General features: G+C 29.6%; 50 protein-coding genes and 2 riboswitches (2 of these 52 running past the window's edge). Of the genes, 35 read left to right on the top strand and 15 right to left on the bottom strand.

The features are described 5' to 3' along the window. On the bottom strand, nt 1-1067 hold the 5' portion of the coding sequence (locus tag CUEA01_RS19380) for an IS1182 family transposase (RefSeq protein ID WP_234122100.1). The gene continues 391 nt to the left of window position 1, outside the view; 1067 of the gene's 1458 nt are visible here — the first part of the coding sequence; its start codon is at nt 1065-1067; the stop codon falls past the left edge of the window. 360 nt (nt 1068-1427) lie between these two features. Continuing rightward, on the bottom strand, nt 1428-1559 hold the full coding sequence (locus CUEA01_RS25000) for a hypothetical protein (protein ID WP_268906366.1): 132 nt from the start codon (nt 1557-1559) through the stop codon (nt 1428-1430). Between the two features lie 549 nt (nt 1560-2108). On the opposite strand from CUEA01_RS25000, the gene CUEA01_RS19375 reads away from it, so the two are divergent. From CUEA01_RS19375 to CUEA01_RS19285, 19 genes are all read left to right on the top strand, one after another. After that, the gene (locus tag CUEA01_RS19375) at nt 2109-2948 is read left to right on the top strand and encodes a C45 family peptidase (protein ID WP_234123573.1); all 840 of its coding nucleotides are present in this window, start codon (nt 2109-2111) and stop codon (nt 2946-2948) included. A gap of 112 nt (nt 2949-3060) precedes the next feature. Then, nucleotides 3061-5094: a thioredoxin domain-containing protein gene (locus CUEA01_RS19370; RefSeq protein ID WP_234123572.1), complete on the top strand. Its 2034-nt coding sequence runs from the start codon at nt 3061-3063 to the stop codon at nt 5092-5094. A gap of 353 nt (nt 5095-5447) precedes the next feature. Further along, a complete protein-coding gene (locus CUEA01_RS19365) occupies nt 5448-5645 on the top strand; it encodes a cold-shock protein (protein ID WP_234123571.1) in 198 nt (65 codons plus the stop codon). 483 nt (nt 5646-6128) lie between these two features. Next, a complete protein-coding gene (locus CUEA01_RS19360; RefSeq protein ID WP_234123570.1) occupies nt 6129-7283 on the top strand; it encodes a methyl-accepting chemotaxis protein in 1155 nt (384 codons plus the stop codon). Nucleotides 7284-7416: 133 nt separating this feature from the next. Continuing rightward, the gene (locus CUEA01_RS19355; protein WP_234123569.1) at nt 7417-8379 is read left to right on the top strand and encodes a methyl-accepting chemotaxis protein; all 963 of its coding nucleotides are present in this window, start codon (nt 7417-7419) and stop codon (nt 8377-8379) included. Continuing rightward, on the top strand, nt 8372-8557 hold the full coding sequence (locus CUEA01_RS19350) for a hypothetical protein (RefSeq protein ID WP_234123568.1): 186 nt from the start codon (nt 8372-8374) through the stop codon (nt 8555-8557). Before CUEA01_RS19355 ends, CUEA01_RS19350 begins: the two co-directional genes overlap by 8 nt. Before the next feature lie 23 nt (nt 8558-8580). Continuing rightward, a complete protein-coding gene (locus CUEA01_RS19345; protein ID WP_234123567.1) occupies nt 8581-9771 on the top strand; it encodes a sensor histidine kinase in 1191 nt (396 codons plus the stop codon). Between the two features lie 117 nt (nt 9772-9888). Next, nucleotides 9889-10545, top strand: a complete 657-nt coding sequence (locus CUEA01_RS19340) for a response regulator transcription factor (RefSeq protein ID WP_234123566.1) — start codon at nt 9889-9891, stop codon at nt 10543-10545. A 138-nt stretch (nt 10546-10683) separates the two neighbouring features. Next, entirely contained in the window at nt 10684-11781 is a 1098-nt protein-coding gene (locus CUEA01_RS19335) for an FtsX-like permease family protein (protein ID WP_234123565.1), read from the top strand. Nucleotides 11782-11792: 11 nt separating this feature from the next. Continuing rightward, the gene (locus tag CUEA01_RS19330) at nt 11793-12473 is read left to right on the top strand and encodes an ABC transporter ATP-binding protein (RefSeq protein ID WP_234123564.1); all 681 of its coding nucleotides are present in this window, start codon (nt 11793-11795) and stop codon (nt 12471-12473) included. Continuing rightward, nucleotides 12470-13585, top strand: coding sequence for an ABC transporter permease (locus tag CUEA01_RS19325; protein ID WP_234123563.1), 1116 nt, complete (start codon nt 12470-12472; stop codon nt 13583-13585). The genes CUEA01_RS19330 and CUEA01_RS19325 overlap by 4 nt, the downstream gene beginning before the upstream one ends. A gap of 232 nt (nt 13586-13817) precedes the next feature. Next, the gene (locus CUEA01_RS19320) at nt 13818-14645 is read left to right on the top strand and encodes a CPBP family intramembrane glutamic endopeptidase (protein ID WP_234123562.1); all 828 of its coding nucleotides are present in this window, start codon (nt 13818-13820) and stop codon (nt 14643-14645) included. 31 nt (nt 14646-14676) lie between these two features. After that, nucleotides 14677-15108 carry a nucleotidyltransferase domain-containing protein gene (locus CUEA01_RS19315; protein WP_234123561.1) on the top strand — a complete coding sequence of 144 codons (432 nt, stop codon included), beginning with the start codon at nt 14677-14679 and terminating at the stop codon, nt 15106-15108. Further along, nucleotides 15092-15547 carry a HepT-like ribonuclease domain-containing protein gene (locus tag CUEA01_RS19310; RefSeq protein WP_234123560.1) on the top strand — a complete coding sequence of 152 codons (456 nt, stop codon included), beginning with the start codon at nt 15092-15094 and terminating at the stop codon, nt 15545-15547. The genes CUEA01_RS19315 and CUEA01_RS19310 overlap by 17 nt, the downstream gene beginning before the upstream one ends. 154 nt (nt 15548-15701) lie before the next feature. Continuing rightward, nucleotides 15702-16538: a CPBP family intramembrane glutamic endopeptidase gene (locus tag CUEA01_RS19305; protein ID WP_234123559.1), complete on the top strand. Its 837-nt coding sequence runs from the start codon at nt 15702-15704 to the stop codon at nt 16536-16538. Further along, entirely contained in the window at nt 16516-17364 is an 849-nt protein-coding gene (locus CUEA01_RS19300; protein ID WP_234123558.1) for a CPBP family intramembrane glutamic endopeptidase, read from the top strand. The genes CUEA01_RS19305 and CUEA01_RS19300 overlap by 23 nt, the downstream gene beginning before the upstream one ends. Next, nucleotides 17365-18210: a CPBP family intramembrane glutamic endopeptidase gene (locus tag CUEA01_RS19295; protein ID WP_234123557.1), complete on the top strand. Its 846-nt coding sequence runs from the start codon at nt 17365-17367 to the stop codon at nt 18208-18210. After that, nucleotides 18203-19657, top strand: a complete 1455-nt coding sequence (locus CUEA01_RS19290) for a serine hydrolase domain-containing protein (protein WP_234123556.1) — start codon at nt 18203-18205, stop codon at nt 19655-19657. The genes CUEA01_RS19295 and CUEA01_RS19290 overlap by 8 nt, the downstream gene beginning before the upstream one ends. A 38-nt stretch (nt 19658-19695) precedes the next feature. Then, nucleotides 19696-20868 carry a metallophosphoesterase gene (locus CUEA01_RS19285; RefSeq protein ID WP_234123555.1) on the top strand — a complete coding sequence of 391 codons (1173 nt, stop codon included), beginning with the start codon at nt 19696-19698 and terminating at the stop codon, nt 20866-20868. A gap of 186 nt (nt 20869-21054) precedes the next feature. On the opposite strand, the gene CUEA01_RS19280 is transcribed toward CUEA01_RS19285, so the two are convergent. The 5 genes from CUEA01_RS19280 to CUEA01_RS19260 form a co-directional block, all read right to left on the bottom strand. Continuing rightward, nucleotides 21055-21726, bottom strand: coding sequence for an ABC transporter ATP-binding protein (locus tag CUEA01_RS19280; RefSeq protein WP_234123554.1), 672 nt, complete (start codon nt 21724-21726; stop codon nt 21055-21057). A 15-nt stretch (nt 21727-21741) separates the two neighbouring features. Then, complete coding sequence (locus tag CUEA01_RS19275) at nt 21742-24243, bottom strand: ABC transporter permease (RefSeq protein ID WP_234123553.1); 2502 nt, start codon at nt 24241-24243, stop codon at nt 21742-21744. 43 nt (nt 24244-24286) lie between these two features. After that, nucleotides 24287-24745: a hypothetical protein gene (locus CUEA01_RS19270; RefSeq protein ID WP_234123552.1), complete on the bottom strand. Its 459-nt coding sequence runs from the start codon at nt 24743-24745 to the stop codon at nt 24287-24289. Between the two features lie 240 nt (nt 24746-24985). Next, on the bottom strand, nt 24986-25624 hold the full coding sequence (locus CUEA01_RS19265; RefSeq protein WP_234123551.1) for a response regulator transcription factor: 639 nt from the start codon (nt 25622-25624) through the stop codon (nt 24986-24988). A 96-nt stretch (nt 25625-25720) separates the two neighbouring features. Beyond that, complete coding sequence (locus CUEA01_RS19260; protein ID WP_234123550.1) at nt 25721-26737, bottom strand: sensor histidine kinase; 1017 nt, start codon at nt 26735-26737, stop codon at nt 25721-25723. A 313-nt stretch (nt 26738-27050) separates the two neighbouring features. Between CUEA01_RS19260 and CUEA01_RS19255 the strand changes: the two genes are divergently transcribed. Then, nucleotides 27051-27602: a biotin transporter BioY gene (locus CUEA01_RS19255; protein WP_234123549.1), complete on the top strand. Its 552-nt coding sequence runs from the start codon at nt 27051-27053 to the stop codon at nt 27600-27602. Here the strand turns inward: CUEA01_RS19255 and CUEA01_RS19250 are convergent. Next, the gene (locus CUEA01_RS19250) at nt 27599-28486 is read right to left on the bottom strand and encodes a LysR family transcriptional regulator (RefSeq protein ID WP_234123548.1); all 888 of its coding nucleotides are present in this window, start codon (nt 28484-28486) and stop codon (nt 27599-27601) included. The two genes, CUEA01_RS19255 and CUEA01_RS19250, sit on opposite strands and share 4 nt — an antisense overlap. A 251-nt stretch (nt 28487-28737) precedes the next feature. Between CUEA01_RS19250 and CUEA01_RS19245 the strand changes: the two genes are divergently transcribed. The 9 genes from CUEA01_RS19245 (at nt 28738) to CUEA01_RS19205 (ending at nt 41198) form a co-directional block, all read left to right on the top strand. Next, nucleotides 28738-29556 carry a nitroreductase family protein gene (locus tag CUEA01_RS19245; RefSeq protein ID WP_234123547.1) on the top strand — a complete coding sequence of 273 codons (819 nt, stop codon included), beginning with the start codon at nt 28738-28740 and terminating at the stop codon, nt 29554-29556. Between the two features lie 1136 nt (nt 29557-30692). Continuing rightward, nucleotides 30693-31598 (top strand): ABC transporter ATP-binding protein, encoded by a 906-nt coding sequence (locus CUEA01_RS19240; protein ID WP_234123546.1) that lies wholly within the window; start codon nt 30693-30695, stop codon nt 31596-31598. Nucleotides 31599-31610: 12 nt separating this feature from the next. Further along, entirely contained in the window at nt 31611-32609 is a 999-nt protein-coding gene (locus CUEA01_RS19235) for an ABC transporter permease subunit (RefSeq protein WP_234123545.1), read from the top strand. Nucleotides 32610-32759: 150 nt separating this feature from the next. After that, the gene (locus CUEA01_RS19230; protein ID WP_234123544.1) at nt 32760-33548 is read left to right on the top strand and encodes an SGNH/GDSL hydrolase family protein; all 789 of its coding nucleotides are present in this window, start codon (nt 32760-32762) and stop codon (nt 33546-33548) included. 262 nt (nt 33549-33810) lie between these two features. Next, the gene (locus tag CUEA01_RS19225) at nt 33811-37623 is read left to right on the top strand and encodes a 5'-nucleotidase C-terminal domain-containing protein (protein ID WP_234123543.1); all 3813 of its coding nucleotides are present in this window, start codon (nt 33811-33813) and stop codon (nt 37621-37623) included. A gap of 328 nt (nt 37624-37951) precedes the next feature. After that, on the top strand, nt 37952-39127 hold the full coding sequence (locus tag CUEA01_RS19220; protein WP_234123542.1) for a YibE/F family protein: 1176 nt from the start codon (nt 37952-37954) through the stop codon (nt 39125-39127). Beyond that, complete coding sequence (locus tag CUEA01_RS19215) at nt 39114-39272, top strand: YibE/F family protein (RefSeq protein WP_234123541.1); 159 nt, start codon at nt 39114-39116, stop codon at nt 39270-39272. Before CUEA01_RS19220 ends, CUEA01_RS19215 begins: the two co-directional genes overlap by 14 nt. Before the next feature lie 192 nt (nt 39273-39464). Continuing rightward, nucleotides 39465-39605: a hypothetical protein gene (locus tag CUEA01_RS19210; RefSeq protein WP_234123540.1), complete on the top strand. Its 141-nt coding sequence runs from the start codon at nt 39465-39467 to the stop codon at nt 39603-39605. Between the two features lie 363 nt (nt 39606-39968). Then, a complete protein-coding gene (locus CUEA01_RS19205) occupies nt 39969-41198 on the top strand; it encodes a radical SAM/SPASM domain-containing protein (RefSeq protein WP_234123539.1) in 1230 nt (409 codons plus the stop codon). A gap of 595 nt (nt 41199-41793) precedes the next feature. Here CUEA01_RS19205 and CUEA01_RS19200 read toward each other — a convergent pair. Beyond that, on the bottom strand, nt 41794-43140 hold the full coding sequence (locus CUEA01_RS19200; RefSeq protein ID WP_234123538.1) for an MATE family efflux transporter: 1347 nt from the start codon (nt 43138-43140) through the stop codon (nt 41794-41796). Nucleotides 43141-43251: 111 nt separating this feature from the next. Between CUEA01_RS19200 and CUEA01_RS19195 the strand changes: the two genes are divergently transcribed. The 3 genes from CUEA01_RS19195 (at nt 43252) to CUEA01_RS19185 (ending at nt 44927) form a co-directional block, all read left to right on the top strand. Further along, nucleotides 43252-43701 carry a flavodoxin family protein gene (locus tag CUEA01_RS19195; RefSeq protein WP_234123537.1) on the top strand — a complete coding sequence of 150 codons (450 nt, stop codon included), beginning with the start codon at nt 43252-43254 and terminating at the stop codon, nt 43699-43701. A gap of 463 nt (nt 43702-44164) precedes the next feature. Beyond that, nucleotides 44165-44695 (top strand): RNA polymerase sigma factor, encoded by a 531-nt coding sequence (locus tag CUEA01_RS19190; protein ID WP_234123536.1) that lies wholly within the window; start codon nt 44165-44167, stop codon nt 44693-44695. A gap of 16 nt (nt 44696-44711) precedes the next feature. After that, nucleotides 44712-44927 (top strand): BhlA/UviB family holin-like peptide, encoded by a 216-nt coding sequence (locus tag CUEA01_RS19185; RefSeq protein ID WP_234123535.1) that lies wholly within the window; start codon nt 44712-44714, stop codon nt 44925-44927. 8 nt (nt 44928-44935) lie between these two features. On the opposite strand, the gene CUEA01_RS19180 is transcribed toward CUEA01_RS19185, so the two are convergent. Continuing rightward, nucleotides 44936-45943 (bottom strand): lysylphosphatidylglycerol synthase transmembrane domain-containing protein, encoded by a 1008-nt coding sequence (locus tag CUEA01_RS19180; RefSeq protein ID WP_234123534.1) that lies wholly within the window; start codon nt 45941-45943, stop codon nt 44936-44938. Next, on the bottom strand, nt 45924-46991 hold the full coding sequence (locus tag CUEA01_RS19175; protein ID WP_234123533.1) for a glycosyltransferase family 4 protein: 1068 nt from the start codon (nt 46989-46991) through the stop codon (nt 45924-45926). The genes CUEA01_RS19180 and CUEA01_RS19175 overlap by 20 nt, the downstream gene beginning before the upstream one ends. A gap of 876 nt (nt 46992-47867) precedes the next feature. On the opposite strand from CUEA01_RS19175, the gene CUEA01_RS19170 reads away from it, so the two are divergent. Further along, on the top strand, nt 47868-49592 hold the full coding sequence (locus CUEA01_RS19170; RefSeq protein WP_234123532.1) for a methyl-accepting chemotaxis protein: 1725 nt from the start codon (nt 47868-47870) through the stop codon (nt 49590-49592). Nucleotides 49593-49667: 75 nt separating this feature from the next. Next, a riboswitch (TPP riboswitch) is annotated at nt 49668-49769 on the top strand. Between the two features lie 125 nt (nt 49770-49894). Further along, nucleotides 49895-51202 (top strand): phosphomethylpyrimidine synthase ThiC, encoded by a 1308-nt coding sequence (thiC, locus tag CUEA01_RS19165; RefSeq protein ID WP_234123531.1) that lies wholly within the window; start codon nt 49895-49897, stop codon nt 51200-51202. A 723-nt stretch (nt 51203-51925) separates the two neighbouring features. Here the strand turns inward: thiC and dltD are convergent. Genes dltD through dltA form a run of 4 tightly spaced genes read right to left on the bottom strand, consistent with a single transcriptional unit; the run spans nt 51926 to nt 56046 of the window. After that, on the bottom strand, nt 51926-53104 hold the full coding sequence (gene dltD, locus CUEA01_RS19160; RefSeq protein ID WP_234123530.1) for a D-alanyl-lipoteichoic acid biosynthesis protein DltD: 1179 nt from the start codon (nt 53102-53104) through the stop codon (nt 51926-51928). A gap of 2 nt (nt 53105-53106) precedes the next feature. Next, nucleotides 53107-53343 (bottom strand): D-alanine--poly(phosphoribitol) ligase subunit DltC, encoded by a 237-nt coding sequence (dltC, locus tag CUEA01_RS19155; protein ID WP_234123529.1) that lies wholly within the window; start codon nt 53341-53343, stop codon nt 53107-53109. A gap of 28 nt (nt 53344-53371) precedes the next feature. Next, nucleotides 53372-54529, bottom strand: a complete 1158-nt coding sequence (gene dltB, locus CUEA01_RS19150) for a D-alanyl-lipoteichoic acid biosynthesis protein DltB (protein ID WP_234123528.1) — start codon at nt 54527-54529, stop codon at nt 53372-53374. Then, the gene (dltA, locus tag CUEA01_RS19145) at nt 54526-56046 is read right to left on the bottom strand and encodes a D-alanine--poly(phosphoribitol) ligase subunit DltA (RefSeq protein WP_234123527.1); all 1521 of its coding nucleotides are present in this window, start codon (nt 56044-56046) and stop codon (nt 54526-54528) included. Before dltA ends, dltB begins: the two co-directional genes overlap by 4 nt. 231 nt (nt 56047-56277) lie before the next feature. Next, a riboswitch (FMN riboswitch) is annotated at nt 56278-56394 on the top strand. A 564-nt stretch (nt 56395-56958) separates the two neighbouring features. Here dltA and ribD point away from each other — a divergent pair. Beyond that, nucleotides 56959-57671 carry the 5' portion of a bifunctional diaminohydroxyphosphoribosylaminopyrimidine deaminase/5-amino-6-(5-phosphoribosylamino)uracil reductase RibD gene (gene ribD, locus CUEA01_RS19140; protein ID WP_234124749.1) on the top strand. The gene runs 370 nt beyond the window's last position, so the window shows 713 of its 1083 coding nt (coding positions 1-713); it begins with the start codon at nt 56959-56961; its stop codon lies beyond the right edge, outside the window.

The raw sequence follows: 57671 nt of genomic DNA, 5'->3' as shown, positions 1-57671 counted from the left end.
CATACATACATCCCAGCATCTTTGTTAAATTCAAACTTATTTGAATTCTTTCTGTTTCCATGGGTTACACATTCACTTAATCTTGCAACTAATTTTATGTCATTTCCTTTTGCATAAACAATGTTCTCTTTTTCTGAGTATGCCGCATCTCCAATAACAGTTTCAACTTTTACACCTGCTTTTTTGCTTTTTACAATTAAAGTTTCTAATTCTTTTCCATCATGCTTTTCTCCAGAAGTTATTGTGGCTGAAGTTATTATTCTTTCTTCGCTCATTGCTATGTGAGTTTTGTAACCAAAAAATGATGTATCTGCTGTTTTATGTCCAACCTTAGCATCTTCATCTTTTGAAAGTGTTAATTGTTCTATATCATCGTCAATAGATTCATTTAAAAGGTTTAATTTTTCTTTAACCTTAGGATACTGACTTAGATTATCATCTTCTTCAATTACCGCAATTAATTTTTTGCAATACTCAATTTGATCCTCCAATATACCGTTACTAACTTTTTTAGGAAACTTGCTTTTCATTTCTTCATCTATTTCGTAAACAGATTTTCTTAATAGTTTTGATTGTTCAACTAAAATAGCTCTTGGCGATAACTGGTTATATCTTGCTTTAGTATGTGTAGAATCAACTATAATAGATTTACTTTTCAAAATCCCTTTTTTTATTGCGATACTAACTGTTTTGTTTATAAGAAGATCCAACATATTTGAATCCTTTAATCGTAACTTTCTAAATTTAGTTAATGAACTTGGATCTATAACAGAAGCCTCCGGAGCTATATCCAAAAAATATTTAAAAGACATATCATATTTTGAACGTTCAACAACATCAACATCTGATAAATCAAATGTTATTTTTAGCATTAAATACTTAAACATCATTATAGGATCAATGGCTCCGCGGCCATTGTTAAAACAATATGTATCAATAATTTCATCATAAACAAATGAAAAATCAACTAAATTTTTTATTTTTCTTAAAATGTTATCCTTTGGAATAATAAGATCATATAAATCAGTATATGGACTCATAACTAACTTTTGTTGCTTTATCATTATTGATTTCCTCCTAAACGGTCTTCTACACATATATAATTCTATATAAATCCATAAAATCCTTTTTGAATACAAAAAACAGCTAACGAAGTTAGCTGTCAGCAGTTTTTGAAAAATACATTAATCTTTTATTCAATTAGGACTTTTTCAGTGGCCTCAAAAATTCCTCCGTGCCTACGGAATTTTAAGATAAAAACAAGAAATATTAAAATTGCGTAAGCAATCAAAAAATAAGTTATAAGATTTTCTGTAGCAAGGCGAAATAAAATCATCCTTCTTTGTACTCTGTACTTTATACTTTGTACTTTGGAAAAAGGTTCGTAATGTTTATATTTGCGCCACAGCCACATTATTTAAAAATAACTACTTGTTTTTGTCGGTAGGATTATCATTAAAAGCTATTTTTGAATTACTCATATTATTTGCATTTTTTTGAGTGATATCATTTATAGCTTTATTTTGTTTAATATTCTTAGTTTTTTTATTTCTATTCATTTTGTTCTCTCCATTCATAAAAATTATAATAATTAACAGATATATTTTTAACATATATTATAAAAAATATGCATAAGGGAGCTGTCGCAATAAAGTATTTTATACACAAATTTTAAGTATTACGAACCATTATTCAGAGTACAGTTGACAGAGTACAGAGTACAGTGAAGGATGATTTTCTGTAGCAAAGCTACAGAAAATCTTAAAACTTAGTTTTTTGATTGCTTACGCAATCGTGGAATTAATGTTGTTCAGCGGAGCCGAACAACATATAAGTTTAAGATTTAGCTGACGTAAGAAAAGGTAAATCATCCTTAACTGTACTCTGTCATCTGTACTCTGCACTCTGATTTTGGGTTCGCAATAATTTTAAGTGGCGCATTTTTGATTCTGAAAAATGTTGTGGGTTGAACCATCGAGATGCTTGATGATATCATATTGATGGAAGTTTAAGAAAGTGGTGAATCCAATGGTAAAATAGCTAAATGATTTTCTAAATACTCTAAGCATATTATATCATAAAATTATATATTAAAAGGAGATTCCAAAATGTGTACAAGTTTTGCAGTATACAGTCAAGAAAAAGCTATTTATGGTATGAATTTCGATACTGATGATATTGATTTAAAACTGAAAATTAATAGTTATAATGATAAAAATATTTTTAATTTTTCAGCCTTAATGGAAAATAAATACGTTGATATCGCTGGTGTTAATAGTGACGGCCTTTTTATCTGTACTCAAGCAGTAAAATATAGTCCAGGTTTAAAATCAAGTTGTAACGAAAATGATTGGTTTGCTTTTGATATTTTTGATGAGGCGCTAAAGAAAACAAGAAAAACATCTGAATTTTTTGAAATTCTTAATAAAAGAGTAATCTCTTATCCTAGAAATCCATTATACCCAGATTTAGGGCTACATACTATTATCGCTGATAAAAGTGGTGATGCATTTATTCTGGAAGAAGGAAATGATACAAATATGGTAAGCCCTATTGATAATGATTGTATTATTATGACTAATTTTCCAAATGGGGATTTTAAGGAAGCAGATTATAATAAAGTATATGGTATAGGTGCTGATAGATATATTTGTGCTCATGAATATATTCATAATAATATTCATAGCTTTGGAATAAATGAAGCTTTTGAGGTTTTAAAAAGAACTTCTCAGGATACAACTTCGCAGACTCCAACTTTGTGTTCAATAGTATATGAACCATTAAAAAATGAAATTTATATTAGTTTTAAAAAAGATTTGAGTAAAAAATGGAAAATTTCTATTATGGAAAAAACAATCCAATCATTGGATGGATTTTTAAGCAATAATAAAATTCAATTTACAAATGGGAAAATATTTGTGAAGGATCTTATTAGCTTGTATAAGTGAACTGAATATACAGTTCAAGTAAAAACGAAGGATACTGCTCGGAAAACGGTATCCTTCGTTTTTATTTGGGTATAATAATCCTATATTAAACTATAGAAAGGGGTTGATGCCCATGCAAACTATAATAGATAGAGTACCTAATCGCTTGATAAATGAGAAAAGTCCCTATCTCTTGCAACACGCTAACAATCCTGTGAATTGGTATCCATGGGGAAAAGAAGCATTTAATAAGGCGAAATTGGAGGATAAACCAATCTTTTTAAGTATAGGTTACAGCACTTGTCATTGGTGTCATGTAATGGAGCGTGAGAGTTTTGAAGATGAGGAGGTTGCACAAGTATTAAATAATGGGTTTGTGGCTATTAAAGTTGATAGGGAAGAAAGACCAGATGTAGATCAAATTTATATGAATGTTTGTCAGGCACTTAATGGCAGTGGAGGATGGCCACTTACAATTATTATGACTCCAGAGCAAAAGCCATTTTTTGCAGCAACATATATCCCTAAAATAGATAGAATGGGCATGAAGGGTCTAATAAGTACTTTAGATGATATTAAAAAAGCTTGGTATAATAACAGAAAAGCCCTTTTAGAATTTGGTAGTAAAGTTGCAAATACAATAAGCAAACAAGGAGTGAGTTCGAGAAGAGAACTTTCAAATAAAGTTATTAACGAAGCTTTTTCACAGTTTAAAAGTAATTTTGATGTGGTTCACGGAGGTTTTGGGGAGGCACCAAAGTTTCCAACTCCGCATAATTTAATGTTTCTTATGAGATATTGGTATAAGAGAAATGATGGTGGCGGCCTTGAGATGATTACTAAGACTCTTGATTCTATGCATAGGGGGGGAATATATGACCATATTGGATATGGCTTCAGCAGATATTCAACAGATAGAGAGTGGTTAGTGCCCCATTTTGAAAAAATGCTTTATGATAATGCACTTTTAGCTTATACCTATACTGAAGCTTTTAAAGCGACAGGTGTCAAAAAGTATGCTGATGTTGCATCGGAAATATTCACTTACATTTTAAGAGATATGACTTCTAAAGAAGGTGGTTTTTATTGCGCAGAAGATGCCGATTCAGAAGGAATTGAAGGCAAATTTTATGTTTGGTCAAAGGCTGAAGTCATGAATACTCTGGGAAAAGAACGTGGAGAAAAGTTCTGTAAATACTTCGATATAACGGATAGGGGGAATTTTGAAAATGAAAATATACCAAACTTAATTAAAAATTACCCTGAAGAAAGCGAAATCGAATTTTTAAGCAAATGCAGAAGTGAACTCTTTAAGAAAAGAGAAATTAGAATTCATCCATATAAAGACGATAAGATTCTTACTTCCTGGAATGGACTTATGATTGCAGCTATGGCTTACGGAGGAAAAAATTTAAAAAATAGCAAATATATTTCGGCAGCTGAAAATGCAGTGAAATTTATATTTAATAATTTGGTTGAGAGTGATGGAAGACTTCTTTCAAGGTACCGTGATGGAGAAGCGGCTATAAAAGCTTATGCTGATGACTATGCTTTTTTGGTTTGGGGTCTTATCGAACTTTATGAGTCCACTTACAAGGCAGAATATCTAAAGAAAGCAGTTCAATTAAATGATGATTTAATAAAATACTTTTGGGACGAACAAAATGGAGGATTATTTCTTTATGGAAGTGATAGCGAGCAACTTATTTCAAGACCTAAGGAAATATACGATGGTGCAATTCCATCAGCAAATTCAGTAGCTGCATTAAATTTTATGAAATTATCAAGATTAACAGGTAAATATGAACTTGAAAATAAGGCACAAGAAATATTAAATGCCTTTGGCGGTGAAATTGAAAGTTTTCCTATGGCATATTCTTTTTCGCTCTTGGCGGTGCTATTTTCACAAACTAAAGCTAGGGAAATTACAATTGTTTCAGAAAGAGATGATAGTGCTTCAAAGGAAATGCTTGATGCAATTAACGAAAAATATGATCCTTTTTCAATGGTCATTTATTACATAAAAGGAGATAAAACTTTAGAAAGTGTTTCAAATTTTCTAAGTGAGTATAACACTGTCAATGGTAAACCAACTGCCTATGTATGTGAAAATTTTTCTTGCAGCGAGCCTGTTACAGATGTTAAGGCTTTTAGAAAAATGTTTTAAGGAATCTAAAAGAGAGCTATAAGTCTATATTGCAAACTAACTTTTACAATTCAAAGTGAATTATTTTTATAATAATATACGAAATATTATTATTTATGTTATAAAACTTGAAAAATTGAGAAGAATAATAATGAAATAAGCAGAAAAACCTGCATTATTTATAAAAATGGCTCCAACAATTGACTCATATATAAAAGTGTGATACACTTAATAAGTATCTTAAATGAAAAGTAAATGATGCAAACACAAATATATTTCAAATTAGTACTTAAATAGTATATTAATATCGAAATTTTATGGGTGGATTGTTACAAGGAGTTTAAGAAAAAATAAAATTTCGGAGGTACACATAAATGAATGGTACAGTAAAATGGTTTAACTCAACAAAAGGATTTGGATTTATTACAGGAGAAGATGGAAAAGATGTTTTCGCACATTTTTCTCAAATAAAAGCAGAAGGATTTAAATCTCTTGAAGAAGGTCAAAAAGTTGCTTACGATGTAGTTGAAGGACAAAAAGGACCTCAAGCAGAAAATATCACTGTTCTTTAATTCTAAGTGATTTCTGTAATTAAAAACGGTGAAGAGAATTCATTCTCTTCACCGTTTTTGTTATAATAATAATTATTATTAAATTAATTGCTAGAATTTTAGCAATTAAGATATTTATAAAATCTAAATCACAAGTCTATTTATCGAGTTCTATTTCTAGGGCTTTTTCAAGCCGTTTAATCACTTCAACAATTTTATCATCAGGAATTAAGTCTAAATTGATTGCTATTATAGATATATCATTTTAACTATGCACCATAATGCCCATAAGATGGCATTTGGTAAAAATAAATTTTAAGTTTTACAAGTATATGTCTTTATCTCTATTAATGTAACACTAAAAGTATAATTAATAATTTTGATTGACTTGATTAGAATTAGTTTGATATTATAATTTCATGAAACATTCAATTAATAAAATTTATATAAGTTTAATAGTTTATATGAGTAGTACGATTAAGGATGAAGGAGATTGAAGGGATTATGATTTTAATATCAGAGATGGATTGTTTAAAAGCTTCGTCAGAATTACAGGCTGATTTAATACCAGGAGGAGTTCTTTATTTAATTGTTGAAGGAGATACATTTACTTGGAGGAAGGCATCAAAAGAATTTGACTTAGATATTTTTCAAATTGGTCAGAAGTTAAATGAAAATAGCATAGCAGGAAGGGCAATTAAAGAAAAAAAAAGAATAGTACAAAATGTTCCACGTTCGCTTTATGGAATGAGGCTTAGAACAGTGGCTGAACCTATATTTAATGAAAATGGCGATTGTGTAGGTGCTTTTTCAGTTGTATTCCCATTGCTACATCCTATAGTAAAAGCTTTTAATGATTTTGCCCCTATTTTGGCTGAAATGTTTTCAGAAGGTGCAGTAATATTTGTTACTGATTTACAAAAAATTATGCGTATTCAATCCTCTAAAAAATTTAAAGTTGATTATTTAAAAGAAGGAAAAATGCTTGGAGACGGCTCTTTAGCTAAGAAGGTATTACAAGCAAAAAAACCTATGGTAGAGGAAGTACATAATAATGAACTATACGGAATGCCTGTTATGGTTACAAGCTATCCTATTTTTGATGTTGAAAATCAAAACGAAATTGTTGGAAGTATTGGAATAATAGCCCCTAAAAAAATTGCGGGAGATTTAAGAGGTATATCCGAAAGTATGGAAAGTGGACTTACTGGAATATCAGCAGCAATTGAACAATTAGCATCATCAGCTTCAACAATACATGCAAATGAACAAGCTCTTAATAGTGAAATAAATGAAGTAAGTAGCTTAGCAGAAGAAATTGATGAATTATCTTACTTTATAAAGAAAATAGCAGGTGAAACAAAAATGCTTGGGTTGAATGCATCAATTGAAGCAGCTAGAGCGGGAGAAGCTGGTAAAGGATTTGGTGTTGTAGCTCAACAAATCGGAAAGTTATCTGAGCAATCAAAAGAAACAGTACCTAAAATTAAAAAATTAACAGATGAAATTAAGAAAAAAGCTGAAGAATTAAGTGAAATGAGTAAATCATCATTAACTTCAAGTCAAGAGCAAGCGGCAGCAACTGAGGAGGTTACTGCAAGCATAGAGGAGTTGACAGCTATGTCAGAAGAATTAAATAAAATGGCACAAAAGCTTTAATATTTAGACAATTAAAACTAGTTTAATGTAGAAAACTAATTCATTATATAATATAATATTAGTATAATAAAAAATCACATAAGAATAGCTCAATGTACTGTAGTTAGAGAATGATTTACGAGGGGGAAATGCAATGTTATTTAGAAGCAAAAAAGAAAAGAATGGTCAAGATATAACTTTAAATGAAAATGTTGAGAAAGTTGATGCAAAGGGAATTGAACAAAAGGAAGAAAAGGAAGAAAACACAACAAAATTACTTAAAAATGTAGCTGGAAAAATAAATGAAACTATAAAACAACATAATACTGTAAATAACCAACATGAAGTTCTTGGAGAATACGCAAAGAAAATAAAAAGTAATATGGTTGAAATTACTGATTTAACAGCTAAGTCTAGTGACGAAAACAGTAAGTTAAATGAAGATAGCGAAACATTAATCGAAGTTGTATCAAGGACATCAAGTAAGGCAAAAGAAGGAAAAGATGCAGTTAATAATATGAATTCTATAATTAAGACGTTAGAAGATCAAAATAAAAGGACATTTGATAGCATAAACGAGCTAGCGGATAAATTTAATAAAGTTAGTGAAATAACTCAATTAATAAACAATGTAGCTAGTCAGACAAATTTATTAGCTTTAAATGCAGCAATAGAAGCGGCTAGAGCAGGTGAACAAGGAAAAGGATTTGCTGTTGTTGCAGATGAAGTAAGAAAATTATCAGAAATGATTGCAGATAATACAAAAGATATTACTGAATTAATTGAGTCAATACATGAGGATACTAAAAAAGTAATAGATAATTCAAATAATAATAATTCAGCAATTTTAAATGGTGTAGAAGTATTTGATAAGGTAAAAACTTTTGTAGAGCATGAAATGACAAATACATCAGAAATAGATAATATTGTAAATGAATTTAAGAGTTCACTTTCTGAACAAAGCAAGCAAGTAGGAATGATTACAGGAAAAATACAGAGTGTTAATGAAATTTTATCATCCATTGATACTGCTTTAGTTAACCATATTTCTGAAGCTTCCAAAGTTGATAAAAAGTTAGCTGAAAGTGCCAAGGAATTAACAGGCTTTAGTGAGTAAGAGTAGAAATATAAAAGAAAGAACCGCGAGTAGTGGTTCTTTTTTATTTGGTTATTTTCTAAAAGCTAATGAATTTATGGAGTATTTGTGTAATAATGGATATGAAACCACTTTGAAGTTTATAGATAATTGGAATTTTAATAAATATATTAGAGAGCATAGAAGTGGTAGTAATTAAATTAAATTTTGGAGTATAATTCGATGAACGATAAAAATAAAAGTATGGTTGTAGCAGTTAATTATTCGATATTTATATTAGTAATGATAATAAACTGCATACGGAATAATGAAAATTGGATATATATAATAACACTATATTTTATTTTGATGACATTTTATACTATAAGTACTTTTTTTATGCACCATGATCAAGGTAGACATAAAAAATTGGGGCTGGCTGAAATTTTCGTGTATTTTATTGAGACATGTACTATATTTTTAGTTAATAGATTTGATAGTACATTAATATCAGTTGTTCTATATTTATTTATATTAGAAGATATAGTAATAAATGAAGGCATTATTTATGGGGTTTTTTCAACATTTATTTTGTATGGAGTGTCATCAATTTCTATTTTATGTAAGTTATATTATAATAGTAGTAAGGCTGTTATTAATATGCTTTTGTATTTGCCTGTTTATGCAGTGGTCTATGTAATATTTTTTCTCATAAATAGGCTTTTTAAGCAAAATAAAATTATAGAAAATTCTCTTAAAGATATAACCATTAAAAAGCTAGAAAAGGATAATATGTATGATGAACTTAAGTCAGCATATGACAGGGTAGAAGAGATAACTGCACTTAAAGAAAGAAATAGAATAGCAAGAGAAATACACGATACTGTTGGACATACACTTACAACAGTTTTAGTTGAAATGGAAGCGTGCAAAAGACTTATAGATAAAAAGCCAGAGCTTGCAAGTGAAAAGCTGGATTTAGCAGAGGGGCAAGTCAGAAAAGGACTAAACAGTATAAGAGCTTCTGTAAGGGTACTTGAAAACGGTGAAGATATTATGGATTTTTATTCAGATATTCAGTCTATTATAAATGAAACAGAAAAACATTCAGAGGTTATAATAAAATCTCAAATAGATGACAGCATAAGCTTAAGCAAGGCGCAAGAAAAGGTAATATTATCAGCGCTCTTAGAAGGGCTTACCAACGGAATAAGGCATGGAAAAAGTAGTGCATTTTTATTTAAGCTTTATTTAGATGGAAATCAGATAAAATTCTCGCTTGAAGATAATGGTGAGGGTACAGATATTTTTGTCCCTGGTTTTGGAATTAGGGCTATGATGGAAAGAGTTAAGGAGCTTAAGGGTAAGATTAGCATATATTCTAAAGCAGGAGAAGGGTTTGGAATTTATATTAATTTTAATATTGAAAAGTAGAAATTACAAATATAGTGTTCAGCGTAGCTGACACTATTAAGTTTTAAGATTTACCTAAGCGAAGCAAAAGGTAAATCATCATTAACTGTCCACTATCAACTGTAAATGGGGTGTAATATGGAAACAATAAACATACTTATAGCAGATGACCAAACACTTATGTGTGATGGATTAAAAACTATACTAGAACTTGAAGAAAATTTAAATGTAATGGGTACTGCAAAAAATGGAGAAGAAGTTTTAGAATTTTGCAAGGGAAATAAACCAGATTTAGTTCTTATGGATGTAAGAATGCCAAAGATGAACGGCGTAAAATGTACTAAAATTTTAAAAACACTGTATCCTGAAATTAAGGTTTTAGTTTTGACTACCTTTAATGATACGGAATATATAATTGAAGCTTTAAATTATGGTGCAGTTGGATATATATTAAAGGATATAGAAGGGGACGAGCTTATTAAGGCAATAAATGATGCTTATAAGGGCAGACTTATGATGCCAGCAAGTGTAGCTAAAAAGCTTGCCGAAAAGCTTTCAGAGAGTACAGTAGTTGTTAATACCCATAAGGAGAAGAAGGTTCTTAAAGACTTTTCAGAGAGGGAAGAAGAAATTGCAAAAATGATGACAATGGGTTTTAATAATAAACAGATAGCTTCCTCGCTTTTTATATCAGAGGGAACAGCTAAAAATTATATAAGCAATATTTATAGTAAACTTGGTACTTCGGATAGAATTGAAGCCATTAAGCTTTTAAAAAAGATGCTTCAAACATAGTTATTACAGTCATAGTTAAAATGACTGTGGTAACTTTTTTATTACTTTTAACTTTAATATAATTAATGTAGAGTACACAAAAGGATGTGTTATGGATTGAGGCCTTTATCCGTATTTAATTACAATAGAAATAACAAAATGAAATTTTTAACTTCAGTCATTCCAGTGGCGGTTGCAGTTAGTTTTTTATATATTTTAATTACCTTCGCTAAGGGTTCACAGCTTTCTATATACAGAACTATTTTGAATTTTAGAAATTATTCTCTATGTGTTCCCTATTTAAAAGAAAGAGGAATTTCTGAAGGTTTAGTGTCTAAAATAGAAAGTAATAAAAATGTAGGAAAAATAATTCCTATAAGAAAATATGGGATACAATATGATATACCATATGAGAATTCTGCTACTAAGCTTTTAGCAGTTAAAAATAAAGATATGGATTATTTACTTAAAAAGAGCCGTGACAAAATAATTCAAGGAAGATTACCGGAAGATGGTAAAAATGAAATTGCAATTAACTATTATGAAGCAAAAAATCAAAAGATTAGGCTTAATGATATAGTTGGAGGGAAATGCTGCAAACTTACTGATATAGATGGAGAATACAAGGTAGTTGGAATAATAAGTGGAGAAAATTTGTTTTCTATGTTATCAGCAAATGATGAGTCTATGCCAAATTATAAAAATACAAGTGGAGCAAGTTTAAATGGGTTTATTGTATTCCCTAAAAATGGACGCATAAGCGAAATGAATAAATTTCTTGAAAGGCTTCCTAAAAGACAAATTACTGTAGAAACACTGAATAATCTAAATGACGAATTTAATAAGTATAAAGAAGGTTCTGGGATAATTAATGTTTTAATTATAGGTTCTATTTTTTTAATGGTAGTTACAGTTGGAAGTTCAAGGTATGTGCAATTTTTTAACAGGAAAGAAGAGCTAGGTATATTAAATGCAATAGGGTACAGCAAGAAGAAAATTTTAAAAAGAGCTTTAATTGAAATTTTTGAAATAAATGCATTATCGTATTTTTGCGGCATAGTAATTGGAATTGGCACAAGCTTTTTTATTGAGAAATATGTACTTGAAGCTTCAGGATCAGTAGGCGTTACTTTTGATGCTGCGGCATTTATAATTTCTCTTTATATACCGCTTTTTACAGCACTTTTTACTGTAGTACCTATAAATATCATGATAAATAAATTAGATCCAATTAGCATGATTGAAGAAGAAAGTTAGAGGTGAAAAAAGTGAGTTTAAAGATGGAAAGTGTAAACCTTGTTTATGATATAGGAAAAGAGCTTCAAACCTATGCACTTAAAGATATAAACATTTCGCTTGAGGGTAATAGGATAATTGGAATTATGGGACCATCAGGAAGTGGCAAAAGTTCACTTTTATACACCTTTGCAGGATTAAAATGTCCAACTTCAGGAAAGGTTTATTATAATGAAGTTGATTATGCTGCAAGTTCTTCTGACAAAAATGCAGAACTTAGAAGAACGGATTTTGGATTTATCTTTCAAAAGCATTTTTTAATAGATTATATGACAGTTCTTCAAAATGTGCTAACACCTATAAATGATGATAGTAAAGAAGCAAAAATGAAAGCAGTAACTATACTTGATAAGCTTCAAATACTCAATATTTCAGGGAAAAAACCGCATCAATTATCAGTTGGACAAAAGCAAAAGGTTGCAATTGCAAGGGCATTTATAGGAGAGCCTAAAGTAATATTTGCAGATGAACCTACAGCAGCGTTGGATCATGAAGCAGCTGTATCAGTTATGGAGTTCTTTAAAAGTTATGGTAAGGAAAAAATGATTATAATAGTAACTCATGATAAAACTATACTTAAAGATGCAGACAGCATAATAAATATGTTTGATGGCAAGGTAGCGTCTATTGAGAAAGGAGATAAAAATCCATGAAACCTCTTGGAACTGGAAGTTATTTGAAAAACAATGCAAAAAAAATCTTTCCTCAATTTATTTGCATACTTTTAAGTGTATACTTTGTTTATTTAATTTCAGTTATATTTTATAGCAGTATATATGGTATGAATTCTTATGGATTAAATATAGTAAAAAATGCCGTTACTGTAGATGTTAATTCTAAGTACAGGCTTCCAGAAGATGTAGTGACTATGTTAAAAAGCAATAGTGATATAGGAGGATTAATACCCATAGTAAGTAAAACTGGGCAGTTTCAATATAATTCTATTCTTACATATAGTGATGGAAATGTTCTTAATGTTTTTGCAGAGGATATAAAAAAACTTCTTAATTTATTTCATATGAAAGTTGTAAAAGGTAGACTACCTAAAGGCGGCAAAAAAGAGGTAATCCTTCCTATGAACTTTGCTAAGCAAAATAAAATAAATATTGGAGACCACCTTGGTAATAATCCTGATTTAAATACTAGTTTTGATGACGATTATAAAGTAGTAGGAATAACGGACGGACCATGTAGTTTTATGGTTACATCTAGCAATATAAAAATTAGTAGAAATGAAGCTTTAAGACAGCATATTATTGTTCCATTAAAAAATGAAAAGCAGGCAATTGTCGTAAAAAAACTTAAGAATATTGGAGAAAAAAATATAACTGTTTTTGATTATGAAGATTTAAAAGAGCAGCTTGCTTCCCAATATAAAAGTGTAAATACAATTAAGTTTATTTTGGACGGACTTATTGTTTTGGTTCTGTGTATTTCAGTTTCACATATAAACTCTGTTGTGCTTTTAAATAGAAAAAAGGAATTTTTGATTTTAAATTTAATTGGCTATAAGAAGCTTCAAATTTATAAAAAAATATTAAAGGAAAGTGCTGCTATTGATGCAATTGCTTTTGTTGTAGGAGTTTTAGCAGCAGTACTTACTGCAGAAATTTTAAATATAACCCTATGGGAGCCACAAGGAGAATATGCTGTGATTTTTAAATTTGAATACATTTTTACGGCGGTTTTAATTCCAGTATGTGTTTTTATAGTAAATACGATAGTAAGCTTAAAAATGAGTAGATGGACATTTTCAAAAGTATAAATTTCAACATTCCAGATTTTTTATCTATATAAGTTATCCTAATCATACAAATTGTGACTGTGGTAACTTTTTTATTACTCAAAATTCTATTAAAGTTATTAAAGAGTTATTGTACCGAAACTTAAGTTATACATGTTTTAAAATGCCATGTTTTGGGCATTATGAGGCATGTATAATTTAATAGTTGAACTGATAACTCTATAGATATTTTGGAAAGGAGTAAAAGAAAAGTATGATTAAAGGCTATATTAAAAATCATAAGATATTATCATTTGTATTTTTAACCTTTTTATTTAGTTGGACTATGTGGGGAATATTATATAGTTCATCTATAGGTATTATTGATAATAATATTTATAAAAAATATTATGTACTTTTGGAATGTTTAGGAGCGTCAGGTCCAAGCATTATATCGATAATTATTACAGCTTTTTTATACAAAAAGAAAGGATTAAAGGCATTACTTACTAGGCTAACTAAGTGGAGATATAATTTAATATATTATTTAATTGCAGTTTTTTATTGGATAGCATCACTTTATGTTTCTTATTTAATATGCAAATTTTTGGGCAGCAAGGGTGAAATTACTTTTACTAATGTAAAAACATACTATATTCTAGAAGGTTTTATGATTACTTTACTTTTGGGAGGTCCTTTGGGAGAGGAAATTGGATGGAGAGGTTTTTTGCTTCCAAGACTTCAAAAAAAGTTAAATCCGTTTTGTTCAAGTATAGTACTTGGCATCATATGGTCATGTTGGCATTTGCCTTTATTTTTTATTGTTGGTACAGATCAATATGGAGGTTCATTTCTTTTATTTATAATGACAACAACTATTAATGCAATAATAATTACATGGATATTTAATAGAACAAATGGAAGCTTGATTTTCCCCATATTGTTTCATACCTGCAGTAATATGGCTGCTGGTCTTTTAGTTGGATCATATAACTTTGCGATTGCAAATATTTATAAGTTTTCTATTGTACAAATAATACTTATGATTTTTGTTGTAAGAGATATGTTTAAACAGAGCAAATTTGATATAATATATAAATAGAGAATTTAATATATGTGAGGAGAGTGCTTATATGAATTCAGCACAAGCTGCTCTTAAATTAAAAAAGATAAAAGGAATTGTTGCAGTAGCACAGTTCGGAAGTTTTGGTACGGAATATTTTATTGATGGAAAAAGTGATATAGATTTGGCTGTTGTAGTTGAACCAAATGTATCTTATATGGACACTTTAAATTTAGAAGATGACATATTGCCAATATTTTGTGAAGAATACAAATATGATAACATACATTTGACATTTGTATTATTTAAAGAGTTTGCTGGCAAATATGCAAGGTTTGCAGTTGATAGTGATAACATTATAGTAATTGACGAAAATAGGTGGTTTGATTTTCAACATTATGTATTGAAATTTGCAAGGAATAATAGAGAATTTGAAAGAACTTTAAAAATAGATGAGCAGTACACTTATTTTGGAGGGATTATAGATGAGTCCGTATTATAAATATAAAAAGGAAAAATTTTATGATAAATATAAAAGTGCAAGTGAGACTTTAGAAGATTTAAAAAGTGCTTTGTTAAAGTATAGAGAAAATAATGATAGAATAATAAAAAGAGCTATATTTGCTTTCTTTCAAGATTTTTGTGAATATATTATCGATATGTGTGAAAGTTATATTGTAATTAACGATGGAAAAGTAAGTGCAAGCAATTCATCTCTTGAGTTAATACAAAGGGCACATGAAATGAATTTTTTTGATGAAACTCTAAAAAATTATCTTTATGATTGCGTAAGGCTTAGAAATAGATGTACTCATGACTATTATAAGAGAGAAATGAGTGAAAAACAAATAGAAGAATTTTGTTATTCAAGAGTTTTATACTTGGACATATTTTTAGAAAATAGTAAGGATAATGTTATATTAACCTATAAAAATAAATAGCATATTAAAAAGTTACTACAAGTCATATAAATTGTGACTGTAGTAACTTTTTTATTACTTATGCTTTAGATATTATCATAGTGAAGGAAAATTAAAAAACAAGTGTACTACATGAATAGTACTTATATACAATGTGGGTAGGGTGGTTTATAAAATGAATAAAAATGTTAAAATAGCTTCAATTTCTTTAATTGCGGTTATCATAGGAGTAATTTTAGAGCAGATTACAATTAATTTTTTTGGTAGCCAAGGTTTAAGTATATTAAATAATCCTGTACTTTTAAATGCTATTTTAGAAATTGTGATTATGGTTATTCCTTGTTTTGTTGTAAAGAAATTTAGTAATGAAAAGTTCAATTTAAGGCTTATAGGAATAACATTTCATGGACAAATGAAGAATATATTTTTCGGAATGGTCATTGGTTTTGCAAACATTATGGTTTTATATTTAACCCTTTGGAGAATGAAGTTTATGAGCTTTAAAGGCTTAGGCTTTGAATTTTACACAGGAAGTGAAGTTATAAAGAGTGTATTTAATGTTTTTCTTATAGCAATTTTTGCAGGAATTTGTGAGGAGATTTTTTTTAGAGGAGTTTTATTAAATTACTTATCTAAAGCTAAAGGTAATTTATTAGCACTTATAGTGAGTTCAGTTATTTTTGCTATATTTCATGCAACTAGGTATCACGATTTTTTTATGTTAGCTAGTGTTTTTATAACGGCAATTGTTCTAGGGTACAGTTTTATATATACTAATTCTTTATGCTTGGGAATTGGAATTCACTTTGCAGTGGACTTTTTTACTAATTTAGTAGGCTTTAATGAACCTAATCTTTTTATAATAAATTTAAGTGATAAATTAAACTCTTATAGCGCTGATAAAATTGTTATTTGTGGGCAATCTATTGTATTGATTTTTGTTTTTATGTTGATTTTTGGGTTGAAAAAGGTAAGGCGGGGGAATGAATATGAGTTTAAGGAAACTAGATAAAAATTTTAAAATTGCAATTATGACGCTTATTTTAACCGTAATTTCTGCAGGCATATTTGGAGGTTTTACTTTAATTATGAGTAAAACAAAGCTTGAATTATTTAATAATGGGATAGTAAATACTTTGATTTTAGAGATAATAGTTACAATTGTACCTTGCTTAGTAGTTAAAATAAACAGTGGTGGAAAATTTAATTTAGAACTTATTTCTATGAAATTTGAAGGGAATAGTTCAAGTAATTTATTTATAGGTATGGGAATTTCGCTATTTATGATTACAACTTTGGTAGTGACTTTAATGGTTACTAGAATTATAAGTATTAAGGGCTTTGGTTTTGAATTTGCACCAGTGAATAAAGTGCTTTGGTCTGTATTTTTAGTTTTTTTAGTTGCAATTTTTGCAGGGATTTGTGAGGAAATATTTTGTAGAGGAATTTTGCTTAATTATTTAGCTAAGTGGAAAGGTGAAATTTTTGCTTTAATAGTAAGTTCTATTATATTTACAGCATTTCATATTACCCGTTATCAAGATATTAATTCTCTTACTAATGTTTTTCTCATGGGGATTATACTTGGAATTACATTTATAGTAACAAAATCATTGTATATGCCTATTGGACTTCATTTTGCATGGGATTTTTATTTGGATCTTTGGAGCACTGAAAAAGACCCATCGCTATTCGTAGTAAATTTAAATAATAAATTTGGAATTAATTATATTGATAAGGTTGATGGATGGGAACAGATTATTATAAAGCTTATTATAATTATAATTTTTATAGCCATATATATCAAAATAAGAAATCAGGCAAGGGAAGTGACATAAATGTATAGATTAAAAGAAAAGTTAAAAAATAAGCAAATATTATTATTTTTAATTACAACTTTTACAGGTACTTATTTGCTTTGGGGAATTTTATTACTATCGTCTAAAGGAATCTTAAGTAAAGTAATATATAGAAATAGTGCTTATAATACTTTTCTTCATGTATTAGGTGCAAGTATGCCAAGCATTATGGGGATAGTTTTTACAGGTTATTTTGGTGGAGTGAAAAAAATAAAAAGATTATTAAAGAAGCTTACTAATTGGAAATTTAATATAATTTTTTATTTACTCTCATTAGTAACTTTAAATGCACAGTTATTTTTAAGCTACTTCATATTCAGTATTGTTGGATTTAATATAAAAGTTTTTGTCAATCACAGTTTCCAAGGCTTTAAAACAGATACTATTTTAGGTATCTTTGTTTTATTTATAGTGATAGTATTATTTGGAGGACCTATTCAGGAAGAATTTGGTTGGAGGGGTTTTTTACTTCCAAGGCTTCAGAAAAAATTTCATCCCGTTTTTTCTGCTGTAATTGTAGGAGTAGTATGGTCAATTTGGCATCTGCCAATGTTTTTTATTTCAGGCAGTGGATATAATGATTTTTTAATTTACATGGTAGAGACTATAATATTATCTATAGAAATTACATGGATTTATAATAAAACAAATGGGAGTTTGTTATTTCCAGTTTTAATTCATGGGATTGATAATACTTATGGAGTTGTATTAGGTACTTCAGGAAATAAAACTATGTTAGCTTATATAGTGGTTATAGTAATTGCTTTTTTTATAGTAATAGATATGTGTAGGAAGAATCAAAAGGGGGTATGGAGATATGAATAAAAAAATAAAACATTTTGTTATTAGTTTAATTTGTTCAATTATAATATTTAATTTGCTAGGTGCAAGTATTGCTATGGCAAAAGGTAATATAAAAAATTTTAAAAATAAAATGGACAGCTTGGTGCCAGAATTATTAAAACGCTACAATGTACCAGGAGCGGCAATTGGAATAATACAAAATGGAAAAGTTGTTTATATTTTAAATTATGGTATGGCAGATAAAAGTAAAGGCAAAGCGGTTGATAATAATACAATATTTCAAGTAGGCTCTGTTTCAAAAACTTTAGCTGCATGTGGAGTTATGCATTTAGTTGAGGAAGGTAAAATAAAACTTGATGATCCTGCTGAAAAGTACTTAACACGTTGGCATCTGCCTGCTTCAAAATTCAACAAGAACGATGTAACAATAAGAAGATTGCTAAGTCATACTGCTGGATTATCAATACATGGATATGCTGGAACTAAGCCAGGAAAAAAGCTTGATACATTAGAAGAGTCTTTATCAAAAGGAGTGAAAATTATAGTAAAACCAGGCAGTGAATTTTTGTATTCTGGCGGAGGGTATACACTGCTGCAGCTTATAATTGAAGAGGTTACAAAAAAGCCATTTGATAAATACATGTATGAAGAAATTTTAAAGCCTTTTGGAATGGGGCATAGTACATACAGCAATAATATTACAAATTCTAATATGTCAAAAGCATATGGTGTATTAGAACAAACACTGCCAAATTATAATTTTACAGAGGAGGCAGCGGCTGGTTTAAAAACTACAATACCAGATTTCTCAAAGTTTATTTTAGCAATGATGGATGGAAATAATGGGGAAGCAAGAGGGCGTAGTATACTTAAAAGTCAAAGTATAGATCTAATGTTTACACCAGTAAAATCAGATTATGGATTTGGATTTTTTAATGATAAGTTATTAGATGGCAATACTTTAATATCGCATGGAGGTGCTAATATTGGTTGGCGTGCTCAATATGGGATGATTCCAGAAAAGAAGGATGGACTAATTATATTTACCAATAGTGATAATGGGCAGAATTTAATAGATGATATTTTTAATTATTGGGAACAGTATGAAACAGGTACTATGCCACAGCAATATTATACTAACAAAAAATTAAGAAGCTATTTTTTATATGCAGCTGCAGCATTAGTGGTTTTACTAGGTATTTATATATTGTTTTTTGCTGTAAAATTAAAAAGTGGAGAAAGAATATTCTTTTCAAAAAATACGAAAAAATCCTATGTTAAATTAAGTATAAGAGTAATAATGATATTACTTTTTACAGGTATATGGTGTGTTTTTTTCTATATACTTGATGCTGCTTCGATGATGCCATATGGATTTAATAAGATAACTTGTGCCATTATAATGTGGAGTGTAGTATTATTTATAGCTGGGTTTTTTCCTAAAGTATCAAGCAGTTTAAAAAAGTAATAATTTTATGATAAAATTAATGGAGGAAGTGATGCAAATTGAAAACAATGTTAATAACAATAGGAAATATTATTTTAGTGATATTAATGTTAATCTTATATACGAGCCTATGGCATTATATTGGCAAAAAGGGAAGCAAAATATTGTTTTATGGGAAACAAAGTTCAAAAATTTATTGGATTGTATTTTGCTTTTTTGCCTTTTCCTTCATTTTAGCTGCTATAGCAAGGAGCACAATATCAATAAACAATAGATTTACTGGAATTTTAACTACAATAGGTGCAGTTTCAATAGCTTTATTTTTTTATCTCATAATTTTATTTCCACTTACAGATTTGATGAAGTTTATTCTTAATAAGCTTGGTTTCAATGGAAGTTTAAGAAATTATTTAAGTATGGCTTATGGAAGAGGAATATCAATTTTTATAGTAGTTATAATTATATTTTGTTTTGGATTTTGGCATGCAAATCATCAGTCTGTAACTAACTATAAATTAAGTATAAATAAAAAGGCTGGAAATATAAAAACTCTTAATGTTGTAATGGTTGCAGATGTACATATGGGAATAATGGTTAGAGAAAATGGACTTAACAAAATGGTAAACTCCATAAATAAGCTTAAGCCAGACATAGTTTTTTTCTGTGGAGACATGGTGGATGAAAGTACCCCTACAAGCCTAGAGGTGTATTTTAGCAAAGAATTTAAAAATATAAAGTCTAAATATGGAGTTTATTCTATTACGGGCAACCATGAATATGCTGGAAATGTCAGCGAAACTATCGATTATATGAAAAAAGCAGGGGTTAAAGTTCTTCAAGATGAAGCTGTTAAGGTTAATGATAGCTTTTATGTAGTTGGGAGAAATGATGCAGCTAGCGGAAAAAAGGTAAAGCTTTTAAGTGAAATTTTAAAAAATGTAGATAAGTCTTTTCCAATAATAGAATTAAATCATAGACCAGTTGCGTTAGATGAAGCCGAGAAGAATGGAGTTGATTTGCAGCTTTCAGGACATACTCATGAAGGACAAATTTTCCCATTTAATCTTGTTACAAAAGCAGTTTTTAAAGATGATTATGGATACTTAAAGGAAGGAAATTTTAATTTAATCGTAACATCAGGCTATGGAACTTGGGGACCCCCTATAAGAATTGGAACTAAAGGGGAAATTGTTGATATTAAATTACAATTTCAAAAGCAGAGTAGAGAGTAGAGTGAAGGATGATTTACCTTTCGCTTCTCTCAGGTAAATCTTAAACTTAAATGTCCTCAGCTTCGCTGAGTGCCATACATCGCGCAATTGCGCAGCAATAAAAAAATAAGTTTTTACATTTTTCTTAGTGCTAGCGGAGAAAAATCAACCATCACTCTACTCTCTACTCTTTACTCTCTACTCTGCTCATAAGATTTCTCCATCCTTTAAGTTTACAATGCTTGTTCCATAATCTGCAGCTTCTCTAGAGTGAGTAACTTGAACTATTGTTTTGCCTAAGTTTACATTGATTGTTTTAAAAAGTTCCATTATTTGAGTGCCAGATTTTGAATCTAAATTTCCAATGGGCTCATCTGCTAGTATTATTTCTGGGTCAAATATTAATGCTCTTGCAATGGCAACTCTTTGCTGCTGACCGCCAGATAATTCTCTTGGAGTGAATTTTCGTTTTGTTGTCATATTTATTATGTCGAGGATTTCATTTAGCTTTTTCTCATAATGCTTTGGGTTTTTGCCATCCAAAAGTAGAGGAAGAAGTATATTATCTTCTACATTTAAATTTGGAACAAGGTTATAAAATTGAAAAACAAAGCCTAAATCTCTTCTTCTCATTATGCTTTTTTGCTTTTCTTTCATAGAAGAGAAATCCTTTCCTAAAATAGATACAGTACCATTGCTTGGATTATCAAGACCCCCTAAAAGATATAGGAGAGTGGATTTGCCACAGCCAGAAGGTCCCATAATGGATACGAAGTTGCCTTTTTCAATATTTAAATTTATATTTTTAAGGATATTTATTTCTTCTTTAGCTAGTTTAAAAGTTTTATACAGGTTTTTAGTTTCAATAATGCTATTCATAATATACACCTCAATTTATTCATATTTTAATTGACTAACTATTTTTAGGTTTTTGCTCTTTACCAAAGTTGGTACAGAGGTTATAAAGGTTAGTAAAATTACTGATACAACAACAAAAGGAAGAATGTTAAAGGGATAACTAAAATCCATGTCAAGTACAAGGTATTTAAAGATGTCATGGAGAAGTACAATTATTAATGAAGCTGAAATAAAGGAAAATATAAGACCTATAAGTGTTTCAATAAAACTTTCGCATAGTATCATAAGATTTCTGTTTCCATTAGTTAAACCTATAGAACTTAAAACTGCCATTTCTCTTTTCCTTTGAAGAAAGCTTAAGGATATATTACTAAGAATACCGAAACCACCTATTATCATTGTTATATAAGAAAAGATACTTAGAAGGCTTACTATTTGTTTGCAGCTTTCTGAATCATGGTTAATTGAATCCTGTCTAGTTGAAATAGAAATTGGAAGTCCTTTTAATTTTTTCGTAAGATCACTTTTTAATTTACTTACAGAGGAATTAGTACTAATAAAAAATTCATCGCTGTACTTTATATCAAAATGTTTTTCAGCAGCTTTGTAAGAAATCAAATTAACGTTGCCCATATTCATAAATTTAGCATCAACTATAGAAAGAACTTTAAAAGTTTCTTTTTTGTTATCTAAATATAAATTTATTTTATCTCCTTTTTTTATGTCATACCTTGTTGATATTTTTTTTGAAATAATGATTCCATTTTCATTATCATCTAGTTCATCAAGCTGTGCATTTTTATCAGTATAATTTAAATAATTATCATAGCCTTTAAAATTTTGAGGCTCTATACATAGGACATTTATTTCTTTAGAAGCATCTCCGTTTAAATTTGCATATACATATTGGCGTTTGATAATTTTAGAATTTTTACTTGAGTTTTCTATAATATCATTTGAAGCTTTTAAAATATTTGCGTTTTGTGAATTTACGCTTACAATTAAATCAAAATTAAGTTTTTTATAAACTCCTGTAAGAATATCATTTAAAGATAAACTAAAGGACATTATCATAACAATTGATATTACAAAAACTGAAATAAGCCTTATATTGTTTAAAAGAATTTTAGAAGTCCTCACATTGTTTACTGAAAGCATAAGCGTGGAATTTATTTTCCTAAATAGTCGTGTAAAAGGATAAAGAATAATGTCTACTAACTTTGGAATTATGATGATTACTCCTACAAAACCTATAAAAAAGGCAGGGAGGGCAGTTACATAAGGTCTTTGGCCTTTTATATTTCCACCTAAAAAGTGGAGAATAATAGATATTACTACGAGAATAATTCCGATGATAAAACTTTTAATAGATATTTTGTTTGATACTCCAAAGTTGTTCAATATAACTTCTTTTACTGGAAGCTTTTTTATTGATAAAATTGGAATTAAGGATGAAATTATTGATACTATTAGTGAAAGCACAAGGCCACATAAAAAGTATGAATAATTAAATGACACCGCTACCTTTATGCCTTCATCCTTAAAGGGATTTGTGAAGTTTGAAGTTAAATAAATAATGACAGCACCCAAAAGATCTCCTAAAATACCTCCAATAAATCCGTAGGTAAAACTTTCTTTTAAAAGCAGAAGAACAATATTTAATTTAGTGGCTCCTGTGCTTAAAAAGGTTCCAAAAACGGATAATCTTTCTGTTATTATCATTTTGAAAGAACTGTAAATTATAAATATACTCATGATTAAAACTATGCAGAGCATAAATAACATGCAGATTTTTATAGTTAAAGCTTGAGAGTCAACTTCGCTTTGATCAACCAAAAGTTTTGCAGTAAAGTTTGGATTTTTGTTGTTGAAATTTTTAATCCAAGTATTTACTGAAGATGTTTTTATAGCTGCATACATTGAAGTATACTTATTATTTTCGCCATAAATATCACATACATTTTTAGTTGGTGTAATTAATATAAAATTAGAAGCTGTATCAGACAAAAATAGTCCAGTATTTGAAGCTATAGCTGAAATTGTATATTCTTTTGATTTGCCAAGTGTATATAAATTTAATTTATCTCCAAGTTTTAATTTAAGAGAGTCAGCAGTTTTTTTTGATATAATAAGCTTGCTGCCGTCAAAGGGTTCTAAATTTAAATGCTTCAAGATTTTTATGGATTTGAATTTTTTAAAGTCTGTTAAAGTAGTTCCAAGCATATTAAAGGTTTTTGAGTCATCACTTTTTACATAACCATTAACAGCAGCAGTTTTGAAGCTATCATTTATGCCGGAAGTATTAAAATCTGAAGCTTTAAAAAGTGGGTCTTTAGCTTTTGAATTTGCACTAATTTCAACATTGAAATTTTCATAGGCACCTTTTAAAGTATTTACATAACTATTTGTTATAGAATCTGAAATTCCAAGTGAAGCCACTAAAAGAGCTGTGCTTATAATTATAGAAAAGAATATAAGAAGCATTCTTCCCTTTTTTTCAAGTATAGAATTTAAAAGATACTTTGATAAGATATTCATACTAATGAACCTCCATTTTATTATTAGGTTAGAAAACTGTTTTTTAGGTATTTGAAACAATATGTTTTGAGCGTGAGTATACTACCAATCTTTGTGTAAATAAAGTTATTCCGTAATAAATTAGTAATGTAGCCTGACCGGTATGTCCAGCGTAATCAATTGTGAAATGAAGTATTAATGATGCAATCCATAATACTATGGTTAGTAAAGTCCCTTGGCGAAATAGGATAGAACCCTCATACCATAATTTCACTGTGTAGGCTCTTATAGCACCCATAGCAACTGCTAGAATAAATAAACTTATTAAAATTGATATTAGTGATATAAAAGTTAAAGTGTGAGTATTAAAATAGTTTTTTAGATTTGATAGACCTAATACTATAAGAATTATTGGAAAAATTAAATTCATGTCATTACGTACTTGTCTAACTCTAACTTGATTATAAAATATTATAAATAACACTAATAAACCAATTAGTACATTACTAATATAATTGCTCATTTTTTAATTACCTCCAATTATCTATATCTTTATATACCTCATTTATAATTTATAACGAAACGAAGATAGGTTAAATGTGAAATAAGTAACATTCTGTGAAAAAAAATAAGCACTTATGTTACTTTAGTAACATAAATGCTTACTTTTTAAAACATAGCTTCCTTTAGTAAGTTTAGCTATTTTTAAAAGAATGTTGATGTCATAAGCTCATATCAACTTTCTTTTAAAATATAGCCTTTTTTAAAAATCATTTTTTAGAAAAAGTGCAGATAATTGAGTTCTTCTTTGTAAATTTAATTTCTTTAAAATTTTTGAAATATAATTTTTAACTGTACCTTCCGAAATAAAAAGAATGTCTGATATTTCATTATTACTTTTTCCATCAATAACAAGCTTCACAATGTCTTTTTCTCTAGCTGTTAATAAATTTAAAATTTCAGCTTTGTTTGGTTTTGAACTTTTATTAGATAAAGCATTTACAAGTTTTGGAGTAACACTTGGATCAAACATCATTTTATTATTAAAGGCTTCTTTTATGCTTTTTATAATATAGTCAATTTCGCTGTCCTTGAGTAAATATCCGCTAATACCACTCTCAATTCCATCAAAAATATAATCATCTTCGTTAAAAGTGGTTAATATTATTATTTTGATGTTAGGGTAATCTTTCTTTACGAGATTTGAACATTTTATTCCGTCCATTTTTGGCATTCTTACATCCATTAGTATTATATCTACAATATGTTTACCTAAGTTTTCAAGAACTTCATAGCCATTTGAGGCTTCAGATACTACTTCTATCTCATTGTCTAGACTTAATATCTTTTTTAAGCCTTCTCGTACAATTAATTGATCATCTGCTATCATTACTCTAATCATTTTTAATTTGCCTCCTTTGGTAGGAAAACCAGCTCGACTATTAAGTTATACATGTACCATAATGCTTTGATGATAGCATTTTGAAACATGTATAACTTAAGTTTCGCATTGGTTTCCATTTATTAAGGCCTTTATAATAAAGCCTTTATTTTTAGGACTTTCAAAGGTTACGGTTCCGTTAATACTTTCTATTCTTTCAGTAATTCCGTTAAGACCATTCGATTTAACTATACTTTTGCAACCTTGTCCATTATTAGCAATAAGTAATTTAATTAACGATATATTCTCAGCAGAAACTATTAATTCTACAGAAATATTTATTTCAGAAGGGTTGCCGTGTTTTAAACCATTGGTTATTCCTTCTTTTATGGTTGTAAGCAAAATATCTTTTATGTGTTCTGATTCATTTTCTATTGATGTATCACAGTCAAAATTAATTCTTACTATTCCTAATTCGTTAAATTTTTGAATTATGCTTTTTACTTGTTTCTCAAAATTAAAATTTTGATCTAGCTTTCTTAAATTATATACCGTATTTCTAAGAGTATCTATGCTCTCTTTTACTAAAACATCTATATCATCAAGTTCTTTATCTATTTTATTGGTGTCTTTTATAGCTTTTAAATATCTAATATTCATAGAAAGAGCCATAAGTGAATGTCCTATAGAATCATGAAGTTCTTGGGATATTCTGTTTCTTTCATTTGAAATTAAGAACTCTCTTTCTTTAAAAGAATACTCTATTAAATTAGCGTTTAATATTTTTAGTTTATCTCTATCCCATCTAAGTTTATGAATTGAGTAAAAAGTTATGAAGGTCAGTCCATAAATTAAAAATGCAAAGGTTATAATATATAGGCTATTAGATAAAGTTTTTAATGATAGATCTCTAAAACAAATTATGAAAGCAAAAATTAAAGTATGGAAAATTAGAAATTTTATTCGTCTCGTACTATTCTTTATGTGAAATAAGTCACCAAGCAAAATAAAATAATATATATTATCACAGCTTCCTAAAATCCAAATTAAACTATAAGTAATTATGGAAATTATAAAAAAAGAGCTTTTATAGTCTTTGCTAGAATTTTGTGCATACAGTATATTTAATTGCACGAAAGTATAGATAATAAGAAAAACATCCAGTAGTATTAAAAAAAATGAGTAAGTGTGATTAATTTTATTGTTTCTGTAAAGTAGAAAGGCAGTGTATATCAAAAATACATACCTTACTTTAGGTTTTATAAAGGTCCATAAGGTGATTAGTTTATTCATATGAAAAAGTCCTTTCATCAATTCAGGCGTATTCTATAATTATTTTATATCAAAATTAAAAATATTGACAGAATCTATTGATAAGTTTATAATTTTTTATTGTAAACTAAATTTATCGTTTTAAGTTTACAATAAAAATTTAGGGGGACATTTTATGAAAATAAAGACAAAAGACATGATTTTAGTAGCATTGTTTGCAGCCTTGACGGCTGTAGGCGGATTTATTAGTATACCAATAGGAACTGTACCAGTCACACTTCAAAGCTTTTTTACCTTACTTTCAGGAATAATACTTGGACCATTCTTAGGAATGTTGTCGCAATTAATATATGTACTTATTGGACTTATAGGAATTCCTGTATTTGCAGGAGGAACAGGTGGAGTTTCAACTATTTTTACGCCTTCCTTTGGATATTTAATTGGTTTTATTATAGCACCGCTTCTTATAGGAAAAATTACAAAGACTCAAAACAAGTTGGGAATAATAAAAACAGTTATTGCATGTATTTTAGGAAGTTTGCTTGTTTATTTAGTTGGATTACCTTATATGTACATAATATTAAAGTATGTATCAAAAGTTAATATAAGTTTGTTAAAAACCTTCCAAATAGGATTCTTTGTATTTATCCCAGGAGATTTAATTAAATGTATTATAGCATCAATTATTGGAGTTAAGGTTTTGCCAGCAATAAGAAGAGAAAACTAATTATTAATAGTACTGCTATTTTTAACGTATTCTATAAATTTCATTGTTTTTTCTGAGAGATTTGAATCCTTATTATAGCCTATATTTATTGTTTTGTATCCAATGTTTTCTTTTATTTTTATTTTTGATAATGTATTTGTATTTATAAGTGGGGTATTTGGAACTATTGTTATACCAGCGCCAGCGGATACAAGACCAATTAGCATATTTGTCTCGCTTGGTTTGATAGAAGTAATATTAGCTTTGTTAATAAAATCAGTACAAGATATTTTTTTGTTAGTATTATTTTCACAAGCTATAATAAAATGTTCATCTTTAAGAGTTTTTAATGAAATTTCAGTTTTATTTGAGAAGGTATGTTTTTTAGGAACTATTAAAACATATTCTTCTTTTTTTACAGGAAAAGTATTAATATTAGAATAATTAGTACTGCTATCAATATCGTCATAAAAGCCTATATCGATTTTTTTATTTTTTAAGTCATTTAATATTTCTTCAGTTGATTCATTTATAAATTGAAATTTTGTATTAGGATAAAGCGTTAAAAAGCCACTTATCATAAAAGGGGTAAAATAAGTGCTAATACAGTGTGTAGAGGCAATAGAAATAATGTCATTATTTAAACCAGCAAGATTTTTTAATTCGTCAGTGCCAGTTTCAATTTCTTTAAGAGCTGCAATAACATGCTTTAAAAAACTACTGCCTAAATTAGTTAATTCTACATTTCGTCCATATCTTTCAAAGAGATTTACACCTAAATCATCCTCCAATTTTGCAATAGCTTTACTTAGGGCTGGTTGAGTTACTGATTCTAGTTCAGCTGCAATAGTAAAATTTTTTGTTTCTGAAAGTCTTTTAAAATAATATAATTGCTGTAAATTCATTTGACTACTCCTTCATTGTACTCTTCTCCACAAATTTGTAATTTAACAGGATATATTTGGCATTTGTAATTTCTATATTTAAAGTTGCCCATCTACATATTATAACTAAAAGTTATACAAAAGTGAATATTATTAATTGGACACAATTTAATATTTTGTGATAAAATCTGAAATGTAGTACATAATATATAAGCCCATAAATAAACTTACTATAAATTTTATTTATAAATGTAAAAAGGAGAGAAATGTAAATGATGAAAGTAAATACGGATAAATGTGTAGGGTGTAGCCAGTGTATTAAGGATTGTCCTGTAAGAGATATAGAATTAGTTGAAGGAAAAGCTAGGGTTAAAAATGAAACTTGTCTTAAGTGTGGACATTGTATTGCAGTATGTCCTAAAAATGCAGTGACTACAGATGAATATAGTATGGAAGAAGTAAAAGCTTATAATAAAGATGAATTTGAAATAGATGCAGATAAATTAATGAATTTTATTAAATTTAGAAGAAGTGTAAGAAGATTTAAAAATCAAAACATAGAAAAAGAAAAATTGGAAAAGGTAATAGAAGCTGGCAGATTTACACAGACTGGTACTAATGCACAAGATGTAGCTTATACAGTAGTAACAGAAGGAATAGACAAGCTAAGAAATATGGCATTGGATAGCTTAAAGAACTCTGCTGAAAATATTTTAGGAAATTTAACTCCAGAAAACGAAAAGTATAAAGTCTATGCACAGATGTGGTTAAATATGTACAATGCATTTAAAGCAGATGCTAAAAATGATAGCTTGTTTTTTAATGCACCAGCTGTAATAGTAGTAACAGCAAATTCTCAGGTTGATGGTGCACTAGCTTCTTCAAATATGGAGCTTATGGCAGATGCCGTTGGACTTGGAACATTTTTTAGTGGTTTCTTCGTTGTAGCTGCAAAAGGAAATAAAGAAATAAAAGATTTTCTTGGAATAAAGGAAGGAAAAGAAATTGTAACTTGTATGGTTCTTGGATATCCTGACGTTAAATATTTTAGAACTGTACCAAGAAAAGAAGCAGATGTTTTGTGGAAGTAAACATTGCGAAGTAAGTATATTCCAGGATATTAAATAAAATTAATAAATCTAAGGCAAAAAACTTTAAAAGTCTAAGAAGTTTCAATAACTCGCTGAAAGGATGCTCAGACAATTGAAACATCTAAGACTTTTAAAGTTTTTTACCTAAGATTTATAAAATTTTATTTAAATTATCCTGCAATATACTTACTTCGCATTACACGTGGTTTAATGTAAAAATTCCTACGTGCCTACGGAATTTTGATATCATGCAGAAACAATAATTATTCCTCAAATAAATAAATTTACTGTATTAATTTTATTTAAAATATTTCTTCGACACTCGTATGCCACATCATTTTTTTAACGCACCTGTCCCATGTTATTTTGATAGTTTCACTACATCCTTATTTCTGTGCAATGTTTAAATGAATTTGTATTATAAAATTCACAGTTAAAAAATTTTTTCTGTAACATTTAGTTGATATTACTGCAAAAATTGATCATAATAATTAATATGAATTGTATATTGATTAGGCTATGTTTTAAATAAGTGTGAAAATCAACACTTATTTAAAACATAGCCATTGATTAAAGTGGCATACCTTTATAGATATACCAGCTCAACTGTTAAAATTTATTTGCACCAAAATTCCCGGAAAATGGTACTTTGGTACAAATAAATTTTAAGTTTTGCAGTGGTTTATCTTTAGTTATTGCAGTCACAGTTAAAATGACTGTGGTAACTTTTTTATTACTTTTAACTTTAATATAATTAGAGATATACTACTTTAAAAATCTAAATTGCTAACTCCAAATTTATGCCTGTAAATTACAATTTTTAGAGCAGAGTACAAAGTACAAAGTACAGAGTACAAAGAAGGATGATTTACCTTTCGATTCTCTCAGGTAAATCTTAAACTTAAATGTCCTCAGCTTCGCTGAGCGCCATTAATGGCGCGATTGCGCAGCAATAAAAAAATAAGTTTTGAGATTTTTCGTAGCGATAGCGGAGAAAAATCATCCTTCATTGTACTTTGTACTCTGTACTTTGTACTTTGGCTTCTCCTCGACAAATTGTAATTTGTCAGGATACATTTGGCATTTGTAATTTCGCTGTTTCAACAGGTATATCTATAAGACAATGGGGTGATAAGGTGGAAAAAGAAGTTTTAACACTTGAAAATGTACATAAAACTATAAGTGGTAGGAAAATTATAAAGGGTATAAGTTTTTCAATAAAGGAAGGAGAGGTGTTAGGGTTTTTAGGACCAAATGGAGCAGGCAAATCTACTACTTTAAGAATGATTGTAGGACTATCAAGGCCATCTTCTGGAAAAATAGAAATTTGTGGACATTCTATAGTTAAGGATTATGTGAAGGCAATGTCGAATGTAGGCAGTATAATAGAAGGACCAGATTTATATGGTTATATGAGCGGTATGGATAATCTAGAAATGCTTGCTGCAATGGATAGAAATGTAACTAAAAAAGATATTTTAGATGCAGTTAAATTGGTAGATATGGAAAAGCATATAAAGGACAAGGTCAATACTTATTCACTTGGAATGAAACAGAGGATGGGGCTTGCACAAGCAATAATGAAACATCCTAAATTACTTATCTTAGACGAACCTACAAATGGACTTGATCCTGCTGGAATAAATGAACTTAGAAATTTGATTAAGAAACTTTCTAAAGAAGAAAAAATATCTGTTTTGATTTCAAGTCATCTTATAGCTGAAATTGAACTTATATGTGATAAGGTTTCAATTATAAAGGATGGAAGTATACTTAAGAATGCATCTGTTGATGAATTAATTAATACAAATGAGGTGTTTTGGCAGTTAAGCGATAATGAAAAAGCTTGTAAAATCCTTAAAGAACAATGGGGAATATCCGCAGAGATAAGGAATGGAAAAATTGAAGCGGTTATTGATGACGAAGAAATAATAGATGAAATTAATTCCTGCTTTATAAAGGAAGGATTAAAAGTTAAGTTTGTGGATATAAAACACAAAAATCTAGAAGATTTATTTCTAAATATTACGGAAGGGAAGTAGGAGGTGAAAAATGTGGTAAAGCTTATTAAAAACGAGATGATTAAAATGCTTTTTAAGAAGAAGCTGGTACTTATTTTAGCAATAATATTAATTGAAACAATAGCTTTTACTTATGGAGAAAATATAAGATACCAGAGAACCATAAGTAGTTACACGAAAAGTGAAACAGGAAATTATAATTGGAGGCCACTTATAAATAAACTTATGGCTGATATTAATAATAAACTTACGTATAAAGATATCAAGGCATCGGATGAAAAAGTTATGAAAATACAGCTTCAACAGTATAAATATTATTTAAAAAAGAACATAAATCCATCAGCTTTGTCTGCTTCTAAATTTACAGCACAATTTATGGAACAGTCTGCAATGATGCTTATGCCACTCCTTATAATAATACTTGCAGGAGATAGCGTTTCAGGTGAATTCTCATCAAAGACGATTAAGGTTTTGCTTACAAGAGCAGTTCCAAGATGGAAAATACTTTTAAGTAAATACATAGCATTAATATTAATGTCTGCTTTTGTAGTTTTTTTGTCAGCCTTTGTATCGATGATTGTTTCAGAAATTACTTTTAGAGACTTTGGCTTTATGGAACCTGTTATAAGTGGATATAAAGCTGTTGCTGGTCAAATTGACTCTTCAAGTGTTGTACAAATTTATCAATGGCAATATTTATTACTTGTTTGTGCTTTAAATTTTTTTGTTGCCTTAATTATAGCTACAATATCATTTATGGTATCAATTTTAGTAAAAAGTACAGCGGCATCTATAGGAATTATGATGTCAACTTTAATTGGAGGAAGCCTTTTAAGTGTATTTTTAACAGACTGGCCTTTAGCAAAATACTTTTTTGCAGTTAATCTAGATTTACCGCAGTATTTATCTGGAAGATTTAGAGTCGTAGATGGCATGAATCTTACATTTTCAATATGCACATTAATTGTATGGGCGGCAGGTTCGTTAATAATAAGTTTTATTGTATTTTCTAGGAAGGATGTACTTGTTTAGGATACTGGGACGTTAAGTACGTTTAATATATATACAAGATCAACTATTAAAATTCATGTGTACCATAATGCCTAGAAGACGGCATTTTGGTACAAATAAATTTTAAGTTTCACAATGGTATATCTTTATATAGGGAGAGGAGTAAAACTATTGAAAAAAATAATTGTGCATGGAGTAACAATAATAGCCATAGCAGTAATTGCAGTTTCTATATGGGGATTTATAACTTCAATTTCCCTAACAACAGGGAAAAATGATAAGTATGTTGCTAAAGAAGATAATAACGCGGTTGAAGTTAAAAATTCCATTAAATACGATAAAAATAGTTATAATATTTTAGCTATGGGGGATTCATTAGCAAAAGGAACAGGTGATGAAAGCAATAAAGGTTTTGCAGGAAATTTTGCTGATTATTTGCAAACAAAAACTTCCAAGAGTGTTAGGCTAGATAATTTGGCTATAAATGGAGATACCTCTGATGGACTTTTGCAGGTAGTTAAAAGTAGTGAGGCAGCCAAGCTTATTAAAAATAGCAACATAATATTAATATCCATTGGTGGAAACGAAATTACAAAGTTTAAAAATGCTGATGTATCATCTGAAGAAGGACAATTTAAAGCTACTCAGGATTCATATCTAAATAATTTAAAAAATATATTTAATACTATAAGAGGTCAAAATAAAAATTGTAAAATTGTTTGTATAGGATTATACAATCCTTTTGGAGAAAATATAAATTCCGATAAAATCAAACTTATTGATGATTGGAATAGTGGAACTCAAGATGTTATAGCAGATGACTCTAATGCAGTTTTTATACCAACGTATGATCTTTTTAGATATAATGCTCAAAGTTATCTTACAATTGATAATTTTCATCCCAACAGTGCTGGATATATTGCAATAGCTAAAAGGATAGAGGAAGCTGTGAAGCAGTAATGAACTATTACAAATAAATTATAAGTTTCCAAATGGTATATCTTTAATACGTTAAAGAGGCAAATTATTAAAATGCTAAAAAGTTTAGAAAATTGAAACTTTTAAGCATTTAAAATAATTTGCCTTTTAGTTTTATAGTAAATGTATAATGTGTTAAGAATAAATAACAGACAATTAACATTTTGGTGGTAATGGAAAAAATTGAATTAGTATATTATATAATCTGTTCCATACAAATTTAAAGTATGCAAGGGGGAAAAAAATGATAATTAGATCAATAAGAAAATCTAAAAGACTACTTTCTTTAATGCTGTCAGGTGCAATGGTTTTCGGATTGTTTGGAAACATGCCAGTTAAAGCAGCAACAACTGACAAAAATTCAAAAGTTATTGATTTGACAGAGAATGCAAAAAAGTCTACTAAAGCCGATAGTAATGGACAAATGTCACTGCAAATTTTGGCAACGTCGGATGCACATGGTAGATTTCTGCCTTATGATTATGCTGTAAATGCTCCGGATACAACAGGAAGTCTTGCTCAAATAGAAACTGCAGTAAAGTCTCTAAGAAGTCAAAATCCTAACAACACAATTTTAGTAGATGCCGGAGATATAATTCAGGATAATTCAGAATCACTATTTATTAACACAGCTTCAAATCCTATGATTGATGCAATGAATCAAATGGGATATGACACATTAACTTATGGAAACCATGAATTCAACTATGGAGTTCCTGCACTTCAAAATATTATGAAGAACTTTAAGGGAAAGGCACTTTGTGGAAACGTGTATAACAAAGATGGTTCAAGACTTGCAGCACCTTATGCAATTGTTGAAAGAAGCGGAGTAAAGGTTGGTATAATAGGAATGGTAACTCCTAATATAACAAGATGGGATTCTGCTAATCTTCAAGGTTATAAGGTTACAAATCCTGTGGATGAGACAAAGGCTGCTATAGCAGAACTAAAGAAGCAAAATGTAAATGTTATAATTGCAACAGAACATATGGGAGAAACAGAAGAATACAATGAGCCAGGTTCAGGAGTAAATGATGTGCTTGCAGCTTGTCCTGAAATTGATGCATTTGTTGCAGCTCATTTTCATGATAGAATAGTTGGAGATTATTTTTATAATAAAGCTACGTACACTTTAAATAATGGAACAGTAACAGCTACAGATATGGATGGTAATACTCATGCAGCTAGTATGGATGAATATAATACAGCTAAAGCTAAAGGAACTGTAATTGTAGAACCTTATAAGTGGGGAAAAACTCTTTCACAAATAAATATTAACTTAACTAAAGATTCAACTGGTAAATATGTTATAAGCAATAAAGGTACTGATATAACTACTGCTGCTTATGATATGTCTTCAAAGAGTGGTGTTACTTATCAGCCAGATACTGCTATGACAGCTTCTCTTCAATCTTATAATAAAACTGCTATAGATGATGCAAATACTCCTGTAGGAACTTTAAAAGGCGGTGACTTAGCTCCTAAAAATGACATTAAGGGTATAGCACAAGCAAAGCTTCAACCTACAGCTATGATTGATCTTATAAATAAAGTTCAAATGTACTACGGAGAAAAAATTGCAGGACATCCTATAGATGTTTCCTCAGCAGCAATGTTTAAAGATACTCAAAATATGGTTCAAGGCCAAATCAAAAGATGCGATTCTGCAAATATATATACTTACGACAATACTTTATTTGTGTTGAAAATAACTGGAAGTCAGCTTAAAAAGTATATGGAATGGTCAGCTAACTATTACAATACTTATAAACCGGGAGATTTAACAATATCCTTTAATAATTCTATTCCAGGGTATAATTATGATATGTTTTCAGGGGTAAAATACACAATAGATGTATCAAAAGATCCAGGAAATAGGATTGGAAACCTTACTAAAATGGATGGTACGCCTATAAAGGATACAGATGAATTGTATATGACAGTAAACAATTATAGAGCTCAGACACAACTTTTAAAAGCAGGAACTGTATTTAAAGCAGGGGATACACTTCCAACACTTGTAGGAGAGTCTGATAAGACAAATGGTTTTGGAGATGGAAGGGTAAGAGACCTTGTAATATCATATATACAGCAGGTTAAAGGTGGAACAATAACTCCAGTATGCGATAACAATTGGAAAATCATAGGTAACAATTGGAATACTTATGAAAGATCTTTGGCAGCTAAGTATATAAATAATGGAAGCCTAACTCTTCCTGATTATAATTCAAAACCTATTACTTGGAATGATGTAAAAAAGGTTAAGAATCCAAATGGAGATAAGATAGTAGATGTAGTATCTTTTAATGATTTTCATGGTAATTTAGCAGAGGATCCTGGTGATACTGGTAAAAATCCTGGTATGGCTAAGCTTGTAACTGCTATAGATGAGTATAAGGATGCAAATCCAGATACAGTTGTTGTTTCGGGCGGCGACAACTATGAGGGAAGTGCTATGTCTAATTTAACTCACGGAGCTCCTGTGTCTGCTATGATGAAGCAGCTTAATGTTGCAGCATCAGCTGTTGGAAACCATGAATTTGATTGGGGAATGGATTGGATTTCAAAATGGGCACAGGATGGAAATTTTGATTATTTAGCTTCAAATATATACGACAAAAAAACAGGAGAACCTGTAACTTGGGCGAAGCCTTATAAAATGGTAACGGTAGATGGGCTTAAAATAGGTTTTGTTGGACTTACAACTCCAGAAACTGCTTATAAAACTAAGCCTGAAAATGTAGCTACCCTTGAATTTAGAGATCCAGCTGCATGTGCAAAGATTTGGGCAGATAAACTTAAATCAGGAACTCTTCCAGAAGGAAAGGCAGATGTTGTCATTGCACTTACGCATATGGGAACAGCGCAGGATGCTAATGGAAATATAACTGGAGAAGTAGTTGATTCTGGTTTATGCAAGGTTGACAGCATAGATGCAGTAATATCAGCACATACACATTTAACTGTATGTGGAACTGTAAATAATAAACCAGTGCTTCAAGATAATTATGCAGGTAGAGCTTTGGGGGATTTATCTATTGTTGTTGACAAGACTACAGGAAAAGTTAAAACTATAATACCAAATGTAGATAATATATCTCAAAGGAAATCTCAATTAGTGGCAGATCCTAATGCTGGAGATAGTTATAATTCCTACAATACACAACTTCAACCTATATTGGGTAAGGTAGAAGGGGTTACGGATACAGAACTTACACATGATAGGTTTGCAACTGGAAGTTCTATACTTGGACAATGGGTTGCAGATGTTATGAGAAAGGCAGCAGGAACTCAAATAGGAATACAAAATGGTGGTGGCCTTAGAGAACCTATAGCAAAGGGAAACATAACTATGGGTGATCTTTATACGGTAATGCCTTTTGACAATACTCTTGTTAAAATGAATCTTAAAGGTTCAGATCTTAAAAGAGTAATTGAAAATGGTATAGAAAATAATAATGTTGGTTGGGTTCAACTTGCTGGAGTGAAGGTTTACTACGATAAAGATGCAAAGGCAGGAAGCAGAATAACAGCTATGTTCTTAGATGATGGCACTCCAATTGATATGAATAAAACTTACTCCGTTGTAACAAATGACTTTATGGCTACAGGTGGAGATCAATATGATTTTTCAGGGGCAACTAATGTTTATGATACAGGAGTACCAGTAAGAGATTCACTAGCTAGCGCACTTGAGGCCTTAAATGGAAAACATCTTGTAGTGGAAGATAAATCACCTCTTGTTTCCGGAGCAGCACCTTCAAGCAGTCAAGGTCAAGGTGGTAATACAGCCAATAATGGTGGAACTAGTACAAATGGAAACGGAAGCAATGGTAGCAGCAGTACAGGCACAAATGCTGGTAACCAAAGCACAGCAGCAAGCACTGGAAATAAAACTTCTAGTGTAGTTTCAAGTGGCAGCATAAGCAAACTTCCTCAAACAGGCTACGCAGTGGATACAGAGTTAATGATCGCAATTGGAGCATTAATTGTGCTTCTTGGAGCAGCTATGTTTATTGCAGCAAAATATAAAAAGAATAAAGAAGAAGCAGCATAAAAATTATTCTTTAGGTGAAGGCAAGCTTGAAGTTGTAAAGAAGCCCCTTCACCTTTTGTGTAGAAAATATTTAAGATAGGTAATTTACAATTTAACTCAGAGTACAGAGTACAGATGACAGAGTACAATGAAGGATGATTTTTCTCCGCGAGCGTAGAAAAATCTTAAAACTTATTTTTTTATTGCTTACGCAATGGCGTGATGTATGGCGCTCAGCGAAGCTGACGACATTTAAGTTTAAGATTTAGCTGAGCAGAGCGAAAGGTAAATCAACCTTAACTGTACTCTGCTTTTCAGATAGTATATCTTTAAATAAGGTGGGATTTTGTTGAAAAAATTTTTAAAGCCTCAATATGCAACTTTAGGTGTAATAGGCATTTTTGTTTTAGGACTTATAATATATTCTTTCACTTTAAATAATAACAGCAAAGGATTTTCTGGAAATTATGCATTTGCAAAAGCCAGTGTTGATAAAATCACTTTTGATAATTTATACATACTTAAAAATGCAAAAACGTCCTCCACGACTGCTAAGCAGGAATTTGAAATAACAATACTTGATGGAAAGCATCAGGGAGAAAAATATAAGATAAGAAATAGCATAGAAGCAGTTGATGTTAGAAGAATAGTAGTTAGTGAAGGCGATGAGATACTTGTTAATTATACTGTAGGCAATGATGGAAAAATGAACTCTATCCATCTTTATGAAATTGTAAGGGACAAGTATATATTTTTTTTAATTTGCATATTTGTTGTTTCAATAGTATTTATATGTGGCAAAAAGGGAATAAAATCTGTTTTGACACTTATATTTACTGGTTTCATGATATTAAAAGTTTTAATGCCAATAATTATGTCTGGGGCTAATGCTATTTTAGCAACAATAGTAGTGACTACAGTTACAGCAGCAGTGGTTATTCTTGTTATAAATGGTTTAAGTAAAAAGAGTATAGCAGCTGTTTTAGGTACTTTAAGCGGAATAGTAATTGCAGCAGTTATAGCAGTTATATTTGGAAATGCATGCAAGGTAACGGGTATTACAGGAAATGAAGCTGAAACTATGGCTTATGTTGGGAAAAGCATGAACCTGGATTATAAATATATACTTTTTTCAGCAATTATAATAGGAGCATTAGGAGCAATTATGGATGTAAGTGTATCTATTTGCTCTGCAATGAATGAGCTTATAGAAGTAAAGCCTAATATAGATAAAAAAGAACTTATTAAAGCTGGTATGAATATAGGAAAAGATATAATGGCAACTATGACTAATACGCTTATACTTGCTTATGCAGGAGGGGCTTTTAATTTGTTTCTATTATTTATTGCAGAAAGAGTTACGTATACAGAAATTATAAATATGGAAACTATAACAGCAGATATAATAAATGCCTTTGCGGGAAGTATAGGATTGCTGTGGACTATGCCTATAACAATTTTTATTATGGCTAATTTAAGAAGCTTAACAATAAATTTTGGAGGTCATAGAGATGAAAAAGTATAAATCTTTGTTTTTATGTATGAATAAACCTCTTTTAATGACAATTATGTCCTCGATAATAATAGTATGTATTTTAATGATAGGGCTTAACGGAATAAATAAAAAAACCTTGGCTTCTATTATGGGAACAGTGTTAGGCGTGACTTGAATATAGGAAAAGATATTATGGGAACAATGTCTAACTGTTTGTGTTGGGATTAATATGGGGAAAAAGCATCTGAAGAGAATTAATTGATATATAATATTTGTATTTTTAAGAAATTATTGATTTATAAAAAAATAAGTAGTAATATTTACATATAATAGCAAAAAATTAATTTTATATTTAGGAGTGATAAAAATGTTAAATAAAAATGAAAAATTAACAGATGAACAACTATTAAACATGACTGGTGGACAAGCATTTCTTGATAAATGTGAAGTAAATGCTAATTTCAATCCACCTATAAATCCATTATATGATATTCCACCTATTATATAGGGCTGTTACACAAAACTATTTTATACACAAAACTTAAATATTAAGAATTAAATCAATTCACAATTCACGATTCACAATTCACAATGAAGGATGATTTTCTGTAGCAAAGCTACAGAAAATCTTAAAACTTATTTTTTTATTGCTTACGCAATAGCACCATTTATGGTGCTAAGCGAAGCATATAATTTAAGATTTACCTGACAAAAGGAAGGCAAATCCTCCTTCATTGTGCATTGTGAACTGTGAATTGTGCATTGATTAAATTACTTCGCAATAATTTTAAGTTAAGTATTAAATAAGCAGTCACTATAACTTTATTAATATGAAGTTATAATACATAATTTGATTATCGGAGGGATAATTATGAATTACATGCCTATTACCGCTGTATGGGAAGTAACAATGGGATGCAATATGAGATGTAAGCATTGTGGTTCAAGTTGTGAAAGTTCTTTGCCAGATGAACTTACAACGGAAGAAGCTCTTAAGCTATGCGATGATTTGGGTAAACTTGGTTTTCAATGGATTACATTGTCAGGTGGTGAGCCAACTACAAGAAAAGATTGGGATTTAATAGCTAAAAGGCTTAAAGAAAATAATATAATACCAAACATAATAACTAATGCTTGGCTTTTAGATGAGAGTACCGTAATAAAAGCCAAAAATGCAGGAATTAACACAATAGCTATAAGTATGGACGGACTTGAAAATACGCATGATTTTATAAGAAAAAAAGGTTCATTTCAAAGGGATATGAAAGCAATAGATTTGATAGTTCAAAATGGTATGGGATGTAGCATTATTACCACAATTAATAATGTTAATATAGATGAACTTGAAGAACTTAAAAAGATTTTTGTAGAAAAGAAAATTTCTGCATGGCAGTTGCAATTAGGTTTACCAATGGGCAATATGCTTAAAAATAAACAATTGGTAGCAGAGCCTTTTCATGTAGATCAGGTAATTGATTTTGCATATAAAACCATGCTTGAAGATAAAATAAAAATTCATCTTGCAGATTGTATGGGGTATTTTAACATAAAAGAGGTAGAAGTTAGAAAACACACGTTAAAGTTGGAGGAATACCCTTGGAATGGCTGTGGTGCTGGAAAAAGCGTTGTTGGAATTTTATATAATGGAGATATTACGGCATGTACTTCTATAAGAAATAAGCAATTTATAGCTGGGAATATAAGGGAAAGATCCATAAAAGACATATGGGAAGATCCAAACAGCTTTACTTGGAACAGGGAAATGAAAAAAGAAAAGCTTGAGGGCTTATGCGGTAAATGTAAATATGGTGAAAGATGCCATGGAGGATGTACAAATAGCAGATTAACTCACGGTGGAAGTATTTATGCAGAAAATAAATATTGCTCGTACAATTTTGCTTTAAGTAAAGCTAAAAATCAATTTGATTCAGTAGAAGATAGCAGGCAATTGTATGCTAGTAGCAAAAAATATATTGAAAATGGAAACTTTCAATTAGCTGAGTTGGCGTTATCAAGAGCATTAGAAATAGATTCTAGTAATGATGAAATAGATGCACTTTATAAGTATGTTAATGAAAGGCTATGTTTAAAAGAATGTTGATATGAGCTTATGACATTAATGGACTCTAAGAATTGCTCGTTTATAATTTGCTACCCATTTAGATGCATCGTCCTGATGCCTAAATGGCTTTGACCGTCCTAGTCAAAATTACGCAAATTATAAACGAGCAATTCTAAGAGTCCATAAAAGTCAACACATCAAATCAACATTCTTTTAAACATAGCCTAATGAAAAAATTATAATGCATAAATCAATAATATAGCTTTGTCGAACAAAAATTACCTTATGCACAAATCTTAAATATTACGAATTAAATCAATTCACAATTCACGATGCACAATTCACAATTAAGGATGATTTTATGTAGCAAAGCTACATAAAATCTTAAAACTTATTTTTTTATTGCTTTAGCAATAGCACCATTTATGGTGCTAAGCGAAGCTTATAATATTTAAGTTTAAGATTTACCTGACGAAAGGAAGGCAAATCCTCCTTCATTGTGCATTGTGAACTGTGAATTGTGAATTGATTTAATTAGTTCGCAATAATTTTTAGTTACGTATTAAACTTTGGAAAAAGTCAAATTTTATTTTTTAAGCTTGTTTATAATAACTGAATAGCTTATCCTGTTAACTTAACTATTTAGTTTTCTAAACTTTTTTCTAAACAAAATAAAAATCAGTGTTCCGTCAAATATCCACTGGATGGAAGTAATTATCCACACATATATTACAGATAATCTCATTATGTGAATAAATATAAACATAAGTGGCATTCTTATAATCCAGCTTGATATCATAGAAACTTTGAAAGGTGTTTTTGTATCTCCAGCTCCCTTTAAGACTCCACCTGCAATCATTGATAAAGCAATGAAGGGCTGTTCTATTGATGCTATCATAACACATAAGGTACCTTCTTTAACTACTTTGTGTGCGCTAGAATTTATAAATAAAGAAACCAATTGATTAGGAATTAATAAAAACATAGCTGAGCATATAAGCATAACAAGTGTTCCTAAAAATAGTGAGGCATAAGCATATTCCTTGGCTTTCTTATAATTTTTTTCTCCAATTTTTTGACCAACAAGGGTTGTGGCAGCTATTGCAAAGCCCCAGCCGGGCATAAAAGATATAGATTCTATAGAAGTTGTTATTTGATTAGCGGCAAAGGCTAAGCTTCCAAGTGCAACAATGAAGAAATTACTTATAAGTCTACTTATGCTAAAAGCGCCTTCCTGCATTGATGAGGGAATTGAAAGTCTTAAAAAGCTGTTTACCATATCAAAATTAATTTCACGTATATATTTAAATCTCACTTTTATTTTTGCATATTTGATCATATAAAATAGAATAAATATAAAACCTAATATTTGAGCAGTACAAGTAGCTATTCCAGAGCCAGTTACACCCAAAGAAGGTGCCCCAAATTTTCCGAAGATAAGTACATAATCAAGGGCTAAATTTATTATTGTAACTATAAGTGAAGCAATTAAAGGCGTTTTTGTATTTCCACAGCCTCTTATTGAAGCATTTAAGCTGTTCATGAGCATGCTAAAAAATATACCAATTGAAGCTATTTTTATAAAAGGTGTTGCTGTAGTTATTATATTTTGTTGAGTTCCAATTGCCTTAAACAAATGTGTTGAAAAGAAAAATAGTATAAGCCATGTAAAAATAGAAATAATGAAGGCAAATAAAAAACCCAGTGTAGCATATTCTTCTGCATGGTTGTCTTTTTTTGCACCAACTTTTCTTGCAACTAAGGACGAAATACCAACGGAAATACCATTGGCTACGAGTATATTTGAAAAGGTATATATTGTTTCAGTGCTTAAACCAACACTACTTACTGCTAAATCTCCACCGTACTGACCAACCATCATGGTATCAAAAACTCCAATCATAGTATATAGAGTCATTTCAAAAACAGCAGGCAAAGCTATTGTCAAAACATCTAAAATAGTATCTTTTTTTAATTTCATAATGTGAGTCCCCCTTAAAAACATACCTAAGTATTATATCATATAAATATTTATTATATAATGTATATAAACATATTTGGCATTATATAATTAAATGGAGAGGTGAAGACTGTGAAAAGGCTTATAATTTATGAATCAATACATCACAAGAATACAGAGAAAATTGCAAAAGTTATGGGAGAAGTTTTAAAGGCGGAGCTTAAGAATCCAAAGGATGTAAATGTTGATGACCTAAAAAATTATGATTTAATAGGTTTTGGATCTGGAATATATTATGGTAAGTTTCATAAAAATATTTTGGAATTATTAAAAAAAATAAAATCTGAGGGAAAGCAGCGAGTATTTGTTTTTTCAACTAGCGGTCAAGGTAGAGAGCAATATAATGAATCGCTAAAAAGTGAACTTAAAGAAAAAGGTTTCGAGGTAGTTGGGAGTTTTGCTTGTAAAGGCTTCGATACCTATGGTCCATTAAAACTAATAGGTGGGATAGCTAAGGGAAGACCAAATGAAGAAGACTTTTCAAATGCAAGAGAATTTGCAGCGGAACTAACTATAATATAGAGTAGAGTGAAGGAAAATTTTCTGCTTAAGCAGAAAATTTTAAAACTTAATGGGAAAGTCTCAAAACATATAAGAATATTCAGTAAGACTGATTATTCTTTTTTTATAAAGATGGTTTATCTATAAGTTAAAAAATTTATTTGACATAATATTTATTACTGTAATATATTTTAGGCATTCATATAATTAATATGCTTTGTTTAGAAGAAATATTCCATAATATAATAAATTTAAATAAATTAAATTTATTATTAAAAGGTTACAAAATATGTTAAATAATGTTATTATAGATGTAAATAAAAATATTTAAGTGATAAGGAGATGATAAAAATGTGGATTTAAATTGTGTTATAATTTAGAATTTTTTTATAGCAATTAATCTAATTATATAAATTTTAGGTGAAATAGTAGTTTACACTGGATTAAGTTTTCTATAAAAAGTAAAATCGGAGGCGGGGTTAAGATGGCAGACAGGTTTTACGAGATAGTAAAAAAATCACAGCATGGGGATAAAGAGGCTATGTTAAATATGATAAATACATTTAAGCCATTGATAAAAAAATACAGCTACTATTTAAATTACGATGGAGCAAGCTCGGATTTGATTATAGCATTTATAGAGATTATAAGGAAAATGCCAGTTAATGAGGATGGTAATTTAAAATATGATAAGTTTATAGTTGGGTATATTTCTTCTGCCATTAAAAATAGATATATATATTTATCAAAGAAAAATTATCGAATCTGTTTAAATGAAACTGAATTGAAATTAGGTTTAGTAAGCATTGGAGTTAATGTTAAATTTGAAGATAAGATTTTTATTGGTGAAGTACTGGACAAGTTGTCGGAAATACAGAGAAGAGTTCTTGTTTTGAAGTTTGTTAAGAATTATAGTGATGTGGATATATCAAAAATTTTAAATATATCAAGGCAATCAGTGAACAGAGCAAAAAATAGAGCACTAAAAAATATAAGAAAATATATAGGGGAATAAGGGAGGGGAAGAAAGTATGGAAAATCCAATATTAAACTTGGCAGCATCGCAAGGTATTTGGGCATTGCTTTCAGTAATTCTTATTTTATATATATTAAAGGCACAGGAGAAGAGGGACAATAAACAGGATGAAAGAGAAAAAAATTATTACACATTGATGAACAAGCTTATAAACAAGTTTGCAAGTATTGAAAAAGATTTGAATAACATAAATAAAAAATCTACAAAATAACACAAACATCATTTTGCAGATTTTTGTCTAACAAATGCGAACAAACTTCCAGCAACTATGCATGAGTAGTATGATAAAATTCTCCAAAGTAGTATTGCTGGAAGAAGTAGTTTTTCAGGAAAGAAAAGCTTGAAAATAATGAAGAAACCACCTTCAGCAGCACCCTCACCACCAGGAAGAGGCACGCAAGACATAATTATAGTTAAAAATACTTGGGCTGCAATCATAGTAAAAATACTAGAAGAATTAAAGCCAAAGCTTCTGTAAACACAATATGGTATTGAGTAAAAAATTGTCCATTGAATAAAAGTAAGTATACATGCATTTATACATGTCAATTTATTTTGAGCTATGATTGCGGAATTTTTATGAAAACTCATAAGCTCTTTTTCAATTGAAATGTATTTTTTTTCGGGATTTTTTACTATCTTAATTTTGTTTAATCCAAATAAAATTATATGTAATAATTTTTTAGTAACAGTATGATTTACTGAAAATAATATAGCAACAGCTATTATTAAAGTATTAAATACAAAGCCAAATAGGGCAAAGTATATAAAATATTTAATTTTTGTTTGAAAATAATGAAACTTAAAAGATATAACTAGAATAGAATATATAGTAAATACTGTCTGGTGAATTATAAACTTTATCATGAGTATAGAACCAGACAGACCAGCAGGAATGCCATATTCAGTCATGGCATAAAGTTGAGCAGGCTGGCTTCCTGAAGCAAAGGGAGTAAGCGAGCCGAAAAATTGACCAATCATTGCAAATTTGATTGATTTAAAAAACAATTTAGGAGCATTATATTGTATTCTTGTTATAATGTGCAAGATTATTGATTCAAGTAACCAAAATGCTAACATAAATAGTAGGGCAACGAATATCCAAAATTTATTTACAGATTTTAATGTTGTTAGAAGCGAATTAAAATCATTAGTAAAAACAAAGAAGGATAAAAGTATAAAAGCAGATAAAATTACAACGATAGAGTTAAATATTTTGCTTTGCATTTAGTTTACTCCTAGATTTTAGTTTGAATTTTTCATAATATACTTCGCTATAAAAGTTTTTCCATTTATTTAATATATAGTCTTTTGAGTAAAATTTATGGCACAATTCAGATTGTTTACACCATTTACTGTAGAAATAACTATCAGATTTACTCTTTTCTATAATATTAGAGAAATCATCTACAGAACTTCCTTTTAGATAATAATTAAATAAGATATTTTTGTATATATCTAAGTCTCTTAATAAGACAGGAATCTTTAGTGAAAGAGCTTCTAATACAGACATAGGAAATAATTCACTAAAAGAAGGTAAAAACATTATGTCTGCAATATTGTATAAGTCATTCATTTCACTTCTATCAATAATTCCTAAAAATTTTACGTTATCAGGTGGATTTTCAACTACTTTTTTCAATTCTGCATAGCCGTCCGTAATGGCACCAAATGAGAAACCTCCAGCCCAAACAAATTGAACATCTGGCTGCTTCTTAGCTGTTTCAATAAAGTCATATATTCCTTTTCGCGTTTGAACTTGACCAACACCTAATACTACGAATTTATCCTTTGAAATGCCAAATTTATCTTTTAAAGAAAGTCTTTTGCTTTCATCATATTTGTAAAAATTATCGTCTGATACAAAGTTAGGGATATATGTTATTTTATTTTCTGGTATCCCATAGTCTTTTAAGATATCGATAAAATATGGATTTACAACAACAAGATGGTCTACACTTTTATAAAACCATATGATATATTTGTAAAAAACTGCTTTGGCAAAAGAAGGTAAGTTGAGGCTGTTGTCAACTGTTTCTGGTACAAAATGTACATAGGCAACAGTTGTGCCAAGCATTTTTGCAAAAGGTATACTGAGAAAAAATTTTAAATCTATAGTATGATAATGCATTATATCAGAAAATTTAAATTTATTTATTTTAACATCATAGTTAATAAGTCCCTTTTTCACTAAGTTAACTTGTTCAATATAAGCAGATAATACACCTTGACCTTTTACTTTTTCCGCAGAAGAAAGCATGTTAATAGTAGGCATAATATAAGTCTCCTTTCAATTGGGTATATGTAATATGAAACTATTGACAAATTTAAATTATTTATGTTCCCCAATATAGATTCTTAATGGATTGGTTTACATAAATATATTATTAGATGATGAAAAGTTTCAACATATTTAATATAACCATATTCGGCAAATTTAATTCACATCAGTGTTCTATATAAATAGTACACTAAGTTTGTGACACTGTCAATGCCTTTTTACGCAAATTTTAACTTTATTTAATATACTATTAGTATAGAATAAAATTCTTATTTTCTGTTAACGTAAATCTTAAAAATTTCTTAATTATTTTTTTGAGGATAATTATAAAATTCGTTAAGTTAAATACAAGGAGGATGTGAAAAAAGGTATTCTATATCTTTATATAGATGTACAACTTGGAACATTGAAATTGCAAATACCAAGTTTATCCTTAGAAATTACAATTTTTAGAGCAGAGTACAGATGACAGAGTACAGAGTACAGAGTACAAAGTACAATGAAGGAGGATTTTTCTCCGTTAGCACTACGAAAAATCTGAAAACTTATTTTTTTATTGCTGCGCAATCGCGCCATCGATGGCGCTCAGCGAAGCTGAGGACATTTAAGTTTAAGATTTGCCTAAGCAACGCGAAATGTAAATCATCCTTCTTTGTACTCTGCTCCCCAAATTGTAATTTAACAGGATGAATTTGGTATAAACAATTTTAATTTTTCAAATCCCCCTATAGAATATGTAAAGTATTGTGAAAAGATAATCGAAAATATAAAATGACGAATAAATTTTCCAATAATAATGGGTACTTGAGAATAAATACTTCAAAATCCAAATTAGGAAGTTTAAAGAAAATAGTAAGGGGTGGTCGATAAATGTTTAGAAATGCAAAGATGCTACATAAGATAACGTTTTTGTCAATTATGCTGTTAATGTTCACGTGTGCAATTGGTTATTCAGGTTATTATTTTACTCAAAAATCAAATGAAAATTTATATGAAATGTATAATGATGATTTAAAAGCTATAAATTTATTAGACGATATTAGAATTCAAGCAAGGACTTGCCAATATGATTTAACTAATATCATTTTAAATAATGGAAATAAAACAAATCAGAGTGATTTTTTAAAAGAGATAAATAATAAATTAAAAGGAATTAAAACTGATATTGCTGCATATAAAAAATTGAATTTAACAGCCAAAGAGAAAAAAGCTGTTGCAGAGATTGAAGCAAATATACCAAAACATGCAGAGACATGCACAAAAATAGTTGACATGTCATCCACAGGAAATGTGAAAACTGAAGATATATATAAGTATTTTTCTGATAATAAGAGTACACTGGATGGTTTTAGAAGTCAAGTGAATACATTATTAAAGGATTATGTAAAGGCTACGGATAATACATATAAACGAACACAGAGTACTAATAATCATTCAATAATTACATTCTTAGTTATTTTAAGTGCAGCTATAATTCTTGGTGTATTACTTACTTTTGCTATTGTAAAACCTATTATAATTTCATTAAGCGCAGCGACTAATTATTTAAACATAATTGCAACTGGAGATTTTAGCAAAGATATATCACCAAATCTATTAAGTAGCAAAGATGAAGTAGGTATAATGCTAAGAGCTGTAGATAAAATGAAGAAATCCATAAAGGAAGTTTTAGCATCAGTAATTGCTGAATCGCACAACATTAAGAAAATGATTGAAACTACTAATAGTAATATGTCTAATTTATCTGTTGAAATACAAGACGTATATGCTACAACAGAAGAACTTTCGGCAGGCATGGAAGAAACTTCAGCGTCAACGCAGGAAATGAATGCAGCATCACAAGAAATACAAAATGCAATTGAAAATATAGCTTTAAAGGCACAAGAAAGTGCAAAATCTTCAGATGAAGTAAGTGCCAGGGCAAATGAAGTGAAATTAAAAGGGTTAGAATCTCAAAAAAGTGCAGATGAAATTTATATGGAAGCTAATAAAAACTTAAAGGCTGCAATAGATGAGTCAAAGTCGGTGGAACAAATTAAAGTATTATCTGAGGCTATACTGCAAATCACATCTGAGACTAATTTGCTTGCGTTAAACGCATCTATTGAAGCGGCAAGAGCAGGTGAGGCTGGAAAGGGATTTTCAGTTGTTGCAGATGAAATACGAAAGCTTGCAGAGGGCTCAGAGGATACCGTAAATAAAATACAAGGTATAACACAAATAATATTAAGTTCCGTGGATAAACTTTCAATAAGTTCAAGTGAATTATTAGAATTTGTTGATAACAAAGTAAGAAGTGATTATATTTCAATGGTGGAGACTGGTGAAAAATATAGTAAGGATGCTGGAGGTATTTACAAATTATGCGCTAATTTTACTGAAGCTGCGCAACACATAGAAAGGCTTGTACAAAATATTACGGGTACTTTAAATAGAATAGCTTTAGCTACAAATGAAGGTGCGGAAGGTACTGCTAATATTGCAAATAAGACAACAGATATAGTTGAAATGACAAACAATATAACAAAACAGACAAATACTATTAATGAAAGCATGGACAAACTTTCAGGACTTGTAGCTCAATTTAAGCTGTAGAAAAATAAATATGTAGTATATGAGTTTTTGTTTACAAATTTACAACATAATGCTAGAATAAAAATAAAATTAAATATTTTTTGCTAGAGGTGCCAAGTAAAATGGCTGAGAGGAGAAATCCAACTCTTTGAACTTGATGTAGTTAGTACTACCGTAGGGAAGCAGCACATTATAACTTTTAAGATTTTAAAAGCTTGCCTTTGGCGAGCTTTTATTTTTTTGTTGTAATCTTTATTTAAAGATATACTGGTTTATCTATAATGTGTTTGCATCCAAAATAAATTTAGAATAGGAGAATTATTATGAATTACACAACACAAATGGATGCCGCAAAAAAGAATATAGTTACAGAGGAAATGAAAATTGTTTCCCAAAAAGAAAATGTTGACATTAATCAGCTGAGAGGGCTTGTAGCTGAAGGAAAAGTTGTAATACCAGCAAACAAAAATCACCAGTTCCTGAGTGCGGAGGGAGTAGGACACGGACTTAAGACTAAGATAAATGTAAACCTTGGAATATCTAAAGATTGTGCAAATGTTAAAATGGAAGTAGAAAAAGTAAAAACAGCAATAAAAATGAAGGCTGAAGCAATTATGGATTTAAGCTCTTATGGAAAGACAGAAGAATTCAGAAAGAAGCTAATTGAAATGTCACCAGCGATGATAGGAACTGTACCAATATATGATGCCGTTGGTTTTTATGACAAAGAATTAAGCGATATAACAGAGGAAGAATTTTTAAGAGTAGTTGAAAAACAAGCACAGGATGGAGTGGATTTTATGACTATCCATGCTGGAATAAATAGAGAGACAGCAGATGTTTTTAAGAGAAACAATAGGCTTATGAATATAGTTTCGAGGGGAGGAGCCTTGATATATGCATGGATGGAACTTAATAATAAGGAAAATCCATTTTACGAGCATTTTGATAAAGTTCTAGATATATGTGCAAAATATGATGTGACTATAAGTTTAGGAGATGCTTGCAGGCCTGGATGCATAGAGGATTCTACAGATGCAAGTCAAATCAAGGAACTTATAACCCTTGGTGAGCTTACAAAAAGAGCTTGGGAAAAAAATGTCCAAGTTATGATAGAAGGACCGGGACATATGGCTTTGAATGAAATACAATCAAATATGATTTTAGAAAAAAGATTATGCCATGGAGCACCTTTTTATGTACTTGGACCTCTTGTTACAGATATAGCGCCAGGATATGATCATATCACAAGCGCAATAGGTGGTGCTATTGCAGCTGCAAGTGGTGCTGATTTCTTGTGTTATGTAACACCAGCAGAACATTTAAGACTTCCAAATTTGGATGATATGAAGGAAGGAATAATAGCATCTAAAATAGCTGCGCATGCTGCAGATATAGCTAAAAATATAAAAGGAGCAAGAGAATGGGATTATAAAATGGGTGAAGCTAGAAGAAAATTAGATTGGGAGGCAATGTTTGAACTTTCAATTGATCCTGAAAAAGCTAGGAGATACAGAAGGGAATCAACACCGGAACATTCGGATACATGTACTATGTGTGGAAAAATGTGTGCTGTAAGAAACATGAATAGGGTTATGGAAGGCAAGAAGGTAAACATACTAAATGAATAAAAACTTAAACATTGCGAACAAAAGTGTAGTGCAAAATCAAAGAACCTTTGGTAGGCGTAGAAAAATGATGTTAGTGAATAGCGGCTCAAAATCCTAAATAAAATTAATAAAACTAAGCGGCAAATTTTTTTAAGCTTAAGAGCTTTCGATAACTCGCAAAAATTAGCTCAGACAATCTAAAGCTCTAAAGCTTTAAAAAATTTCCCACTAAGTTTTATAAAATTTTATTTAGAAATTTTTTCGCCACTACTCCCTAACATCATTTTTTTCCTACACCTACCAAAGGTTCTTTGATTAATCCACTACATCTTTGTTTCAAAATATATAATTGTTATTTAACAACTTAATGATTTAAGTAATAAATATTGTTTCTGCATTACACCCAAATTCCGTAGGTACGGAGGAATTTTTTCCTTAAACTACTGTAAATGCGGAGTAAGTGTAGTTCAGGATGGTTTAAATAAAATTTTAATAAATCTTAGAGTGAAATGTTTAAAAGGCTTAGAGATTTCAATTGTCTGAGCGCCTTTTGCGAGTTATTGAAACCTCTTAGGCTTTTAAACATTTCGCTCTTAGTTTTATTAATTTTATTTAATATCCTGGACTACACTTACTTCGCAATATTTTTAGAAATTACTATAAACATAAGGCACATTACTAGACGGTGTAAAGATAAACATAACTAGTAGTCCGAGCATTATAATTAGGAAAAAAAGAACATAACTATTTGTGATAGTAGTTATCAATTTCTTTATCGACATATAACCATCCTTTCCAGCCAAGGTGCATTCCATCTTCCATAAGATACTTTTCATACTCATGCTTTTGAAAATCTACAACATCAAAGCCGTAGCCAGATATAAGATTTTTGGTTTTATTGAAAAATGCAGTTCTAGTAGTTTTATTTATACCATCAAAATCATAATATTTTGCATTAACTGGCATCAATATAAACAAAGGTTTGATGTCTTCAGCTTTACACACCTTTAAAAGAGTGTTAAGATCTTCATATTCTTTTGAATCAGTAAGCTTAACATTTTTATCCTGATTTTTTATTTTACTTAAGTTAGGCTTTATAAACTCATTATAATAAGAATTAAGTATGTCAAATTGATTATTATTAGCAAGTTTACTTCCTCTTGCTTCTTCATCAGCTAAGTCTTTATCTAAGTTAATTGTGGATAAATTAGAATTATTTAATTTGTAAACTCCTTTATATTTTTTTAGAAGTCTATAAGATTTTACATTGTTAGAGAAACTTAAAGCCTGATATTTTAAATAAAAGTAAGGCTTAAGTAAGTTAAATTTCAATTTACCTAAAAATGTATTGCTATTATAAAGCTTTGCATATAGTGCTGCATCTGAATAAAATGAATTATTAGCTACAAGAGAGTATATTCGTTTGCAAATTTCTTTCTTTAAAGCTTGAGAAAGATTAGGATTTTTCATAGCTTCATAAAATTGAAGTTCAGAAAAATTCATTTGAAAATCACTAGATTGCATACCATTTTTATATAAAAACCATTGAAGAGATACTATAAAGGCAACCTTTTTTCCTTTTAAATTAGGATTACATGCAAATTTTATGGCATGAGCTAAATCTTGCATATATCCTTTTGCAATCGGTGAAACGAAAAAATCATCTTCCTTTTTTGGAAAATATCTTATAGGATTAGAGAGTATTTCTGTAGTGCCAAGTTCGGAAGAACCATAAATCATTAAAACATCCTTTGCATCTGCCTCATTCCTTTGGATAAAGGTACTTTCATTTTTTATATCATTATATAATTTATAACTAGTTGAAAGATTACTTTTTATATAATTTTCACAATACATATTTACAGAAAACATGATAATAAGAAGAATAACGACAGACAAAATGAATGAACGTAATTTACGCATTTTTACTCACCTTTTTTTGCTTTTAAGTAATCTATTATTTTTCTTGGTGTTGCAATTTGTTCTCTTGTTACTTCTGTTGGCTGTATTGATATTTTTAATTTGTCTTCAATTGATAATAATAGTTCAATGACACCAAGTGAGTCCAAAAGACCATCATCAAATAAATTTATATCAAGGTCATTTCTTACCTCATCTGTTCCACATATTTCTTCAAGTATTTCTAATAAAGTTTCTTCCATTATAAAATCACTCCTAAATTATATTTTATTATATTTTAAAATAAATTGTTAATCGTCCTGAAAATAATAATAAACCAAAACAAGCTAAATTAAAGGTTACGAAAATGGATAAAGCTTGAAACCATTTTTCTTTCTTATGGGCTTTATAAAACTTGTTTTTTCGTTGGTAATAGTCAGTTGCAACAAGTAAAAATCCTTCGTAAAGTCCATAAATTATATAATACAAATAAGTACCATGCCATATACCCATAACTAGCATTGTAATCATAAATCCTAAGTAAGAACTTGTATATCTACTTTTAAACCATTTATGTTTCATAGAGGTCATTACAAACCTTGTGTAAACAAAATCTCTAAACCAAAAGGATAAAGACATATGCCATCTATCCCAAAATTCCTTCATACTTTTACTTAAGAAAGGCAAGTTAAAGTTTTCTGGAAGCTTAACTCCAAGGAAATATCCTGTACCAATAGCAATGCAGCTGTAGCCAGCAAAATCAAAGAAAAGGTATAAGCTGTAGGCGTACATGTATTGAAGTATGCTACTTATTGTAAATGAAGTTGATATTTTTATAAGCCAATGATTATAGATAAGGCTAGAAAAAATAAACTTGTAAGCAATTCCCTGAAAAATTTTAAATATACCAGTACCCATGTAGTCAAAATATTCTCGCCTTTTTAGTACTTTATTTATATCATCTTCAAATCTTCTACTTCTATCTATTGGTCCTGAGCTGACACTTGGAAAAAATAAAATAAAATAAGTTAAATCTATTAAATTTATTTTTTTTATTAATCCATCGTGTGTTTCAATTATTATCTGAACAATTCTAAAGGTAATATACGAAATACCAATAAAACCTACTGTAGAAGTAGTGAAAAAATGACTAAATTTAACTATACATAGGGGAAATATACTCAATAATATAAACAATCTCATTAACGAAGCTTTATTTGTTTTATTTCTAATTATTAAATAGCTTTTAATTAGAAGTACTTCCCAAGCATAAAAACACAAAAAGCTTAGTAGCTGAAATTTATTGCTACCTATAAAGAGTGCAATCATAAAAATACTAAGTAAGGTTCCATAGTATTTTATTCTTTTTTCAAATATTCCTAAAAGTATAGCAGGAATTAATGATACAAAAAGAATATAAAAGAATATATTACTTTCAAAAGGTGTCATTTCAAATCCTCCTGGAGCAATTTTCTATCTATTTTGCCATTTGTATTAATAGGAAATTTATTTAATAATTTAACTTTTCTTGGAATCATATAAGAAGGCAAAAATTTGCTAAGATCATTTTTTATTTTCATAGCTATTTTAAATTCTTTTTCATCAATACTTTTGCTTAATTTAACAAATGCTGCAATGTAGGAGATTTTTTCCTCATGTTTAACTGGCAAAGCAACAGCATTGCTTACATAATCAAGTTTTCTTAAATTATTTTCGATGTCCTCTAATTCAATTCTAAAGCCATTTAACTTTATCTGGAAGTCTTTTCTTCCACAGTAATAAAACATGTCATCCTTCTTATATGCCAAATCACCAGTTTTATAGCCAGGTTTAGTACCGTCTTCAGCTGTAAAGAAGTGTTTTTTGTTCATTTCTTCATTGTTATAATAGCCAATACTTACATTATCGCCAACCACACAAATTTCACCTTTTTCACCATCTTTAATTTCCTTGCCGGCATCATTTATTAAAAAGACTCTAGAATTATCCATACCATATCCAATAGGAATTGAATCTTCGGCATTAAGCATATGCTTGTTTACTTCCACAGCAGTTATTAAAACGGTGGCTTCTGTTGGACCGTAACCATTAATTATAGAAATATCCCCAAATCTTTCGTAAAGGGTTGAAACTAATTTCTTTGATAGTATTTCCCCTGCAAAAAACATCTTTTCAAGCTCTGGAAGTAAGTTTTTATTAAAACTGTTATCAACAATACACATTTCAGCGAAGGAAGGTGTTGATATCCACATAGCTATTTTGGAAATACTTAAATTTTCAAATAAATCCTTAAAATTTGAAGTCATTTGCTTGTCTATTACATATAATGTTTTACCTAGAAGAAGTCCAATATATATGCTAATTACTGATACATCAAAGGAATAAGAAACCTGATTTAAAAAGACGTTCTTATCTTCACTAGTTTTACAATAAGGCATAAACCATTCAATAAAAGCTTCTAAGGCCTTGTAGGTGATTTGAACACCCTTAGGTTTACCGGTACTTCCAGAAGTATAAAGCATATAATAAACATCGTTTTCTTTAAGATAAAATGATTTGCTTGGTTCTAAACCAGAAAATTTATTAAAGATATCATTTAAATTTTCTCTGGATACCATTTTTCCATCAAAGTTGTCAATATTAATATTTCCTATATTAATAAATAGTTTTGGCTTGGAGCTTTCAATAATATCGTTTATTCTATCTTTTGGAAACGTAGTATCTATAGGAATATAAGCATGGCCAGATTTACTACATGCTAAAAAAGATATTAGCATTTCATGTTCTTTGTGACCATAAATAACAATTGGTGACTTATCTTCACCATATTCTGATATTATGTACTTTGAAAGTGCATCTGAGTACTTTTTTAAATTACCATAAGTAAGATTTGAATCTTTATATATTTGACAAATTTGTTCACTATATTTAATACAATTTTCATTTATGATATTAAGTAAATTCAATGAAATCAATCCTCCTTTTTACATATAATTCAGCATTAACATTATAATGCAATTAAATACAATTATCAAATTACTTTTTGGTTACGGACATCATGTAAATTATAAAACAATTGGGGTATAAAATGTTAGGCAAATGTTAGGCAAATTTTAGGATCAGATCATAAAAGGAGTTTTAAATGTTTACTTGACATAAATATTTTATAGTATTATACTAAAGCCAATTGAATAGTATAAATTCTTCGTGGGTTGGGTGAAATTCCCGATCGGCGGTAAAGCCCGCAAGCCAATTTGGCAGATCCGGTTAGATTCCGGGGCCGACAGTTAAAGTCTGGATGAAAGAAGAAAGATTATGTTTTTTGTTATATATTTTTTGATAACTAAACCCCTGAAGATTTACTTCAGGGGTTTTATTATTTAATTAAAGATATATAACTTAATAAAAAATACAGTTCGAATATATAAGGATTATAAATATCCTTTCAAATCTTATAAAAAAATTCCACGAAGATTAAAAATTAAATTTGTGCGCACAGATTAAAAATTTTGCTATTTGATACATTAATATAGATGTACAACTTGGAACCTGAAAATTGCAAATCCCAAGTTTATCCTAACAGCAATATTTTTAAATTCACAGTTCACGATGCACAATTCACAATGAAGGAGGATTTTCCTCCGCTTTGCTGCAGAAAATCTTAAAACTTATTTTTTTATTGCTTACGCGATAGCACCATTTATGGTGCTAGGCGGAGCTTATAATTTAAGATTTGCCTGACAAAAGGAAGGCAAATCATCCTTCATTGTGCATTGTGAATTGAAAACATTAGCATATGGATACATTTGGTATTTATAATTTCAATGTTTCAAGTTGTCTATCTATAGCTTGGAAGTGATAAATTGAATGAAGTTTTTATGAAAAGGGCATTAGAACTTGCAGAAAAAGGAAGAGGACGTGTAAATCCTAATCCTATGGTAGGAGCAGTTATAGTTAAGGATAACCAAATTGTTGGTGAGGGCTTTCATGAATTTTTTGGAGGAAATCATGCTGAAGTCAATGCTTTAAATATGGCTGGTGAAAATGCCAAAGGTGCAGAAATCTATGTAACTTTAGAACCGTGTTCTCATTTTGGGAAAACACCTCCTTGTGCACTTGCACTTATTAAAGCAGGCATCAAAAGGGTAATAATCTCAATGAAAGACCCTAATCCTATTGTTTCTGGCAGAGGCATTAAGATACTCCGTGATAATGGAATAGAAGTGTTAGTTGGAGTTCTTGAAGCTGAAGCAGTAAAGCTTAATGAGATATTTGTAAAATATATGGAGACTAAAACCCCATACGTTCTTATGAAAACAGCGGCAACTTTAGATGGAAAGATATCAACAATATCTGGAGAATCAAGGTGGATAAGTTCAAAGGCTTCAAGGGAATATGTGCATTATTTAAGAAATAATATGATGGCAATAATGGTTGGTATTGGAACTATTATTGCGGATAATCCAATGCTTACAACCAGGCTAGAAGGAAAATGCTGCAAAAGTCCAACTGCTATAATTATTGATTCAAAACTTAGAATATCGCTAAATTCTAAAATTTTAGAAACCTTAAAGGAAAGAAAAGTTATTAT

Source organism: Clostridium hydrogenum (assembly GCF_021432385.1).
GTDB lineage: Bacteria > Bacillota > Clostridia > Clostridiales > Clostridiaceae > Clostridium_S > Clostridium_S hydrogenum.
Note: the sequence above shows the minus strand (reverse complement) of the source record. Positions and strands in the feature narration are given on the sequence as shown.

Bases quoted from the DNA above. Each gene is read 5' to 3' on its own strand.
- CUEA01_RS25000 (WP_268906366.1), bottom strand. From the start codon at position 1,559: ATGAATAGAAATAAAAAAACTAAGAATATTAAACAAAATAAAGCTATA.
- CUEA01_RS19375 (WP_234123573.1), top strand. From the start codon at position 2,109: ATGTGTACAAGTTTTGCAGTATACAGTCAAGAAAAAGCTATTTATGGT.
- CUEA01_RS19370 (WP_234123572.1), top strand. From the start codon at position 3,061: ATGCAAACTATAATAGATAGAGTACCTAATCGCTTGATAAATGAGAAA.
- CUEA01_RS19365 (WP_234123571.1), top strand. From the start codon at position 5,448: ATGAATGGTACAGTAAAATGGTTTAACTCAACAAAAGGATTTGGATTT.
- CUEA01_RS19360 (WP_234123570.1), top strand. From the start codon at position 6,129: ATGATTTTAATATCAGAGATGGATTGTTTAAAAGCTTCGTCAGAATTA.
- CUEA01_RS19355 (WP_234123569.1), top strand. From the start codon at position 7,417: ATGTTATTTAGAAGCAAAAAAGAAAAGAATGGTCAAGATATAACTTTA.
- CUEA01_RS19345 (WP_234123567.1), top strand. From the start codon at position 8,581: ATGAACGATAAAAATAAAAGTATGGTTGTAGCAGTTAATTATTCGATA.
- CUEA01_RS19340 (WP_234123566.1), top strand. From the start codon at position 9,889: ATGGAAACAATAAACATACTTATAGCAGATGACCAAACACTTATGTGT.
- CUEA01_RS19335 (WP_234123565.1), top strand. From the start codon at position 10,684: ATGAAATTTTTAACTTCAGTCATTCCAGTGGCGGTTGCAGTTAGTTTT.
- CUEA01_RS19325 (WP_234123563.1), top strand. From the start codon at position 12,470: ATGAAACCTCTTGGAACTGGAAGTTATTTGAAAAACAATGCAAAAAAA.
- CUEA01_RS19320 (WP_234123562.1), top strand. From the start codon at position 13,818: ATGATTAAAGGCTATATTAAAAATCATAAGATATTATCATTTGTATTT.
- CUEA01_RS19315 (WP_234123561.1), top strand. From the start codon at position 14,677: ATGAATTCAGCACAAGCTGCTCTTAAATTAAAAAAGATAAAAGGAATT.
- CUEA01_RS19310 (WP_234123560.1), top strand. From the start codon at position 15,092: ATGAGTCCGTATTATAAATATAAAAAGGAAAAATTTTATGATAAATAT.
- CUEA01_RS19305 (WP_234123559.1), top strand. From the start codon at position 15,702: ATGAATAAAAATGTTAAAATAGCTTCAATTTCTTTAATTGCGGTTATC.
- CUEA01_RS19300 (WP_234123558.1), top strand. From the start codon at position 16,516: ATGAGTTTAAGGAAACTAGATAAAAATTTTAAAATTGCAATTATGACG.
- CUEA01_RS19295 (WP_234123557.1), top strand. From the start codon at position 17,365: ATGTATAGATTAAAAGAAAAGTTAAAAAATAAGCAAATATTATTATTT.
- CUEA01_RS19290 (WP_234123556.1), top strand. From the start codon at position 18,203: ATGAATAAAAAAATAAAACATTTTGTTATTAGTTTAATTTGTTCAATT.
- CUEA01_RS19280 (WP_234123554.1), bottom strand. From the start codon at position 21,726: ATGAATAGCATTATTGAAACTAAAAACCTGTATAAAACTTTTAAACTA.
- CUEA01_RS19275 (WP_234123553.1), bottom strand. From the start codon at position 24,243: ATGAATATCTTATCAAAGTATCTTTTAAATTCTATACTTGAAAAAAAG.
- CUEA01_RS19270 (WP_234123552.1), bottom strand. From the start codon at position 24,745: ATGAGCAATTATATTAGTAATGTACTAATTGGTTTATTAGTGTTATTT.
- CUEA01_RS19265 (WP_234123551.1), bottom strand. From the start codon at position 25,624: ATGATTAGAGTAATGATAGCAGATGATCAATTAATTGTACGAGAAGGC.
- CUEA01_RS19255 (WP_234123549.1), top strand. From the start codon at position 27,051: ATGAAAATAAAGACAAAAGACATGATTTTAGTAGCATTGTTTGCAGCC.
- CUEA01_RS19250 (WP_234123548.1), bottom strand. From the start codon at position 28,486: ATGAATTTACAGCAATTATATTATTTTAAAAGACTTTCAGAAACAAAA.
- CUEA01_RS19245 (WP_234123547.1), top strand. From the start codon at position 28,738: ATGATGAAAGTAAATACGGATAAATGTGTAGGGTGTAGCCAGTGTATT.
- CUEA01_RS19225 (WP_234123543.1), top strand. From the start codon at position 33,811: ATGATAATTAGATCAATAAGAAAATCTAAAAGACTACTTTCTTTAATG.
- CUEA01_RS19215 (WP_234123541.1), top strand. From the start codon at position 39,114: ATGAAAAAGTATAAATCTTTGTTTTTATGTATGAATAAACCTCTTTTA.
- CUEA01_RS19210 (WP_234123540.1), top strand. From the start codon at position 39,465: ATGTTAAATAAAAATGAAAAATTAACAGATGAACAACTATTAAACATG.
- CUEA01_RS19205 (WP_234123539.1), top strand. From the start codon at position 39,969: ATGAATTACATGCCTATTACCGCTGTATGGGAAGTAACAATGGGATGC.
- CUEA01_RS19200 (WP_234123538.1), bottom strand. From the start codon at position 43,140: ATGAAATTAAAAAAAGATACTATTTTAGATGTTTTGACAATAGCTTTG.
- CUEA01_RS19190 (WP_234123536.1), top strand. From the start codon at position 44,165: ATGGCAGACAGGTTTTACGAGATAGTAAAAAAATCACAGCATGGGGAT.
- CUEA01_RS19185 (WP_234123535.1), top strand. From the start codon at position 44,712: ATGGAAAATCCAATATTAAACTTGGCAGCATCGCAAGGTATTTGGGCA.
- CUEA01_RS19180 (WP_234123534.1), bottom strand. From the start codon at position 45,943: ATGCAAAGCAAAATATTTAACTCTATCGTTGTAATTTTATCTGCTTTT.
- CUEA01_RS19175 (WP_234123533.1), bottom strand. From the start codon at position 46,991: ATGCCTACTATTAACATGCTTTCTTCTGCGGAAAAAGTAAAAGGTCAA.
- CUEA01_RS19170 (WP_234123532.1), top strand. From the start codon at position 47,868: ATGTTTAGAAATGCAAAGATGCTACATAAGATAACGTTTTTGTCAATT.
- thiC (WP_234123531.1), top strand. From the start codon at position 49,895: ATGAATTACACAACACAAATGGATGCCGCAAAAAAGAATATAGTTACA.
- dltD (WP_234123530.1), bottom strand. From the start codon at position 53,104: ATGCGTAAATTACGTTCATTCATTTTGTCTGTCGTTATTCTTCTTATT.
- dltC (WP_234123529.1), bottom strand. From the start codon at position 53,343: ATGGAAGAAACTTTATTAGAAATACTTGAAGAAATATGTGGAACAGAT.
- dltB (WP_234123528.1), bottom strand. From the start codon at position 54,529: ATGACACCTTTTGAAAGTAATATATTCTTTTATATTCTTTTTGTATCA.